The following is a 57671-nucleotide window of genomic DNA, read 5'->3' as shown; positions in this document are numbered from 1 at the left end:
GTAGCAGGGCGCCCGCTTCAGCGGCCGCGCCGCCTGCCGCTCCTCGTCGGGATAGTGGACGGTAAAGACGTTGGCGTAGGCCTCCTCGTTCTTAGCCCTCAGATATCCGCGCGAGGCATAGGGGCCGAAGCGGCGCGGATCGACGCCCGTCATGTCGATGGAGGGCTCGCCCTCGGCGATCCATTCGGCGAGCTGCCAGCCGGCGCCGCCGGCCGCCGTGATGCCGAAGGAGTGGCCCTCATTGATCCAGAAATTCTTCAGGTCCCAGGCCGGCCCGACCATCGGCGAGCCGTCCGGCGTGTAGCAGATGGCACCGTTATAGACCTCCTTGACGCCGACCTCGCCGAAGGCGGGCACCCGCTCCATCGCCGTCTCGATATGAGGGGCCAGCCGGTCGAGGTCTTCCTGGAAGAGCTCGTATTCGCAGTCCTTCGCCGGCCCGTCGACATAGCAGCAGGGCGCGCCGGCCTCGTAGGGACCGAGCAGCAGGCCGCCGTTTTCCTCGCGCAGGTACCAGGAGGAGTCCGACTCGCGAAGCACACCCATTTCCGGCAGTCCGGCCTTCTGGCGGGCGACGATCTCCGGATGCGGCTCGGTGACGATGAACTGGTGTTCGACGGGAATGACCGGCAGGTCGAGGCCGACCATCTCGGCGGTCTTGCGGGCAAAGTTGCCGGTGGCGGAGACCACGTGCTCTGAGGTGATGTCGCCCTTGTCGGTGGCGACCACCCACTCTCCGTTCGGCTTCTGGGTGATCCCGGTGACCGTCGTAAAGCGGTTGATCTCGCCGCCGCCGGCCCGTGCCCCGCGGGCGAGCGCCTGTGTCAGGTCCGCCGGCTGGATATAGCCGTCATCCGGATGCTGGATGGCGCCGAGAATGCCGTCCGTCTCGCACAGCGGCCAGATTTCCTTGACCTCTTCGGGCGTCAGGAAGTTGACGTTGATGCCGATGGTCTCCGCCACCCCGGCATAATACTCGTACTCGTCCATCCGGTCCCTGGTGCGGGCGAGGCGGATGTTGGAGACCTTCTTGAAGCCGACATTGAGGCCGGTCTCTTCTTCCAGCGTGTCGTAGAGCTTGACGGAGTATTTGTGGATCTGGCCGACCGCGTAGCTCATGTTGAACAGCGGCAACAGGCCGGCGGCGTGCCAGGTCGAGCCGGAGGTCAGCTCCCGCCGCTCGATCAGGACGGCATCGGTGATGCCCTTCTTGACCAGATGATAGAGCGTTGCGACGCCGACGACGCCGCCACCGATCACAACCACCCGTGCATGCGTCTTCATGCCGACCGCTCCCCTGTTTTCTGGCGCCCCGCGCCGAGCCACGGGACGCTGCGGCGGCCGCAATCCGCGACCGCCGCCCGCTGTCCGAAAGGTGCCCTAGCATTGCAATCCCGGGGCTTTCGAAGGTGGCTTGAATGCGACCTTGGACCCGTCTCAGACGACATGGGGGAACGTCGGGCGCGACGGGGCGCCAGCGCCGATCGCAATGCCCGTCTTTCCATGGCCGGCGAACTGATCTACATCGGCAGCCATGGCGCCACCCCTTCTGACCCTGCAAGGCATCCACCTGACCTTCGGCGGCACGCCGCTGTTCGAAGGCGCGGACCTTTCCGTCTTCGAGCGCGATCGGCTCTGCCTCGTCGGCCGCAACGGCTCGGGCAAGTCGACGCTTCTGAAGATCGCCGCCGGCATCGTAGAAGCCGACGACGGCGAGCGCTTCGTCAAGCCCGGCGTGACGGTCCGCTACCTGGAACAGGAGCCGGACCTCTCCGCCTATGGAACCGTTGCCGACTACGCCGGCTCCGGGCTCGATGCCGGTTCCGACCCGCACCGGGTGACCTATCTGCTGGAACATCTGGGCCTCGACGGCGCGGGCGACCCGAAGACGCTTTCCGGCGGCGAGATGCGCCGCGCCGCGCTGGTCCGTGCGCTGGCGCCGGAGCCGGATATCCTCTTGCTCGACGAGCCCACCAACCACCTCGACCTGCCGGCCATCGAATGGCTGGAAGACGAGCTGAAGCGCGAGCGCTCCGCCGTCGTCCTCATCAGCCACGACCGCCGCTTCCTGGAAAACCTCTCCCGCCGCACCTGCTGGATCGACCGCGGCACGGCCCGCACGCTGGAACGCGGCTTTGCCGAGTTCGAACCCTGGCGCGACGAGATGTTGGAGGAGGAGGAGCGCGACCGCCACAAGCTGGAGCGCAAGATCCACCGCGAGAACCAGTGGGTCATCCACGGCGTCTCCGGCCGGCGCAAGCGCAACCAGAAGCGTCTTGCCGACCTCCACGACCTGCGCGAGGAAAAGCGCCGGCTGACGGCTCGCGGCCGCGACGCCCGCGACACCGTGGAAATGACCGCCGCCGAGGCGAAGAGCTCCGGCAAGCAGGTGGTCGAGGCCAAGAACATCTCCAAGAGCTGGGACGGCACGCCGGCGATCAGTGATTTCTCCATCAAGATCGACCGCGGCGACCGCATCGGCATCATCGGCCCGAACGGCGCCGGCAAGACGACGCTGCTGCGGCTTCTGACCGGCGATCTGGAACCCGACGAGGGCAGCATCCGCTTCGGCACAAGGCTTGAGGTCGTCACCCTCGACCAAAAGCGCGAAAGCCTTCCGCCGACGACGTCCCTGCGCGATGCGCTGACCGATGGCGGCGGCGACATGGTCATGGTCGGCGACAGCCAGCGCCACGTCGTCAGCTACATGAAGGATTTCCTGTTCCGCCCGGAACAGATCGGCACGCCCATCGAGGCGCTGTCCGGCGGCGAGCGCGGCCGGCTGATGCTCGCCCGCGCGTTCGCCCGGCCGTCGAATCTCCTGGTCCTCGACGAGCCGACCAACGACCTCGACCTGGAAACCCTCGACCTGTTGCAGGAACTGCTCGCCGACTACTCCGGCACCGTCTTCCTCGTCAGCCACGACCGCGACTTCCTCGACCGCATCGTCACCTCCGTCGTCGCCGTGGAGGGCGGCGGCGCCTGGACGCTCTATCCGGGCGGCTACGGCTATGTGGAACGCACGATCCGGGCCCGCGAGGCGGAAGCGGCAAAGGCGGTGTCGGCGAGCACCAAAAGCGGCGACAGGGACAAGCCGGGCGAGGCCGCCAAGGCCCAGTCAAAATCTGGAGAAAAGCGCCGGCTCTCCTTCAAGGAGCAATACGCCCTCGACACCCTGCCGGGCGAGATCGCAGCGCTGGAGAAAAAGATCGCGGCCGAGCAGAAGCGGCTGGAAGACCCCGGCCTTTACGAGCGCGACCCGGAAGGCTTTTCAAGGATCGCCGACGGCCTTGCCAAGCTGCAGGGACAACTGGCCGAAAAGGAAGAAGCCTGGCTGGAACTGGAAGTGCTGCGCGAGGAAATCGAAGGGGCCTGAATCAGGCTCCCTGAACTGTCACGACGCCACCGCCTCCTGGCGCAGCGGCATCCGCCGCGCCCGCTCCACGTCCTCCGGCGGCACCGGCCGGGAAAACAGGTAGCCCTGCGCCTCGTCGCAGCCGGCCGAGCGCAGCATGTCGAGCTGGCCCCTGGTCTCCACGCCCTCGGCGACGATCTCCCGGCCGAGATTGTGGCCCATGGCGATGATCGCCGAGACGATCGCCTGGCTGTCGCGGTCGGTGAGGATGTCGCGCACGAAGGACCGGTCGACCTTGATGATGTCGACGGGAAAATGCTTCAAATAGTTCATCGACGAATAGGCGATGCCGAAATCGTCGATCGACAGCTTGAAGCCCATGCCGCGCAGCGCCTGCAGGATCTCCGTGGAGCGCTCCGGATCGACCATCAGCCAGCTTTCGGTGATTTCCAGTTCCAGATCCGACGGATCGACCCCGGTCCTGCCGATGATCTCCGCCACCGTGGTGACGAACTCCGGATCGGTGAGCTGGCGCCCGGAGATGTTGACCGAGACCCGGCCGAAGGCATAGCCGAGGCGGCGCCATTCGGTGATCTGCCGGCACACTTCGCCGAGCATCCACCGGCCGATCTCCACGATCAGGCCGGTTTCCTCCGCGACCGGGATGAACTGGGCCGGGCTGACCAGCACGCCGTCGTCGAGCTGCCAGCGGATCAGCGCCTCGTAGCCGGTGAGGCGGCCGTCGTCCACCGCGTGCTTGCTCTGGTAGTAGGCCCGGAACTGGTGCCGCGACACGGCCTTGCGCAAAAGCTTGGTGAGCGCCACCTGCCGTTCGGCCTGCTCGCACAGTTCGGTACGATAGAATTCGGTGCGCCGGTGCGGGTTCGCCTTGGCCGCGGCCAGGGCGAAATCGGCGCTGCGGATGATCGCCTGGGAATCGGCGCCGTCGCGCGGATAGATGGCGATGCCCACGCTGGCGGAGATCGTCGTCTGCTCGCCGTCGAGCATGAACGGCGTGCCGATCAGGTCGAGCAGTGCCCGGGCGCGGATGGCGAGCGGCTGCTCGGCGCATGCCGGGTCCTGCGGCACCCGGCAGATGACGGCGAATTCGTCGCCGCTGAGCCGGGCGGGGAAATAGTGGTCCGAGGGCAGCGTCTGCAGCCGGTCGGCGACGGCCTTCAGGAGCCGGTCGCCGGTCATGTGGCCGTAGCTTTCGTTGATCGCCTTGAACTTGTCGAGATTGAGCATCATCAGCGCGAAACAGGTCTCGGAACTGCGCGCGCCAGCGATGGTCTGGCTCAGTTTCTCGCTGAAGAACAGGCGGTTCGGCAGCTCCGTCGTCTGGTCGTAATGGGCGAGGCGGTTGATCCGCTGTTCGGCGAATTTCTCCTCGGAAATGTCGGTGAAGATGCTGACGAAGTGCAGGATGCGCCCGCTCGCCGGGTCGCGTACGGCCGTGATCGTCCGCCGTTCGCCGAACAGGCCGCCGGCCTTGTTCAGGCTCCAGAGATCCCCCTCCCAGCGGCCCTCTTCCTCGGCAACCCGCATCAGCTCCAGATAGAAGGTTTCGTCGTGCCGGTCGCAGGCGAGGATCCGCGCGTGCTTGCCGATCACTTCGTCAGGTTCGTAGCCGGTGATCTTGGTGAAGGCGCGGTTGACCTTGCGGATCTGCCAGTCGGCGCTGAAGATCATGATGCCTTCGTGGCTGTTCTCAAAGACGCTGGCCGACAGCTCGATTTCCTGCTCGATGCGCTGGCGTTCCAGCTCCAGCGCAATCCGGTTGGCGAACAGCCCGAGTACGGAATCGGTCCAGGGATGGCGCATCATCGGCTTGCGGCCGAGCACGGCGACCAGCCCCATCACCTCGCCGTCGGCGGTGATCAGCGGGGCGCCGAAATAGCTTTCGACCCCCATCTCCTCCAACAGGGAATCGGCCGGATAAAGCTTCTGCACGCCGCACTCGATGAACACGTTGTCGGCCTTCAGCGCGTCCTCGCAGGGCGTTCCGGCAAGCTCGTAGGTGATGTTCTTACTGCCGCGGCCACCCGCGACCACCGCCACGGTCTCGATGGCGGTCTCCGTGTCGTCGGTGAAGACCCCGCAGAAGGCGAAATCGGCCGAATAGGCGGCGGCAAGGTTCCGCAGGCATTCCTCGAAGAAGTGCTTGGGACGCGTTACCGGCGAGCAGGCAGCCGCAAGCGCGGCGAGCGCCGTCTGCATGCAGCCGTCGGCGGCCTCCTTGCGGCCGGCGCCCGCAATGACCGCAAACCGATGGACGGGTGTCTTTTGTCGGGGGACGCGCACGGAACGCTTCATCACCTACTCCGCCGTACCGACATCGCTTGATGCGACAACAACACTCCAATTCCCCAATCCCGGCACTGGTCCGGAGTTGCCGAAAGATGGAAAACCTATCCGTTGAATATTAACAATTGGCTGAAAAATATCGATAAACGTCGGTGGGATTGGTTTATTGATGGTATACAGAGCGCCGCTGACAATTAAAATCGAGTCAAACTCGCTGAGTAGTCCGGTCGACTCGAAGGCGCGACTCGTCTCTTGGCCGAAATGGATTTCAATTTGTGGGATTTATTTGTCTTGCGTAAAAGTATTCTGACTTCATCAGATACAATTTGGCTCTTGTTGAAACAACGTAGTATCGATTCAAAGAGATGCGGAAAAGATTTACATAAAAAAAGAGCGGTAATGCGTTTCCAACCGAACGCATTCCGCTCCGAAAAACGCGGCGTCTACTGCCGTAAGGCGGTCGATCCCGCCATCTGGCGAGACCGGATGTCAAAGGGTGCCGAAGGCGGCCAGTTGAGCCGTCCCCGGGTGGCCGTTCTTGCCTACGGTCCGGCGCCCTGATCGGCAACGATCCTAAAGCATGCCCGCGGTCGATCCGATGTCACGCACCATGCTTCAATTGTCTGTTCCTGCGTCTGTCCCTGTTCCGAAACCGATGCCCGGTTTCGGAAGGCACACCCTAGAGAAGCTGCAGGTTGTCGGCGGATTTCTTGCCGTTGCGGCCCTGGACCAGCTCGTAGGAAATCTTCTGGTTTTCGTCGAGGCCGGGAAGTCCGGCGCGCTCCACGGCAGTGATGTGCACGAAGGCGTCCGGGCCACCCTCGTCCGGCTTGATGAAGCCGTAGCCCTTGTCGCGATTAAACCACTTTACCGTTCCGGTCGGCATGATCGTTCGTCCTTGAAGTCAGTTGATGGATGGATCGCTGGCCGGAACTATCAAGCGGGCGAGTGTCGTCGACCGAATTCGGCGCAGATAAGTCGTCAGGGATCCGGGAAGAGCACAGCGCGTCGATTAATCCTCAGCAAGATCGCGCAAAAAGCGCTGTGGGTCCGCTGGCCGGAACCGAGACCGCCAAACCTTGCATATCAATTATTTTTTCGTTTGAGTTCAATGCAGTAGTAGAGCGTTTCAGTATTTTCACCAGCGTATCCAATATAGCGGCTTGCCGGGATTATGTCTACTGGCCAATTGCCGGCGCCCCCGCCGCTACACCTGCCCCGGACAGCAACGCAGCCCCCACGCGCGCCTCAAACCCGGACCTCAGGTCCATTCCGGCGGCGGCAGCACGTGATAGGCGTCGCGCAGCGCCTCCGACCATTGCCGCGAGATCTTCTGGAAATACGCGTTGTCGTCCTCGATCCGCACCTGGCGGAAGATCTTCAGGCCGTCCTTGCGATAAAGCACCAGGTCGAGCGGAAAGCCGACCGAAAGGTTCGAGCGCACCGTGGAGTCCATCGACAGGAGGGCCAGCTTGACGCCGTCTTCCAGCGTCGTCTCGCCATAGTCGAGCGCCCGGTCGAGGATCGGCTTGCCGTATTTGTGCTCGCCGATCTGCAGGAACGGGGTATCCGGCGCCGCACTGATGAAATTGCCGGCGGCGTAGATCTGGAACAGCCGCATGGTCCGGCCCTTGAGCTGGCCGCCGAGCAGGAACGAGGCGGCAAAGGGCGTGTCCTGGGCGCGCATCGCCTCGGCATCGTAGTCGTGCACCTGGCGGATCGCCCGGCCGACCAGCCGCGCCGCCTCGAACAGGCTCGGCACGTTGGCAAGCGTCGCCCGCGGCCCGTGCGGGTCCTCCGGATCGGGAATGCCCTCCGAGACCAGATTGACCACCGACTGGGTGATGGCCAGGTTGCCGGCGGTCATCAGCACGATGGTCCGCTCGCCCGGATCCTCCCACACGAAGGTCTTGGAATAGGTGGAGACGTTGTCGACGCCGGCATTGGTGCGCGTATCCGCCAGCATCACCAGGCCGTCCTTCAGCAACAGCCCGACGCAGTAGGTCATTGCCCGGAGCCCTTTCCCGCATGCCCGGCCCGCCGGGGCCGCAACATGTCTTATTGCGCACATATCCTATTGTGCACTTCCTATTGTGCACTGGCGCCGGTCTGGGCGACACGCACCACCACCGACATGGTTTCCTCGCCGCCGCCGCGCCGGACGCCCCGCACCGGCGCCGCCTCGCGATAGTCGAGGCCGACCCCGAGCCGGACGTAGTGTTCGGTCGGACAGACCCGGTTGGCGACGTCGAAGCCGACCCAGCCGAGATCCGGCACCAGCGCCTCGGCCCAGGCATGGGCCGCATCGTCGTCGTCGCCGGTGTCGTTGTTCAGCAGATAGCCGGAAACGTAGCGCGCGGGAATACCGAGCGTGCGCGCTGCGGCGATAAAGACGTGGGCGTGGTCCTGGCAGACGCCGGCGCCGTTGGCCAGCGCCTCGATCGCCGTCGTCGTGGCGCTGGTCTCGCCGCTCTTGTATTCGATCGCCTCGTGGATGCCGCCCATCAGCCGGTGCAGGCAGTCGAGCACGTTCTCCGATCCCGAGTCCGCCGCCCTGCCGAGCGCCCGGATCGCCCCGTCCGACTGGGTCAGCTCGGTCTCGCGCAGGTAGAACAGCGGCGGGAACGGCTCCACTGCGCCGGCGACCAGGCCGTCGGTGTTCTGCGTGTCGACCTTGCCGCGGACCCGGATGACGATTTCCCGGTGCGGCCGGTCGACGACCAGCGTGTGGGTGACGTTGCCGAAGCTGTCGGTGACGGCATGCAGCGCCCCGGCGACCGGCGAGGACACCGACCAGGACCGCACCACCTGCCCGTCGAAGGGCTGCGGTGTCAGGCGCAGGCTCTGGATCGAGTAGCTCGCCTCTTCCTCGTAGCGATAGACCGTTTCGTGATCGATGGTGATCTTCATGGGGTGTCGCTCAGAAATGGAAGCTTTGGGCGATGCTGACGCCGAGTGCGTTGTTGCGGGTGATGAACTTGGTCAGGTATTCGTGCAGCCCGCTCTGGAACACGTCCTCGATGTTGTCGTAGCAGAGTTGGGAATAGAGCTGGCCGGCGCGCCGGTTGCATTCAAAACGCTGGCCGTGGCCTTCCGCGATGGTGGCCAGGAACGCGTTGACCCGCGACAGCGAATAACGCAACGACCGCGGCATCTCCTCGCGCAGGATCAAGAGTTCCGCCACCAGCCACGGCTTGACCGGCTCGCGATAGACCCAGTGATAGGAGCCGAGCGCGGAAACCGAGCGCAGCAGCGTCGTCCACTGGTAGTAGTCGACCGAGCCGCCGAGGCTTTCGCCGGGCGGCAGCAGGATGTGGTACTTCATGTCGAGGATGCGCGCAGTGCTGTCGCCGCGCTCGATGAAGGTGCCGGCGTTCAGGAACGAGAACGCATCGTCGCGCAGCATGGTGCCGCTGTGGGCGCCGCGAAAGAGGCTGGTCTGGTTGCGCACCCATTCCAGGAACGGCGCCAGATTCTCGCGCTTCAGCGTCTGCAGCCAGTGGCCGCGGAATTCCAGCCAGGTATCGTTGAGGCTTTCCCACATCTCGCTGGTCATCGCCGTGCGCACGGCCCGCGCATTGGTCCGCGCTGCCCGGAGGCAGGCATGGATGGAGGAGGGGTTGTCCCCGTCCAGCACCATGAAGGCGATCGAGGCATCGAGGTCGGGCTCGCCGTGCTTGGCCAGCATCTCGTCCTCGCAGCCGGTGGCGATCGCAAAGGAACTCCACTCGTTGCGGGTCCCGCCATTTGCCGGGTCCGGCATCTGGCTCATGCGGTAGCCGACTTCCAGGATCCGGGCGAGGTTCTCGGCCCGCTCCATGTAGCGGCCCATCCAGTAGAGGTTGGCGGCGGTGCGACTAAGCATCGGCGCCTCCGTCGCCGGTCGTCCCGAAAGGCGGATTGAGCACCCAGGTATCCTTGGTACCGCCGCCCTGCGAGGAGTTGACCACCAGCGAGCCGGCGCGCATGGCGACCCGGGTCAGGCCGCCCGGCACTAGCCGCACCTTGTCGGCGCCGACCAGCACGAACGGCCTCAGATCCACGTGGCGCGGCGCATAGCCTTCCGCCACGAAGGTCGGGCAGGTCGACAGCGACAGCGTCGGCTGGGCGATGAATTCGGACGGATTGGCCTTGACCCGTTCCGCATAGGCGGCGCGCTCCTTGGCGTCCGCCTTCGGGCCGACCAGCATGCCGTAGCCGCCCGAGCCGGCGACCTCCTTGACCACCAGCTCGTCGAGATGGTCGAGCACATAGGCGCAATCGTCGGTCTTGTCGCACCAGAAGGTGTCGACGTTCTTCAACAGCGGCTTTTCGCCGAGATAGAAGTCGATCATGTCCGGCACATACATGTAGATCGCCTTGTCGTCGGCGATGCCGCCGCCGACCGCGTTGGCGAGCGAGACGTTGCCGGCCCGGTAGACGTTCATGATCCCCGGAACGCCGAGGATGCTGTCCGGATGGAAGGTCAGCGGATCGAGGAAGGCATCGTCGATGCGCCGGTAGATGACGTCGACCTTCTGCGGCCCGTGGGTCGTGCGCATGAAGACGAAGTTGTTCTTCACGAACAGGTCCTGGCCCTCGACCAGCTCCACGCCCATCTTGTCGGCAAGGAAGGTGTGCTCGTAATAGGCGGAGTTGTAGAGCCCCGGCGACAGCACCACCACCGTCGGGTCGCCGTCGCATCCCGCCGGCGCCACCGAATGCAGCGTCTCGAACAGGTCTTCCGGATAGCGTTCGACCGGCGCCACCGCGTGGTTGTTGAACAGGTCCGGGAACAGCCGCATCATCACTTCGCGGTTCTGCAGCATGTAGGAAACGCCGGACGGCGTGCGGGTGTTGTCCTCCAGCACGTAGAACTCTTCCGGCCCGGTGCGCACCAGGTCGATGCCGGCGATGTGGGTGTAGATGTTGCCGGGCACCGAGACGCCCCGCATTTCCGGCAGATACGCCTTGTTCTGCAGCACCAGCTTCGACGGCACCCGCCCGGCGGCGAGGATCTCGCCGTCGTGGTAGACGTCGTTGAGGAACATGTTGAGGGCCCGCACCCGCTGCTCCAGGCCGCGGGCCAGGAAATCCCATTCGCTGGCAAGCAGGATGCGCGGCACGATATCGAACGGGATCAACCGCTCGGGATCTCCGCCTTCGCCATAGACGGCAAAGGTGATGCCGATACGCCGGAACAGGGTTTCCGCCTCCGACTGCCGCACCTTCAACAGGCTGCGCGGCGCGGAGACCATCCATTCCGCTATCTGTTCCATTCCCGGCCGGGGTTGGCCGTTGGGCAGGACGATTTCATCGAAACTGACGAAGGGGTCGCTTGTTTCCTCGCTCATTCTTCTCCCGCGTTATACGCAAAACCACGATGGGGTGGAGCAAGTCCCATGCCACCGGTCGCTGCAGGCTCAATGGCCCGTTTTCGCGTTTTCGTCGGCAAGGTTAGAACAAATGTGCCCACGCGTTAACCGGGATTTGACCTGAGGTTCAAATTTTAGGCAAAGTTGTCCGGCCCCGCCCCATATATCGGTAGAAACGCACAGAGCGCGCGCAGGTTCCCGACGAGACGCCATCAACGGGGCTTGTCGCGAGCCGGAAAATCGCCAAAGCTTCGCAACTGGCCTTTCGCCCTCCTCCCAGGGGCAACAAAAGATGAAACGAGAATGACCGAGACGCACTCCGCGCTGCCCGTCTCAAACAACGTCTCCAGCAAGCTGACCGGAAAGCTGAAGGCGCTGTTGAAGGCGATCTATCCCGACCGGGACATCGACGCCCTGGCCCACGACGTCATCGAGACCTTCTGGGCGGACGGCAGGGGGCCGCGCCACCGCTCGCGCCAGCCCGGCAACACGCTGTGGTCGGAGCGCGACAGCCTCGTCATCACCTATGGCAACACGGTCGTCGACGGCAAGCACAAGCCGCTGGATGTGCTCTACAATTTCCTGCAGGAATATCTCAGCGGCACGATCACCGGCGTCCACATTCTGCCGTTCTTTCCCTACACCTCCGACGGCGGCTTTTCCGTCACCGACTATTATTCGGTGAATTCCGGCCTCGGCGACTGGGACGACATCCGCCGCATCGCCGTTTCCTTCAAGCTGATGTCGGACCTGGTGCTGAACCACGTCTCCAGCCAGAGCACCTGGTTCAGCGAATACCGCCAGGGCCATGCGCCCTACGACCGCTTCTTCTGCGAGGCGAGCCCGGACGACGACCTTTCCGCCGTCGTGCGCCCGCGCGCGCACCCTCTCCTGAGGGAGGTCGAGACACCGTCCGGCACCCGCTACGTCTGGTGCACCTTCAGCCACGACCAGGTCGACGTCGACTTCTCCAACCCGGACGTGCTGCTGGAATTCCTGCGCATCCTTCGGCTCCACATCGACAAGGGCGTGCGCATCATCCGCCTCGATGCCGTCGCCTTCCTGTGGAAGGAGATCGGCACCTCCTGCATTAACTTGCCCGAGACCCACGCCATCGTACGGCTGATGCGGGTGCTTTGCGACTATGCGGCCGAGCCAGTGGTGCTCCTGACCGAGACCAACGTGCCCAAGGACGAGAACCTGTCCTATTTCGGCAACCGCAACGAAGCCCACGCGATCTACAATTTCTCGCTGCCGCCGCTCCTGCTGCAGGCGCTCCTGACCGGCTCCTCGCGCGCCCTCAACATCTGGCAGATGCGCATGCCGCCGGCGCAGCTCGGCTGCGCCTATCTCAACTTCACCGCCTCCCATGACGGCATCGGGCTGAGGCCCGCCGAGGGCCTGATCGAACCGGAAGAGCTTGAGCGGGTGATCGAGACGGTGAAGGGGTTCGGCGGCCTCGTCTCCATGCGTTCCACCTCGGACGGCAAGCAGTCGCCCTACGAGCTGAACGTGTCGCTGATCGATGCCATGAAGGGCACGGTCGACGGGCCCGACGACTGGCAGTTCGAGCGCTTCATCTGCAGCCAGACCATCATGATGGGGCTGGAAGGCATTCCCGCCTTCTACATCCATTCCCTGCTCGGCACGCCGAACGACCTGGACGGCGTGGAGCGGGCCGGCATCAACCGCGCCATCAACCGGCGCCAGTGGGACTTCGAGGAACTGAAGGGGCTGCTCGCCGACAAGACGAGCCTGCACGCCCGGGTGCTCGCCGAACTAACAAGGCGCATCGGCATCCGCGCCGAGCAGCCGGGCTTCCACCCCAACGCCACCCAGTTCACGCTGCATCTCGGCGACCAGGTGTTCGGCATCTGGCGCCAGAGCCTCGATAGGTCCCAGAGCATCTTCTCGATCGCCAACGTCACCCGGGAGGAGATCTCGATCCCGGTGCTGGCGATCAACCTCATCGACGGCAAGGACTGGGCCGACCTTCTCACCGGCGAACGGATGACGACCTCGGCGGAAGAAATCGTGCTGGAGCCCTACCAGTGCCGCTGGATCGCCAACCGGGATCGGTGATTTCGCGCGAACGGCCGTATCTGGATTGCCGCGTCGGCCTTCCGGCCTCCTCGCAATGACGTTGAAATTATTGAGGAAATGTCGTCATTGCGAGCGCAGCGAAGCAATCCAGAGCAGCTTGCACCGATCGCCGGCAATGGCGCACCCACCGCGCCGCGCCTACCCTGCCGCGAATTCCTCGTTATCCGCCTTCACCGCGTCGAACAGCTCGCGCATGAGGTCGGAGTCGGCCGCCTGGACCCGGCTCCAGTTGGGGATGAAGGGGGCTTCCATCGGGTTCTGCAGGAACACCTGCCCGGCCTCCACGATGTTGGCGGCGAACAGCTCCACCGAGCGCTCCTCCACGTGGCGGTCCACATGGAGGCCGTTGATCAGGCCGTCATTGTAGTAGACCTCGATGAGGTCCAGCGCGATCCGGTAGTAGGTCGCCTTCAGGGTGCGGAAGATCTCCGGCGAGAAGATCACGCCGTCGATGGCGAGCTTACGGTAGATCGCCTTGCAGATATCCGTCGACATCCGCGACAGGCCCTGGGTCGCGTCGTCCTCCGACAGTGGCTGGTGCTTGTGGTCGTAGGCGTCGGCGATGTCGACCTGGCAGACCGCGTTGGCGGAAAGGTTCCGGTAGACCTCCGACAACACGCCGATCTCAAGGCCCCAGTCGGAGGGGATGCGGATTTCCGGCAGGATCGCCGTACGCATCGCGAATTCGCCGGCGAGCGGATAACGGAACGACTTCAGATAATCGACATAGGCGTTCTGGCCGATGACCTTCTTGAGGGCCAGGAGCAGCGGCGTCACCAGGAGGCGCGTCACCCGCCCGTTCATCTTGCGGTCGGCGATCCGCGGGTAGTAGCCCTTGCAGAACTGGTAGGGGAACCGCGCATTGGTCACCGGATAGACCAGCCGCGCCAGCATCTCCTTGGAATAGGTGACGATATCGCAGTCGTGGATGGCGATGACGTCGCAGTTCTTGGCCGACAGGGCATAGCCGATGCAGTACCAGACATTGCGCCCCTTGCCGGGCTCGCTCGGCGCCAGATCCATTTCGCCGAGCCGGGAATCGATTGCCTTCAGCCGCGGCCCGTCGTTCCACAGCACCACATGGTCCTGGGGCAGCCGGGAGAAATACTCCTTGGCATAGCGGTACTGGTCCTCGTCGGCGCGGTCGAGGCCGATGATGATCTGGTTGACGAAGGTGGCAGTGGAAAGTTCGTCGAGGATGTCGGAGAGCGCCTGTGCCTCGAGCTCGGAATAGAGCGAGGGCAGGATCAGCGAGATCTTGCGCGTCTGCGCATAGTGGTTCAGCTCGCGCTCCAGGTCCGCCGGATCGAGGGTGCCGAAGCGATGCAGCGTCGCCACATTGCCGTTCTGATGGTAGTCGCCCAAGGCCGTTCTCCGTCAAAGGGGGGAGGCAACATCCGCTGCCGCAAATCCTTACACCCCGAAATTCGTACCATTGATGACCGAAAGAAGGGATTCGTTCCAGCCCGAAGGCCCGGCAAGACGCGAACGGAGGATCCGCCCGGCCGCCTCGCCGTCAAGCGGCGGCAGGGGATCGTGGGCCGGATTGGCGATGACGATCCCGATGTCGGCAGCTTCCAGCATGCAGATGTCGTTCGGCGCATCGCCGAGCGCGATCACCGTCGGACCGGTGTCGCCGTTAGCATAGCGCGGCGCGATCTCGGCCATGCGGTCGGCCTTGTCGGCGCCGAAGGAGAGCGTCAGAAAGCGGCCGCCGCGCCGCGCCGAGACGCCGTGTTTGGCGAGCGCCGCCAGGAAAGCCTCGAGACCGGCCTCGTCGCCGGACCACAGGCCCGGCTCGGAAAACCGCCGCGCCTGCGCCCGGACCGCGCTCTCGGTACCCATGCCGGTGCGCTTGGCCACCTCTGCCGCCGTCCAGTCGCCGAAGCCGGCAAACGGCTCACGCAACGCCGCCGGCAGATCGTCGAGCACCGCCCGCAGCCGGCGATAGGGCGTCTCGCCGCCATCCTCTCCGGCTGCATCGCCGCCTTCCAGGATGCCGGCGCCGTTCTCAACGATCGCCGGACAGTGCGAAAAGCCGAGGGCATCGCGCAGCGGTGCGATCTCCGCGGCCGTCTTGCTGCTCGACAGGATGAGAGGAATGCCCCGGTCCTTCAGCACATCGAGGGCCGGCTGCGCCGCGTCCCAGCGATAGCTGTCGTGGTCGAGGAGCGTCCCGTCGAGATCGGTTACGACGATGAGGGTCATGGTGCGTCAGAGCCGCAACGAAAAAGGCGCGGCCGGATCGGCCGGCGCCGCAAGGTGGTCATCGCATCGCCGACGGCGCGACGCCTGTCAACCGCACAGCGGATGTAGGCCGGCCGCCTCGGACCGATGGTCGCAATGCCGGCTCGACCCGCGGCTGCCTATTTCGCCGGCTCCGGCTCCTTCGCCGCCCGGCGCTTCTTTTCCAGGTCGAGCTGGCTGGCGCGCACATTCGGCGACAGGGTCTGCTGCGCCTTGCTGACCGGCTGCTTGGTGAAGCCCTTCGGGCTGCCGGTCTCCTCGAAGTCGCGCTTGATCGCCACCGTGCTCGCCGCATAGGCGGTGATCAGTTCCGACAGCGAGCGCAGGGCATGGACGTGGATCCGCTCATAGCCGTGCGAGGCATCGACGCCGAAGGTGATCAGCGCGGTGCGCACATCCGCGCCCGCCTCGATCGCGCTTGCCGAATCGGACCGGTAGTAGCGGAACACGTCCTTCTGGAACAGGATCTCGTTCGACCGGCAGAGGTCGACCAGCTTCTTGGTCAGGTGATAGTCGAACGGTCCGGTCTGGTCGGCCATGGAGATGGTGACGCCAAACTCGTTGGAGTTCTGCCCCGGCGCCGTCGTACCGTTGTCGACGGTGATCATCGAGGCGACCTCGTGCTTGAGCACCGAGGAGGCGCCAACGCCGACTTCCTCGGCGATGGTGAACAGCCAGTGGATGTCGACCGGGGTCTTGACCTTTTCCTGCTGCATCGCCTTCAGCGCCGCCAGCATCACGGCGACGCCCGCCTTGTTGTCGAGATGGCGCGAGACGATGAAGCCGTTGTCGAGGAACTCGGGCAGCGGATCGATGGCGATGATGTCGCCGACATCGATGCCGAGCCGGGCAAGGTCCGGCGTGCTGCGGGCGAGCGCATCGACCCGCATCTCCACATATTCCCAGCCGATCGGATGCGCGTCGATTTCCTCGTTGAAGGTATGGCCGGAGGCCTTCAGCGGCAGGATGGTGCCGCGATAGGTGCCCTTTTCGGTAAACACCGTCGCCCGCGCCCCTTCGGCGAACCGTGCCGACCAGTTGCCGATCGGCACCAGCGCCAGCCGGCCGTTATCCTTCAGGAACTTCACCTGGGCGCCGAGCGTGTCGACATGGGAGACGATGGCCCTGGCGCCGCGCTTCTCCTTGCCGGGCCGGATCGCGCGGATGGCGCCGCGGCGGGTCAGCTCCACATCGAGCCCGAGCCGTTCCAGTTCCGCCGACACCCAGCGCACGATGGAGTCCGTGTAGCCGGTCGGGCTCGGCGTCTCGAGCAGTTTCCTCAGCGTGTCGGTCAGGTATTCGACGTCGATGCGAAGGCGTGTCATCGTCTGGGGGTCCTCTCCCGGTCTGGTCGTCGTTATCTCGTGTTCATCCTGGCCGGTGCCAGTTCCTGCACCGCCTGGCGCATGGCCGAGGGCATCGACAGCGGGAACAACAGGTCGATGAAGCGTTCCGCCGTCGGCTGCGGTTCGTGATTGGCAAGGCCCGGCCGTTCGTTGGCCTCGATGAAAGCATAGTCCGGGCCGCGTGGCGACGTCACCATGAAGTCGACGCCGACGACCGGGATCTCGATCGCCCGGGCGACCTTGACGGCCGCTTCCACGAGCGCGGGATGCACGCCGTCTGTGACGTCGTGGATGGTGCCGCCGGTGTGCAGGTTCGCCGTCTTGCGGACCTCCAGCTCGGTCCCCTCCTCCAGCACGGTGTCGAGGTCATGGCCGGCCGCCGCGACGACCTTTTCGGTCTCCGCATCGAGCGGAATGGTCGATTCGCCGCCGGTCGCAGCCGAGCGGCGCCGGCTTTGCGCCTCGATGAGCTGGCGGATCGTCCGCCGCCCGTCGCCGACGACGCAGGCCGGCCGGCGGATGGCCGCGGCAACCAGCCGGTAATTGATAACGACGAGCCGGAGGTCCTGGCCCTCCACGCACTCTTCCAGCAGCACCGTATCGGCGAATTTGCGCGCCGCCTCGATGGCCGCCTGCACGTCCTCAAGGTTCTCCAGCCCGACGAAGACGCCGCGGCCCTGTTCGCCGCGCGCCGGCTTGACGACGACCCGGCCGTGCTTGCCGAGGAAGGCGGCGATCGCCTCCTCGCCCGCATCGGCCGACATCTGCTCCGGAACGCGCACGCCGGCGGCCTCCACCATGCGCCGTGTCACGGCCTTGTCGTCGCAGATCGACATCGCCACCGCGGTGGTGAATTCCGACAGGCTCTCGCGGCATTTCACCGTCTGGCCGCCATAGGAAAGGCGGAAGAAACCGCCCGCGGCATCGGTGACCTCAACGAGGATGCCGCGCCGGCGCGCCTCGTCGACGATGATCTTGGCATAGGGGTTGAGCGCCTCGTCGATCTCCGGACCGGTGAACAGCGTCTCGTTGATCGGGTTCTTGCGCTTGACGGTGAACAGCGGCACCCGCTCGAAGCCGAGCTTTTCATAGAGCGCGATGGCCTGCTTGTTGTCGTGCATGACCGAGAGGTCCAGATAGGCCGCGCCCCGCTCGGCCGAATATTCCGCCAAGCGGCGCACCAGCGCCTCGCCGACGCCGGGCTGGCGCGCCTGCGGGTCGACCGCAAGGCACCACAGCGACGAGCCCTTTTCCGGATCGCCGAAGGCACGGGCATGGTCGACCCCGGTGACGGTGCCGAGCACCTCGCCGGTAACTTCGTCCTCGGCGACGAAATAGCAGATCGCCCGCGCATCGCGCTGGGCCCAGAAGAACTCCAGCGGCACCGGCACCATGCCGCGCATGGCGAAGATCCGGTTGATCGCATCGGCGTCGGCCTTCGACGTCAGCCGGCGCACGAAAAAGCCCGACAGCTGCCGGTCCGAGGGCCGGTAGGTCGTCAGGTCCAGCCGGAAGCTGTGCGAGGGATCGAGGAACACCTCCTGCGGCGCGTTTGCGAGCAGAACGTGCGGGTCCTTGATGTAGAAGGCGATGTCGCGCCGTTCCGGCAGTTCCTTCTGGAGGACCGAGATCAGCGTCTCCGGATCGGTGAAGGTCTGCCCGAAGATGAGCCGCCCCCAGCCGCAATCGAGGGCGTAATTCGTCTTCGGTGCCGTCGTCGGTTCGGCGGCGGCTTTGCCGGTCTCTGGATGGTCCATCGTTTCGGCCATGACGTTGTTCCTGAGTGATCGGGCGTCCTGGATGATCGGGATCAGATGTCGTGGGCCTGCAGCCACATCTCCAGAAGCGCCACCTGCCAGAGTTCCGAGCCCCTCAGCGGCGTGATATGGGCCGTCGGGTCGTCGAACAACCGGTCGAGATAGTCCTTCCGGAAGAGGCCCCGGTCGCGCGCCGCCTGATTGGTCAGCGTGTCGCGCACCAGATCGAGATAGGGGCCCTCGATGTATTTGAGCTGCGGCACCGGGAAATAACCCTTCTTGCGGTCGATGACCTCGCTCGGCACGACCTGGCGCGCGGCGTCCTTCAGGACCCCCTTGCCGTTCTCCATCAGCTTCAGTTCCGGCGGCACGGCGGCGGCGATTTCCACGAGTTCGTGGTCGAGGAACGGCACCCGCGCCTCCAGGCCCCAGGCCATCGTCATGTTGTCCACCCGCTTCACCGGGTCGTCGACCAGCATGACCTGGGAATCGAGCCGGAGCGCCCGGTCGACCGGGGTTGCCGCGCCGTCCATCAGGAGATGCTCGGCGACGAGATCGCGGCTGATGTCGGCGTCCGGCATCCAGTCCGGGGCGAGATGGCCCTTCAGCGTCTCGTGGCTGCGGTCGAAGAACACCTTGGCGTAGTCGCCGACGACGTCGTTGGTGTTGGCGAGTGGCGGATACCAGTGATAGCCGCCGAACACCTCGTCCGCGCCCTGGCCGGACTGCACCACCTTGATGTGTTTGGAGACCTCGCGGCTGAGGAGGAAGAAGCCGATATTGTCGTAGGAGACCATCGGCTCCGACATCGCCGAGATCGTGTCCGGCAGCGAGCCGATGAGATCGGCCGAGGGCACGAAGATCTTGTGGTGGTCGGTCTGGAAGGTCTTGGCGATGAGGTCGGAATAGACGAACTCGTCGCCCTTTTCCCCGTTCGCCTCCTCAAAGCCGATGGAAAAGGTCATCAGGTCCTTCTGGCCTTCCTCGGCAAGGAGCCCGACGATGACGCTGGAATCGACGCCGCCGGACAACAGCACGCCGACCGGAACGTCCGCCACCATGCGCCGGCGCACGGCGACCCTGAGCGCTTCCAGCACCCGGTCGCGCCAATCTTCGCGGGACAGGCCGGAAAGCGCCGGATCGCGCTCGTAGGGCGGCTGCCAGTAGAGCGTGTCGGTGATCTCGCCCGAGGCGGTGATCTGGCGCACGGTCGCCGGCGGCAGCTTGCGCACGCCTTTGAGGATCGTGCGCGGCGGCGGCACCACGGCGTGGAAGGTCATGTAGTTGTGCAGCGCTTCGGGATCGATGGTCCGGTCGATGTCGCCGCCGGCAAGCAGCGCCGGCAGGCTGGAGGCAAAGCGCAGCCGGGAACCGGTTTCCGAATAGTAGAGCGGCTTGATGCCGAAGCGGTCGCGGGCGAGCGTCACGGTGCCGGTGTCGCGTTCCGCGATGGCAAAGGCGAACATGCCGTGGAAGCGCTTGACGCAGTCGGGACCCCAGGCATGGAACGCCTTCAGGATCACCTCCGTGTCGCCGTGGGAGAAGAACTTGTAGCCCTTTGCGACCAGCTCGCCGCGCAGCTCCGGATAGTTGTAGATGCAGCCGTTGAAGACGATGGTGAGACCCAGTTCCGGGTCCGTCATCGGCTGCGCCGCCTTTTCCGAAAGGTCGATGATCTTCAGCCGGCGATGGCCGAAGGCGACCGGCCCGCGCGCCAGGATGCCCGTTCCGTCGGGCCCCCGCGGGGCCAGCGTTTCGGTCATGCGGGCGACGGCTTCACCGTCGGCAAAGCTGCCGTCTAGGCGGATTTCTCCGGCAATTCCACACATGCTGGACTGAATTCTCCCAATGTCTGCGATCAAACGAAGGGGCATCTGCCAAGGCCCGTGGAGCCGCTGGAGACGCCCTGTTTTTCCTGTCCGCCGCCCGTTCCTGGGCGAAGGTCGTCAATGGCCTCTGGCATCGCCCCGGCAACAACGCGATCGGCGCCCGGGCGTTCCCGGCGAGATGTCTCCCCGTAAACGTAAGGCGCGGGATATCCCGCGCCAGTCGGCAAATTCATTAGAATACAAATGATTTGAAATCAAATATTTTCTGGTGTAACGAATTGCCTCACACTCGGACAGGAGACCCTGACACGTGAGCGACCCGCTCGGCCCCGCCGGCGACAACGCCGCCAGACACGACGGATTTGCGGACGACACCGTGCCCGATCCGGCGCCGGACGCCGCAACGCCAGACGCAACGCCAGACGTCGGGGCCATCGACAACGCGGCCCATGTCATGAAGGCGATCCGCCGCATCGTCAGGGCCAATGACATTCGCTCGAAAAAGGTCGCCCGCGAGGCGGGCCTGACGATCCCCCAGATCGTCGTCCTGCAGGCGGTCCGCGATTTCGGCCAGTTGACGACGGCGGCGCTGTCGCACCAGGCCGATCTCAGCCCGGCGACCACCGTCACCATTCTCGACAAGCTGGAGGCCCGCGGGCTCGTCACGCGGCGGCGCAGCGCCACCGACCGGCGCATCGTCCGCACCCGCCTGACTGCGGAGGGCGAACGCATCCTGAAGGGCGCGCCGGCGCTTTTCGGGCGGCGCTTCGTGACGGGATTTGCCGACCTGCCCGAGGCCGAGCAGCAGCGCATCGTGGCGGCCTTCCGGGCCGTGGCCGATCTCGTCGACCCGCCGCTCGTAGAGGCAGTGGCCCGCGAAGGGACCGACCTCGGCTGACCGCGCCGGAGCCCGGTTATGCGGGAACGCTCTCCCGCGTCTGCACGCCGTGCAGGAACACCTGGATGCAGCGCCGGATGTAGCCCTCTCGGTCATTTTCGCCGGGCCAGTCCAGTTCGGCGCCGCTCACCTTTGCCGCCATCGCGCCGAACACCATGTCCAGCAGCATCTGTGCCGCCGCCTCGGTATCGTCGATCTCCAGGCGGCCGCACGCGCATTGCCGGTCGAGCCAGTCCGCGAGTTCCCGCCTTGCGCGGATCGCGCCGTATTCGCGCGCCGTGGTGTGCAGCTCCGGATATTGGCGGGTCTCGATGATGACGAGCCGGATCAGCGCCTGGCGCCTTCGGTTGTCATCCGGATCGATCTCGACGCGGAAGATGGTCTCCAGCGCAAGGTCCAGAGGCATGTCGTCATAGTCGCCCGGCAACAGCAGCATGCGCTGACGGTGCTTGTCGATGATCGCCGCGAACAGGTCGAGCTTGCCGGGAAACAGCCGGTAGAGCGTGCGCTTGGAAACCCGGCAGGCCCCGGCAATCTGGTCCATGGTGGTGCCGCCGTATCCATTGGCCAGGAACAGCTCATGGGCCTGTTCGATGATGATGCCGCGCTGTACGTTGTCCGGCATGGCCTTCGGACGGCCGCGCTTTCGGCGCCCGGCTCCCGAGTGCTGGTCTGCACCCCCCTCGTGGCTTTCCGGCAACGGTCGGGCAATCGAAGTCATTCGGTATTCCTCGCGGCAGTTGACATCGCCTCACCACCTGAATATTGGTAATCGAAGGTTTTGTAAATAAGGGTTCCAACCTTTGCGCCAAACAATCACGTGGCATGCCGGAGCACCGGCGCCGCGCCGTTGTGCGTTCGCCAACGCACAACGGCAAGCGGCCCGGGCGACGCTCCGAACGGGCCTTGTCGCCCTCTTCACCGCTGCAGCCCTGGTCGCGGCGACCGAATCATATGCCCAGGCACCGGGCGGCGGGCCGAAGCCCGAAGTCGGTGTCCTGACGCTGCATCCCCAGTCGGTGGCGATCACCGCGGAACTGCCGGGCCGCACGACGGCCTCGCTGATTGCCGAGGTGCGCCCCCAGGTCAACGGCATCATCCGCCGGCGCCTGTTCACCGAGGGCAGCGAGGTGGAGGCCGGCGCGCCGCTCTACCAGATCGACGACGCCACCTACCGCGCCGCCTATCAGAGCGCCCGCGCCACCCTGCAAAAGGCGCTGGCCGCGGTGCCGAGCGCCGAGGCCAAGGTCAAGCGCTACGAAAATCTGATCAAGCAGAACGCCATCTCCAGTCAGGAGCTGGACGATGCCAAGGCGACGCTGGCCCAGGCCAATGCAGACGTCGCGGTCGCCAAGGCCCAGGTGGAAACCGCCCGCATCAACCTAACCTATACGACGGTGCTGGCGCCGATCGACGGGCGGGTCGACGAATCGCAACTGACCGTTGGTGCCCTCGTCACGGCGAATCAGTCGACCGCGCTGACCACGATCCGCACCCTCGATCCGATCAATGTCGACGTCACCCAGTCGAGCACCAATCTGCTCAACCTCAGGAAGGCGGTCGAGGAAGGTCGGATCAAGCTGCGCGGCGACAACATCACCGTGCGCCTGAAGCTGGAGACCGGAACGCTCTATGCGGAGTCCGGCACTCTTGCGTTTGTCGAATCCTATGTCGACCGGACCACCGGCACCTACACGCTGCGCGCCGAGTTCCCCAATCCGGACCGGCTTCTGCTGCCCGGCATGTATGTCCGCGCGCTCGTCGAGGAAGGCATTGCGGAAAACAGCTTCGTGGTGCCGCAGCGCGCCGTCAGCCGCAGCACCAAGGGCGATGCGACGGCCCTGTTCGTGACCGAGGACAATAAGATCGAGCAGCGCATTCTCGAGACCAACTCGAGCGTCGGCAACAACTGGCTGGTCAGCGACGGCATTTCCGACGGCGACCGCATCGTCGTCACCGGGTCACAGTTCGTGCGCGAAGGTGCCGACGTGACGACCGTGGAGGTCGTCATCGACGAGACCACCGGAGAGGTGTCTGAACTGAAGCAGGGCGCCGCGGCGCCGGACGATCCCGCCACGCTCGCGCTCGCTGCCGAAGCCGGACCGAAACAGAAGCCCGGCGCGGCCAAGGACTGAGACCCGAATGTCATCTTTCTTCATCGACCGGCCGATCTTCGCCTGGGTCATTGCAATCGTTATCATGCTCGGCGGCCTGCTGGCCCTGAACACGCTGCCGATCTCGCAATATCCGGACATCGCGCCGACCACCGTGCGCATTTCCGGCACTTACCCCGGTGCCGACGCGCAGACGGTGGAGAACTCCGTCACCAAGGTGATCGAGAGCGGCATGACCGGCATCGACCACCTCGACTACATGTCGGCGACGTCGACCTCCATCGGCCGCGCGGAAATCGTCCTCACCTTCACCAGTGCCGCCGACCCCGACGTCGCCCAGATGCAGGTCCAGAACAAGCTGCAGCTCGTCACGCCGCAGCTTCCCCAGGCGGTGCAGGACAACGGCCTGACGGTCAACAAGTCGTCTTCCGGCTTCCTGCTGGTTATCGGTTTCATCTCCGAGACCGGCGACATGACCCAGACCGACCTGGCCGACTATGTGGACAGCACGCTGATCGACACGCTGAACCGCGTCGAAGGCGTCGGCGAGACCCAGGTGTTCGGTTCCGGCTACGCCATGCGGATCTGGCTCGATCCGGACAAGCTGTCGAAATACGCCCTGATGCCGGGTGACATCGCCGCTGCGGTGCAGTCCCAGAACACCCAGGTCTCGGCCGGCCAGCTCGGCGGCCTGCCCGCCGTCGAGGGCCAGCAGCTCAACGCCACGGTCACCGCACGCAGCCGCCTGCAGACCCCTGAGCAGTTCCGCAACATCATCCTGAAGAGTACCACCGAAGGCTCCATCGTCCGCCTCAACGACGTCGCCCGGGTGGAGATCGGCTCGGAAAGCTACAACACCACGGCGCGCTACCAGGGCCAGCCGGCGGCCGGCGTCGGCGTCAGCCTCGCCACCGGCGCCAATGCGCTGTCGACCGCGCAGCGGGTCCGCGACACCATCGAGCGCATGCGGCCGACCTTCCCGGCCGGCGTCACGGTGGTCTACCCCTACGACACCACCCCGTTCGTGCGCCTGTCCATCGAAGAGGTGGTGAAGACGCTGATCGAGGCCATCGTCCTCGTCTTCATCGTCATGTTCGTGTTCCTGCAGAACATCCGCGCCACCATCATCCCGACGCTGGCCGTCCCGGTCGTCCTCCTCGGCACCTTCGGGGTGCTCGCCGTCTTCGGCTTTTCCATCAACACGCTGACCATGTTCGCCATGGTGCTGGCCATCGGCCTCCTGGTCGACGACGCCATCGTCGTGGTGGAGAACGTCGAACGCGTGATGCACGACGAAAAGCTGCCGCCGCGCGAGGCGACGCGCAAATCCATGCGCGAGATCACCGGCGCCCTGATCGGCATCGTCACCGTGCTGTCCGCCGTGTTCATCCCGATGGCGTTCTTCGGCGGCTCGGTCGGCGTCATCTACCGCCAGTTCTCCGTCACCATCGTCTCGGCCATGGTGCTGTCGCTGATCGTCGCCCTGGTGTTGACGCCGGCGTTGTGCGCGACGATCCTGAAGCCGCCGCCGGACCATGCGACCCAGAAGGGGCCGTTCGGCTGGTTCAACCGGATGTTCGACCGCACCACCCGCGGCTACCACACGGGCACCGGCGCCATCGTGCACCGCTCGATCCGCTTCGTCGCCGTGTTCCTGGCGATCGTCGTCGCCGCGGTCTGGCTGTTCGAAAAGCTGCCGGGCTCGTTCCTGCCGGAAGAGGACCAGGGCTTCCTGATCGCCTCGGCCACCCTGCCGGCCGGCGCGACACAGGACCGCACCCTCGCCGTCCTCGACCAGATCGACGAGCATTTCCGCAAGAACGAGGCGGAGCTGGTCGAAAGCGTGTTCACCGTCGCCGGCTTCGGCTTCGGCGGCCGCGGCCAGAATGTGGGCCTGTCCTTCATCCGGCTGAAGCCGTTCGACGAACGCGATGGCCCCGGCACCTCGGCCCAGGAGATGGCCGGACGGGCGATGCCCGCGCTGATGCAGATCAAGGACGCCCGCGTGTTTGCGCTGGCCCCGCCCGCGATCCGCGGCCTCGGCAACACCAACGGCTTCAACTTCTACCTCCAGGACATCAACGGCGCCGGCCACGACAAGCTGATCGAGGCCCGCAACCAGCTCCTCGGCCTTGCCGGCCAGTCGAAGCTGCTCGCCAACACCCGGCCGAACGGCCAGGAGGACACGCCGCAGTTCTCGATCGACATCGACCAGGAACGGGCAAGCGCCTTCGGCATCGGTATTGCCGACATCAACCAGACAGTGTCGATCGCCTGGGGCAGCGACTACGTCAACGACTTCATCGACCGCGGCCGCGTCAAGCCGGTCTACCTGCAGGCGGACAAGGAATTCCGCATGCAGCCGGAGGACGTTGCCCGCTGGCATGTGCGCAACAGCGCCGGCCAGATGGTGCCGTTCTCGTCCTTCTCCGACAGCCGCTGGACCTTCGGCTCGCCGCGCGTGGAACGCTACAACGGCTCCTCGGCGGTCGAGATGCAGGGCTCCGCCGCCGCCGGCATCAGCTCCGGCGAGGCGATGGACGAGATCGAGCGGCTGATCGAGCAGTTGCCGGCCGGCTTTTCCTTCGAATGGACGGGCCTGTCCTACCAGGAAAAACTCTCCGGCAACCAGGCGACGGCACTCTACGCCATCTCCATGCTGGTCGTCTTCCTCAGCCTGGCCGCCCTCTATGAGAGCTGGGCGACGCCGCTCGCCGTCATGCTCTCGGTGCCGATCGGCTTCTTCGGCGCCGTCGCCGCCGCGCTCTATTTCGGCCAGACCAACGACGTCTATTTCAAGGTCGGCCTGCTGACAACGATCGGCCTTGCCGCCAAGAACGCCATTCTCATCGTCGAGTTCGCGCTCGCCCAGCTCGATACGGGCAAGCCGCTCGTCGAGGCGACCCAGGAGGCGGCCCGCCAGCGCCTCCGGCCGATCCTGATGACGTCCTTCGCCTTCATCCTCGGCGTGACGCCCCTGGCAATCGCCAACGGTCCGGGCTCCGGCGCGCAGAATTCCATCGGTATCGGCGTCATGGGCGGCATGATCGCGGCCACCTTCCTCGGCATTTTCTTCGTCCCCCTTCTCTTTGTCGTCGTTCGGCGTATCTTCCGCAGCGACAAGAGGCGCGATGATGCCTCGACACCTCCCCCCGCCGGCGATCAGAACCCGGCCGTCGAATCGCAAGGATGAAGACCGTGACCCGGTGTGCCCGACCCGAGACGTTGCCCCGAGCCGCATCTCCCGCCCCCCGCATGAGGCACGCTCCGCGGATGGCGGTCGCCGGTCTGACCGCGGCGCTGCTGGCCGGCTGCGCCGTCGGTCCGGACTACCAGACGCCGTTCCTGTCGATGCCCGACGGCTGGAGCCACGCCAAGGGCGACACGGCAACGCCGCGCCCGCCGGAGCTCGCCAGATGGTGGCGCCGGCTGCGCGACCCGCTGCTCAACCAGATCATCGAGGAGGCGGTCGCCGGCAATCTCGACGTCGCCGCCGCCAAGGCGCGCGTGCGCGAGGCCCGGGCCGCCTATCGCCAGAGCTTCGGCGCCATGCTGCCGGGCGTTTCCGGCAGCGGCTCGGCGACCAGCAACAAGAGCACCGGCGCCGGCGGCAGTAACGGCGAGCACTACAAGCTCTACCAGGCCGGCTTCGACGCGAGCTGGGAGATCGACCTTTTCGGCGTCAACAAGCGCGCCGTGGAGGCGGCCCAGTACGGCCTCGACGCGGCCGAGGAGGATTTGCGGGCAACGCTCCTCACGCTGGTCGGCGACGTCGCCGCCAACTATGTCGACGCCCGCGGCTACCAGGCCCGCATCGCGCTCGCCCAGCGCACCGCCGGCTCCCAGCGCGAGACCGCCGACCTCACCCGCAACAAGTTCGAGGCCGGCGCCGCCACCGCCCTCGACGTCGCCAACGCCTCCGGCCAGCAGACCGACACCGAGGCCAACATCCCGGCGCTGCGCGCCGCCTTCCACCAGGCTGTGCACCGGCTCGGCGTCCTCACCGGCAAGCCGCCCGCCGCGCTCGCCGACCGCATGAACAAGCCGAAGGCGATTCCGCGGCCGAGCTGGCCGATCCCCACCGGCATTCCCGCCGACGTCCTCATCGACCGGCCCGACGTGCGGCTGGCCGAGCGCCAGCTCGCCGCCTCCACCGCCCGCATCGGCCAGGCCGAGGCCGAGCGCTATCCCAAGGTCAGCCTGATCGGCAACATCGACACCTCGGCCCGCAAATTCGGCGACCTCGGCAAGTCGTCGTCGATAAGCTGGTCGTTCGGCCCGACGGTCTCCGTGCCGATCTTCAATGGCGGCCAGTTGAAGGCCGGCGTCGAAATCGCCGAAGCCCAGCGCGACCAGTATTTCCTCGCCTATCGCAGCGCCGTGCTGACGGCGCTGGAGGACGTCGAGAACGCCCTCGTCGCCCTGCGCCAGGAGCGCATCAAGCACGGCCGGCTGGCCTCCTCGGTGCAGTCCTACCGCAAGTCGGCAAGCCTCGCCCGCTCGCTCTACGACACCGGTTCGTCGAGCTTCCTGGACGTGCTCGACGCGGAACGCTCGCTCTATTCGGCCGAGGACGCCCTGATCGCCAGCCGCGTCGCCATCACCCAGGATTACATCTCGCTGCACAAGGCGCTGGGCGGCGGCTGGTCCGGAGAGGTCGACAGCTCCAAGCCGGAGGTCGTCGATGTCAACACCGGGCCGCATTTCGTCGATATCAGGCCCCGTCCCGCGCCTGCGCGGTGACAGCGCTGCGGACCTGACCGCACTCTCCCGCGGGGCGCCTCCACGGCCCGCGGGACAGATTGAAATGGAATTCACGCATCCGGCGCGTTCCTACGCGCCGACATGGAGCGGTCCGGCGTTCGCAGCCAGGCCGCAAGGAACCGAATGACGCCTGTTGAGAGAACTGACCTTGACGCAAAGGGAATAAACGTTGCCGGCCTGACGCTGCTGCTCGGCGCGCTGACCGCCTTTGCCCCCTTTGCCACCGACCTCTACCTGCCCGGCCTGCCGGAGATCGCGGCGAGCTTTCGCACCGATTCCGGCCACGTCCAGCTCAGCCTGTCGGTGTTCTTCCTCGGGCTGGCCGTCGGCCAGATCATCTACGGTCCGCTGATCGACCGCCTCGGCCGCCGCCTGCCGCTGCTCATCGGCGTCGCCATCTTCACCGTCACCTCGTTCCTGATCGCCTTTGCCCCGACCATCGAGGCCTTCGTCGGCCTCCGGCTGCTGCAGGGGCTGTCCGGCTGCGCCGGCATGGTCGTCGGCCGCGCCGCCGTCCGCGACCTGTTCGACGAGCGCGAGACGGCGCGGGTGTTTTCCATGCTGATCACGGTGATCGGCATCGCCCCGATCGTCGCGCCGGTGCTTGGCGGCTATGTGCTCACGGTCAGCCAGTGGCCGGCCGTCTTCGTCCTCTTGGGCCTGTTCGGCCTCGTCTGCCTTGCCGCGGCCGCCCGGTTCCTGCCCGAGACCCTGCCTGAGGACGAGCGCAACAGCGCCAATCTCGGTTCCATCGTCATGACCTATCTGCGGCTTGCCAGCTGCCGCGCCTTCATCCTGCCGGCCCTCGTCGGCAGCTTCGCCTTTGGCGGCCTGTTCTCCTTCATCAGCGGCTCGTCCTTCGTCTTTATCGAGATCTACGGGCTCAGCGAGCAGCATTACGGCTGGCTGTTCGGCATCGTCGCCGCCGCCCTGATGGTCGGCGCCCAGGTCAACCGTGCCCTGTTGAAGACGCTGGAGCCGCGCACCGTGTTTGCGATCGGCATCGCCGTATCCATTGCCGCCGCCATCGCCCTCAACCTCGCCGTCGCGACGGGCTCGCTGGTCCTCGTCGTCATGGCGCTCTGGGCCATCGTCGGCGTCATCCCGCTGATCTCGACCAACGCCATGGCCATCGCCATGGCCCAGAGCCGGGGCAATGCCGGCAGCGCCTCCGCCCTGCTCGGCCTCTTGCAGTTCGGCACCGCCGCCATCGTCAGCGCCGTCATCAGCACGATCCACAACGACACGGCCTATCCGATGTCCGGCGCGATCCTCGGCTGCGGTATCGTCGCCGGCATCCTGCTCGTCGTCTTTCGCATGACGGAGAAAAACCGCCGATGAGCGCACCGGCACGCAAACGATCCCTCGGCCGCCGGATCGGCGTTGCCCTCGTCGTTCTCGCCGTGATCGCAGCGGCGGCCTGGTTTGCCCGCCCCTACCTCGTCGAGGAGGAGGCGCCGGACGTCATGACCGCACCGGTGCGCCGCGGCGACGTGGAGGTCACCGTACTGGCCAGCGGCACCTTGCGGCCGGCCAAGCTGGTCGCCGTCGGCGCCCAGGTCTCCGGCCGCATCACGGCCCTGCACGTTGCCCTCGGCGACACCGTGACGGAAGGCGACCTGATCGCGGAAATCGATTCCGTCACCCAGGAAAATGCCCTGCGCACGGCCGAAGCGACGCTCGCCAACGTCCGCGCCCAGAAAGTGGAAAAGGAGGCGACGCTCACGCTCAACCGCCAGAGCCTTGAGCGCCAGCGCCGCATGCTCGCCCAGCAGGCCACGTCCCAGGCCGATTTCGAATCCGCCGAGGCCGCCGTCAAGACCACCGAGGCGCAGATCGACGCCCTCGCCGCCCAGGTCGTCGAGGCTGAGGTCGCGGTGGAGACCGCCCGCGCCAATCTCGGCTACACCCGCATCACCGCGCCGATGGGCGGCACGGTGCTGGCGATCGTCAACCAGGAGGGCCAGACGGTGAACGCGGCCCAGTCCGCACCGACCATCGTCGTCCTCGGCCAGCTCGACAGCATGAAGGTGGAGGCGGAAATCTCCGAGGCCGACATCGTCAACGTCAAGCCGGGCCAGCCGGTCTACTTCACCATCGTCGGCGACCTCGACACCCGCTATGACGCGGTGCTGGAATCGATCGAGCCGGCTCCGGACTCCATCGTCAACGATCCCGCCATCAGCAGTTCGTCCTCGAGCACCTCGTCGTCCTCGACTGAGGCGATCTACTACAACGGCATCTTCCATGTGCCGAACCCCGACGGGCACCTCAGGACCTATATGACCGCCGAGGTCCATATCGTGCTCGGCGCCGCGCGCGACGTTCTCACCATCCCGGCCGTCGCCATCGGACCGCGCGATGCGGACGGCAGCCGCACTGTCGACGTTCTTGAAACGGACGGGGAGGTCGCGACCCGCAAGGTCGAGATCGGCCTCAACGACAAGTCGGTCGCCGAAGTCCGCTCCGGGCTCGAGGAGGGCGCGCGCGTCGTCACCGGCACCCGGAGCGGCGAGACGGCGACCCGCGAGCGCCGCCCGCGCCGGGGCCCGATGGGGTTCTGAGATGACAGCGGACACAAAGCCGCTGATCGAGGTCAAGGGCCTGACGCGGGCGTTCCGCGCCGGCGAGGACGAACTGCTCGCCCTCGACCACATCGACCTGACCATCGAGCGCGGCGAGATGGTGGCGATCGTCGGTGCGTCGGGCTCCGGCAAGTCGACGCTCATGAACATCCTCGGCTGCCTCGACCGTCCGACCGGCGGCAGCTACCGCATCAACGGCCGCGAGACCGCCGAGCGTGACGCCGACGAACTGGCCGCCCTGCGCCGGGAGCATTTCGGCTTCATCTTCCAGCGCTATCACCTGCTCGCCGAACTGACGGCCGTCGGCAACGTGGAAATCCCGGCGATCTATGCCGGCCGCGGCGGCGAGGAGCGGCACGAGCGCGCCGTTGCCCTTCTTTCCCGGCTCGGCATGGACGATCGGCTCGGCCACCGGCCCGGCCAGCTTTCCGGCGGCCAGCAGCAAAGGGTCTCCATCGCCCGCGCGCTGATGAACGGCGCGGAGGTGATCCTTGCCGACGAGCCGACCGGGGCCCTCGATTCCCAGAGCGGCGAGGAGGTCCTGAAGATCCTCCAGGAGCTCAACGCCGACGGCAAGACCGTCATCATGGTCACCCACGACCCGGCCATCGCCGCCCACGCCAACCGCACCATCGAGCTGAAGGACGGCGTCATCGTTGCGGACACCCGGACCGACAGCGCCGGAACCGTGGCGTGCGCCGGCCGCGATGAAGGCGAAAAGCTGAACGCCGGCGCCCGCTCCCTTCGCGCCGAGGCGGCCCGTTTCCGAGAGGCGTTCAGGATGGCCGTCGTCGCCATGCGCGCCCACAAAGTGCGGGCGTTCCTGACCATGCTCGGCATCATCATCGGCATCGCCTCGGTGGTCGCCGTCGTCGCCCTCGGCGAGGGCTCGCGCCAGAAGGTGCTGGCCAACATCTCCAGCCTCGGCACCAACACGCTGGAAGTCTTTCCCGGCCGGGACTTCGGCGACGTTCGCTCGGGCCGCATCACCACGCTGGTGGTCGCCGACGCCAACGCGCTGGCCCGCCAGCCCTATGTCGCCGCCGTCACGCCGACGGTGACGACCAGCGACACCATCCGCTTCGGCGCCGAGGAGGCGAGCGGGCGCATCAACGGCGTCAGCGACGCCTATTTCGCCGCCGAGGGGCTGAAGCTCGCCTCCGGCCGCCTGTTCGATGCCGACAGCGTCGCACGGCGCAGCCAGGACGCCGTCATTGACCAGAACACCCAGTCGGCGCTCTTCAAGGACGGCGTCGACCCGGTCGGCAAGGTGGTCTTCGTCGGTCCGGTCCCCTGCCGCGTGATCGGCGTCGTGGAGCCGCGCAGCGGCGGTTTCGGCTCCTCCAACAACCCCTCCGTCTACCTGCCCTACACCACGGTCCAGACCCGCATCCTCGGCGACACCCGGCTGCGCTCCATCACCGTCCAGGTCAGCGACGACACCGACACGGACCTCGCCGAAAAGGCCGTCACCAAATTCCTCACCTCGCGGCACGGGACCAAGGACTTCTTCATCCTTAACACCGACGACATCCGCCGCACCATCACCTCCACGACGGAAACGCTGACGCTGCTGATCGCTGCCATCGCCCTCATCTCGCTCTTCGTCGGCGGTATCGGCGTCATGAACATCATGCTGGTCTCGGTCTCCGAACGGGTCGGCGAGATCGGGGTCAGGATGGCCGTCGGCGCCCGCCGCGGCGACATATTGCGCCAGTTCCTCATCGAGGCGGTTCTGGTCTGCCTGATCGGCGGCGTCCTCGGCATCGCCGCCGCCCTCGGCTTCGGCGCGCTCTTCAAGCTGGTCGGCTCCAATTTCACGCTGATCTATTCGACGACCTCGATCGTCGCCGCGTTCCTGTGCTCCAGCCTCATCGGCGTCGCCTTCGGCTATTTGCCGGCGCGCAACGCCTCGCGGCTCGACCCGGTCGTCGCCCTGATGCGGGACTAAGGGCCCACGGCAAAGAAAAGGCGGACCCGCGGGCCCGCCCTCTCGCCATGCATCGTCGAACCGCCTACCGGATAGTGAACCGGTTGCCGCCGTCGTCCACCGTCATCACGCCGCCATGGCAGCGGCCCTGGAAATCCCTGGCGATCCAGCGGTGGCCGGAAAAACTGTCGAGCGTCGTCGTCTCGCCCGGCATCAGCGCGGCGAATTCCACAGGCGTGCCGCCGGAATCGAGCCAGTAGATATTGACCGCCTGGTCGGCCCGGTTGGTGAACCGCACCTGCCGCCGCACATCGGACGACGGCGAGGGCATGGCGCCGGGCGCCGGACAGCCGGCGCCGGACCGCGCAGCATTGCGCATCACCGGAGGCTCTGCCCGCGGCTCCGGGGCAGCCGTGCGGGCATTCGGCATCTCGAACCGCTTCAGCTTCGGCCGCCGGGCCGGGCCGCCGTTCTGGGCGACGCAGTCCTCGGCCGCCGACAGCGCGGCGGCGGAACCGTTCAGCGACCAGCGCCGCTCGCGCCCGCCGAGCCGCACCCCGAAGACCCGGCCGGCGCGCACCTCATCGATGAAAGCATCGTCCACCCGCGTTGCCGCGCGCTTGCCGTCGCGCGAGCCGGCGAAGTCGGCAAACTGCGAGAAATCGTCGACGAAAAGGTCGCCCGCGACCTTGGTCCTGCTGCCGGTGCCCGGCACGCCGACGCGCCAGATGCGGCCGTTATAGCTGAAGATGAGGGCGCCGGCGGTGCGGCTGCGCAGCCGTGCCCGGCAGGCCCGGAATTCGCCGTCGCGGAAAACCGCAAAGACGACCCAGTCACCGAGGCGGGCAAAGCGCTCCGAGGCGGCGGACGCCGGCCCGGCCGCCCCGAACGACATCGCGCCGGCAAGTCCGGCGGTGAGAACCCCGGCAAGGGCTGCTGAGAAAACCCGTGTCATGAAAGCATCTCCCTAAAGCGAATTCCCGAATAGCAGGTTCGGATCAGAATACCCGCCAAAAAAGGCGGTTGGAGCATTTCAAGCGCATCAACGACTGCAAGGCATGCGCCAAAGGTGGGGTCCGAAGGACGCCTGTCCCTGAGGATATCCCCGGGCCGGGCCGCCTGTGCCGGACTGCCGCGGCCGGCGTTCCCCCGGAAGGAATACATGGGGTGGAAAGAAGATCGACCAAGGGGCCGGTGCGAAGGGGTCGGCCGCGCGCGCCAGGCCGTGAGCCGACCGAAATCTCCGCCGGCTTCGTCGAATGAATACAATTAATAAATCGTAGACGGTTTATGCGATTGGTCGGAACCGTTTGGAAAATATGCCGAATCTCTCATTCCGCCGCGCCGGCCGGCTCCAGGCGATGGACGCCGTCGCCGCCGAGGCGGTTTAGCGCGTCGCGGACGGAAGTGCCCGAGATCACCTTCTCCGGCGCGATGTCGGCCAGCGGGGCGAGCACGAAGGCGCGCTCGAGCATGTGCGGATGGGGCACGGTGAGCCCGGCCTCGTCGATCGCCTCCTCGCCGAAGAAGAGCACGTCGAGATCGATCACCCGGGGCCCCCAGCGGCTGATCCGCTTGCGGCCGAGCCGGGCCTCGATGGCAAGGCAAAGGTCGAGAAGCTCGCGCGCCGGCAGCGTCGTCTCCACCAGGACGCAGGCATTGACGAACCAGTCCTGGTCGGTGACGCCCCAGGGATCGGTCTTGAAGAAGCCGGACCGCGCCGTGACCGTAACGCCGGATGCGGCATCGAGGAGCGCGATCGCCCGCGCGATGGTGCCCGCCTTGTCGCCCATATTGCTGCCGAGGCCGATAGCCGCTTCCGTCATGTCAGAACTCACTGCCTTTCGCGAAAGATCTCGACCGCCACGAAGTCGAACATGCCGGCGATCGGCGCCTGCGGCTTGCGTACGGTGATGTCGACCGCGCTCACCGTCTCGAAGCGCTCCAGGATGCGCGCGGCGACTGTTTCCGCCAGCGCTTCCAGGAGATGGTAGCGGGATCCGGTCGCGACATCCTCCACGGTCCGGAACAGGCTCTCGTAGCAGAGCGCCCGGGAATAGTCGTCGCTCGTCCCGGCATCGCGCGTATCGGTCACGCAGGCGACGTCGAATTCGAACCGCTGGCCGAGCCGCGCCTCTTCCGCGTGGACGCCGTGGAAGGCGTGCACGACGATATTCTTCAGAACAATGCGATCAGCCATTCGGTTCCCCAGACAAGGGTCTTGTCACCAGATCGGCGAAGCGGCAGGCCTCCACGTGCTCCCTGACGTCGTGGACGCGGACGATGTCCGCCCCCTTGGCGACCGCCAGCACATTGCTGGCGAGCGTGGCGTTGAGGCGCCGGTCGACGGGAAGGCCGAGAAACTTGCCGAACATGGATTTGCGCGACGTGCCGACGAGGATCGGCAAACCGAAGCGCTTGAGGTCGTCGAGATGCGACAGGACCTGAACGTTCTGCGCCGCCGTCTTGCCGAAGCCGATGCCCGGATCGAGGATAATGCGCGAGCGGTCGATGCCGGCGATGGTGGCGATGGCCAGCGTATGGTCGAAGAAGGCCATCAGCTCCGACATCACATCAACACCGTCCTCGGCGGGATCGCGGTTGTGCATGGCGACGAGCGTCGCATCGGCATCGGCGACGACGCCGGCCATGTCGGGATCGCGCTGCAGGCCCCAGACGTCGTTGACGATAGCGGCCCCGGCCTCCAGCGCCCGGCGCGCCACCTCGGCCTTGTAGGTGTCGACCGAGATCGGAACCGAGATCGCCTTGGCGAGCGCTTCGATTACCGGGATGACCCGCGCGGCCTCCTCCTCCAGCGACACCTCCCTGGAGCCCGGCCGCGTCGATTCCCCGCCGACATCGATGATGTCGGCACCGTCCTCCACCATCTGCAGCGCATGGGCGTGGGCCATGCCGTGGTCGTCGAACCGGCCGCCGTCGGAGAACGAATCGGGCGTCACGTTGAGGATGCCCATGACGAGGGTGCGGTTGCCGACGGCAAAGCGTTCGCCGCCGATGTCGAGGAATTTTGCCATGTCGGGCAGGTGCTCCGGGTTGCGGCGCCGCGGACAGGAAGCCGGGTCAGCCAAGGCGCGAGCGATAGGCCGGGGGCAGGAACCTGTCAAGGAAGGCCCGGCGGGCCGTCAGTCGTCGGTGCGGTCCTTGTGCCTTGCCCAAAGGTCCGGCCGGCGCTCCCGGGTCAGCCGTTCGGCCTCCTCCCGGCGCCAGGCCTCGACCCGGCCGTGGTGGCCGGAGGACAACACCTCGGGGATGGTCCGGCCCTCCCATTCGGCCGGCCGCGTGTAATGGGGATATTCCAGGAGCCCTGTCTCGAAGCTCTCCTCCGTGCCCGACGCCTCGGCGCCCATGACGCCGGGAAGGAGCCGCACCACGGCATCGAGCACCACCATCGCCGCCACCTCGCCGCCGGACAGCACATAGTCGCCGACGGATAGCTCGGTGAGGCCCCGCGCGGCGATCACCCGCTCGTCGACCCCCTCGAAGCGGCCGCAGACGAGGACGGCGCCGGGCCCGCCGGCGAGATCGCGGACCAGACCTTGCGTCAACGGCCGGCCGCGCGGGCTCATTAGGAATTTCGGCCGGGGATCGCCCTCGGGCGCCACCGCATCGATCGCCCGGGCGAGCACGTCGGCGCGCATCACCATGCCCGGCCCGCCGCCGGCCGGCGTGTCGTCGACGGAGCGGTGCTTGTCGAGGGCGTGGTCGCGGATCAGTTCCGTCTTGAGCGACCAGGTGCCGGCCTCCAGCGCCCGGCCGGCGAGCGAGACACCGAGCGGGCCCGGAAACATCTCCGGATAAAGGGTGAGCACCGTGGCATTCCAGGTCATCTGAGCCACAGCTTCATGCCGATATGGTTGGGGGCAAAGCCGAGCCGCTCGAAGAACCGCGCAGCATCCGCGCGACGCCGGTCCGTGGTGAGCTGGACGAGCGCACAGTTTTTTGTCCGCGCCCGGGAGATCGCCTCCTCGACAAGCTTCTGACCGATGCCCTGGCCGCGTTCGCTTGCGGCAACCCGCACCGCCTCGATATGGGCCCGCGTGCCGCCTTCATAGGTGAGGCCCGGAATGAAGGTGAGCTGCAGGCAGCCAATCACGGTTCCATCCCGCTCGGCAACGAGGATGTCGTTGTTCGGGTCCGCCGAGATCGCCTCGAACGCGGCCCGGATCGCCGGATTGTCCGGATCGGCCGCGCCTTCGCGGGAAGCGGCAAGGGAATCGGCGGCGATCATGGCAATCAGCACCGGAAGGTCGGCCGCCTGGGCGCTGCGGAAACGGATGGTCATGACCCGGCGTCCGGCGAACGCTCCGCCGCGTCGTCCTTGTCCGTGCCGTCGTCGAAGAGGCCCGGCGGCGGCGCAACGACGACGCGGCCGGCGGCGACATCCACCTCCGGCACGGCTTCCAGCGTGAACGGCAGATAGGCGCTCGGCCGGTCCGCCGGCTTGATCTCCAGGAGATCGCCGGCGCCGAAGTCGTGGATCGCGATCACCTTGCCGAACGGCACGCCGCCCGCGTCAACGGCGTCGAGCCCGATCAGGTCGGCGTGGAAGAACTCGTCCTCCTCCGGCGCGCCGAGCTGATCGCGGGCAACGTAGAGCTCCGTGCCATTCAGCGCCTCCGCCGCGTTGCGGTCGGCAACGCCGGAGAGCCGGACGACCAGCACGCCCTTCGACGCCCGCCACTCGGTGATCGCAAAATCCCGCCCGTTGCCGGCCGAAAGCGTGCCGTAGTCGGCGATCGCCTCGGGCGGCTCGGTGAAGGATTTCAGGCGCACCTCGCCCTTGATGCCGTGGGCGGCACCGATCTGTCCCAGAAGGATGCGGTCCGGGTCGGCCATGGATCACCGCTTGAGCGTATTCCCGAACCGGAGGTCCGCGTCAGCGAAACGTGGAGACCGGTTTTCGGAAAAGAATACGCGTCAAAACAAAAAGCTAGAGCGTTTCGGGCGATTCCGTAATCGCGTGAACCGCTCTAGGCGGCGCGGCGCGCTATTACTCCGCGCTCGCCTCTTCGGCCGGGGCTTCTTCGGCCGGCGCGGCAGCGGCTTCCGCGGCCTTGGCGGCGGCTTCTTCCTCGGCCTGCTTGGCGGCGTCGATGCGCTCCTGCGCCTTCTTGCCGGGCAGCGCCTTCTGCGGATTGTTGCGCGCCGGACGGGTCAGGATGCCGGCGTCGGCGAGGAAGCGCAGGACACGGTCGGTCGGCTTGGCGCCGTTGTCGAGCCAGTGGCGAGCGCGTTCCTCGTTCAGGGTCACCCGCTGGCCGTCCTTCGGCAGCATCGGGTCGTAGGTGCCGATGCGCTCGATGAAGCGGCCGTCGCGCGGCGAGCGCACGTCGGCAATGACGATCCGGTAGAACGGACGCTTCTTAGTGCCGCCACGGGCAAGACGAATTTTAAGGGCCATTCAGGGTCTCCTGGTTTCGATTTCGGTGGTTGATCGGGTGTTACGATTGTCCGGACTGTTCCGGGGCGGGATGCCGGTAGAGGGTGGCGACATTCCCGAGAATGATGATGTTGCGCTCGGGGCGTGCGCCGAGCCGGGCGGCGACGCGCCGGGACGGGCCGTTGTCGTCGGCGATGCAGCTTGCCGCCGTCTGCCAGCCGAGGACGTCATAGGCATAGGCGCGCACGCGCAGCGCCGCCTCGGTGATCAGGCCGCGGCCCTGGAACTGTTTCATCAGGCCCCAGCCGATCTCCGGCTCCGGCCAGCCGTCCGGATACCAGAGCCCGCAATAGCCGGCGAACCGGCCGGTGGCCTTGTCCTCCAGCGCCCACAGGCCGTAGCCGCGCAGCGTCCAGTGGCCGACATAGCTGGCGATCCGCCGCCACACGGCCTCGCGGTTGCTCGGCCCGCCGATGAAGCGCGAGGCGGCAGGATCGGCATAGAAGGCGGCAAAGGGCGCAAGGTCCTCGTTGCGCCACTGCCGGAAGCGCAGCCGCTCGGTGGAAAGTTCCGGGATCGTCACTTCTTCTTGCCTTTTCCGCCGGGAAGACCCGGGAAACCGCCCATGCCGGGCAGCTTGCCGCCCGGCAATCCGGGAAAGCCGCCGGGCAGACCGCCCATTCCGCCCGGAAGCCCACCGCCGAGGCCGCCAGGGGGAAGCCCGGGCATGCCGCCGCCCTTGGCCATCTCTTCCAGCGCGGCCGGATCGACCTGCGGGGCCTTGCCGCCCATCATGCCGCCGAGAAGGCCCTTGCCCTTGCCCATCTTCTTCATCATGTCCGCCATCTGGCGGTGCATCTTCAGGAGCTTGTTGACGTCCTGCACCTCGGTGCCGGAGCCGGCGGCGATGCGCCGCTTGCGGCTGGCGTTGAGCAGCTTCGGTGCCCGCTTTTCCCTCACCGTCATGGAATTGATGATCGCCATCTGCCGCTTGACGATGGTGTCGTCGAGATTGGCCGCGTCGAGCTGCTTCTTGATCTTGCCAATTCCCGGCATCATGCCGAGCATGCCCGACATGCCGCCGATCTTCTGCATGTGACCGAGCTGGTCGGCGAGGTCTTCCAGATCGAACGACCCCTTCTGCATCTTCTTGGCCATCTTGGCGGCTTTTTCCGCGTCGATGGCTTCCGAGGCCTTTTCAACGAGCGAGACGATGTCGCCCATGCCGAGGATGCGGTCGGCGATGCGCGAGGGATGGAACTCCTCCAGCGCCTCGGCCTTTTCGCCGGTGCCGATGAGCTTGATCGGCTTGCCGGTGACGGCGCGCATGGACAGCGCCGCGCCGCCGCGGCCGTCGCCGTCCATTCGCGTCAGGCAGATGCCGGTAATGCCGACCCGCTCGTCGAAGCTCTTGGCGAGATTGACGGCGTCCTGGCCGGTCAGCGCGTCGGCGACGAGCAGCGTCTCGTGCGGCTGGGCGACGTCGCGGATCTCCGCCATCTCCATCATCAGCGGCTCGTCGATGTGGGTGCGGCCGGCGGTATCGAGGATGACCACGTCGTAGCCGGAAAGCCGGCCGGCGGTCATCGCCCGTTTGGCGATCTGCGGCGGCGTCTCGCCGGCAACGATCGGCAGGGTGTCGATGCCGTACTGCTCGCCGAGCACCTTGAGCTGCTCCTGGGCGGCCGGGCGGCGCGTGTCGAGCGAGGCCATCAGCACCTTGCGCTTCTCGCGCTTGGTAAGCCGCAGGGCGATCTTGGAGGTCGTCGTCGTCTTGCCCGAGCCCTGCAGGCCGACCATCATGATCGGCACGGGTGTCGGCGCGTTGAGGTCGATCGGCTTGCCCTCGGCGCCAAGCGTTTCGATCATCACGTCGTGGACGATCTTGATGACCATCTGGCCCGGCGTCACCGACTTGACGACCTCGGCGCCGACGGCGCGCTCGCGCACCTTGTCGGTGAAGGCGCGCACCACCTCCAGCGCCACGTCCGCCTCGATCAGCGCCCGCCGCACCTCGCGCAGCGCCTCGCCGACGTCCTTTTCCGAAAGCGCTCCGCGCCGCGTCAGCTTGTCGAAAATATCGCCGAGGCGATCTGACAGATTGTCGAACATGAGCTCTCGCTTCGCTCTGTCTTTGTCCGCCGCGCCGGGACACAAGGCCCGGGGAGCGCGGCAATGAAACCATCCATCGGCCAAACGCAAAACGCACCCGCGGGCGCAACGCGCTGGCGGGTGTTGACCTCCGGGGGCTCTTTATACCTTTTCGGGCCCCGGTCGGTTGCAGTCGTCGGCAGATGTCGAAAACCGGCGCGAAACTTATGGAGTTGCGGCCGCCGCGTCAAGCAATTCCCGAAAACCGGCGCAAAGTCCGCCTGAAGGGAACCCAGCTTGCGATCCGCCGCAGCGGACCGGTCACCGGTTTTCGTGGTCGGAAAACCGTGCGGCGCACCCTCGGAAAACCACCAAGGGGAAAAATGCAAGGCCTGCAACCCGCGTCATCACGTCCCTTCGACGCTCATGAATAAATTGTATAGAACTATGGACCATGCGGGAAAATGCGTCCAAACTCGACCTTTGAATTGCCGCGTTTTTTGCGCGTGCGCGTAGAGGCACCGGTGGCGCGCACGAGCCTTTTATTGTTACAGTCGTAACCGGACTGAACTCCCACCGCTCCCGCCCGTCGGAGCGGCAACAGGCAAGCAACGCACATGCGACTCACCCAGCAAACCGACATCGCCCTTCGCATCCTGATGTATCTCGCCATCAATCGGGACGAGAAGACCATCATCGACGATGTGGTCGTCAAATGCCTCTGCCCGCGGCCGCAGGCCGTGAAGGCGATCCAGTCGCTGCGCAACGGCGCCTACATCACCTCGCGCAAGGGGCGCAACGGCGGCATCGCGCTGGCCCGCGACCCGGCCGAGATTTCCGTCGGTGAGATCGTGCGCACGATCGAGACCGACATCATCATGGCTGAATGCCAGACCCAGCACCCGGCCCATTGCAACATCGTCGAGACCTGCCTGTTGAAGAACGCCTTCGACGGCGCCATGGGGCAGTTCATGCACCATCTCGACAACATCTCGATCGCCGACATCACCTCGAACTCCGAGGTGCTGTTCTGCACCGGCGGTCCGATGCCCCAGCCGCGCGACGGCGCCCCGGCCCGCCCGGCCGCCGCGACCATGTTCAAGTGCTAGATCCGGTTTAGGGTCGCACGGCACGACAAAGGCCGCCGGATTCCGAAAGGGGGCCGGGGCCGGTTCCTACCCGTAGTCCCGCGCGCCGAAGATGGCCGAGCCGACCCGTACATGGGTGGCGCCGAAGCCGACCGCCGTCTCGAAATCCGCCGACATGCCCATCGAGAGCCACGGCAATTCCAGCCCGTCGGCAAGCTTCTGCAACAGCGCGAAGTGGGGCGCGGCGACGTCCTCCACCGGCGGGATGCACATCAGCCCCTTGACGGCGAGGCCGAACTCCTCGCGGCAGCGCGTGACGAAATCGGCCGTATCGTCCGGCAGCACCCCGGCCTTCTGCGGCTCCGCGCCGGTATTGACCTGGACGAGGAGGTCCAGCGTCTGGCCCTGCCTCTCCATCTCCTCGGCAAGCGCGCGGGCGATCTTCTCCCGGTCGACGGTGTGGATGACGTCGAAGAGGGCGACGGCGTCCTTCACCTTGTTGGACTGCATCGGCCCGATCAGGTGAAGCTCCACGTCGCGAAATTCTTCGCGCAGGAGCGGCCACTTCTTCTGGGCCTCCTGCACGCGGTTCTCGCCGAACACAAGCTGGCCGGCCTGCAGCACCGGCCTTATGTCCTCGACCTCGAACGTCTTGGAGACGGCGACGAGCGTAACGTCTCCCTCGGGCCGGCCGGCGTCTTCTTCGGCCCGGGCGATCCGGGTGTGGATTTCCGCCAGCCGGCGAACGGCCTCCGCGCTCATCCGGCAAACCCGCCAAGCTTCAGGAACGCCTCTTCCTCGGCCGTCGTCTCCCGGCCAAACACTGCATTGCGATGCGGGAAGCGGCCGAAACGGCGGATCAGCTCCATGTGCTGGAACGCATAATAGAGCCCGTCCTTGTCGCCGATCCCCATCATCAGCTCCACGCAGCGCCCCTGGTCGTCGAGGCTTTCGGAATGCATGAAGGGCATGAAGAAGAACTTCCGCACCTCCAGCGGATAGCCCCGGTCGAACCCCTTGCCGAGCGCCATGTCGGCGATCGTCCGCGCCTTTTCGTCATTGGCGAAGGCCTTCGGGCTGTCGCGATGGACGTTGCGCGGAAACTGGTCGAGAAGCAGGATCAGGGCGAGCGCGCTGTGCGGCTTTTCGGTCCAGCGGTCGAGGGACCCGTCGGCGGCCCGCTCCATCAGCGCGCCGAACCGTTCGCGGATGTCGACGTCGAAACCGGCGTCCTTGGTGAACCATTTCGCCGGCCCCGCGCGGAACCAGAAATCGAGAATGTCGAGCGGGCCGGGCAGGGTGTCGGTCAAGGGGGAACTCCTCGGGGATAGCGGTATTTGGCGGCAACGGCCGGGACTGCACGGGACGGACCTTTCGGGTCCTTGCCGGCTGCCGGTGTCTGCCGTGAGGTGTCGACTCAGGACTTGAATGTGCCGGAAAATCCGGAGACCGCCAAGGGGTTGTCGGTCAGCGCCGCGGCGTCGGGGGTATCGACCACGGGCGTTCCGGCGATTGCCTCGAACATCCGCGAGACGAATTCCTCCGGCATGTCGCTGGTGATGAAGACGAGCCGCGTGCGGTGGTCGTCGTCGGGCCATTGCGGCAGCGTTGCCGGCGGATGGAACACCTCCTGGACGCCGTGGATGACCACCGGCCGCTCCGGGTCCTCCGCAAGCTTGACGATGCCCTTGACCCGGAGGAGCTTCGGCCCGTGGGCGGAGCGCAACAGGTCGATGAACATTTCCAGCGCCGTCGCCGGCACGGCCCGGTCGGTCGCCAGCGAGAACGCCCTTATGTGGTCGTCGTGCCGGTTGACGTCGTGGTGGTGATGGTGCCCGCCGCTATGCCCATGATCGTGGGTGTGCCCGCTGTCGCGATAGGCTTCCTCGTGCAGCCAGCGGGCAACGTCCGGGATCTTCCGCGTCGGATCGAACAGGCCGCAATTGAGGAGGGCCTCGGCCGTCGCACCCGCCGCATCGACCACCGGCGCCCCCGGATTGAGCGCGGCGAGGCGCTCGCGCAGCGCGTCGGCTCCGCGATCCTCGGCGATATCGGTCTTGGTCAGCACGATGCGGTCGGCGACCGCCACCTGCTTTACCGCTTCCTCGTGGGCGTCGAGCGTCGCCATGCCGTTGACCGCATCGACGGTGGTCACCACCCCGTCGAGCCGGTAGCGCAGCACCAGATAGGGGTGCAGCATGATGGCGTGGAGGATCGGCGCCGGATCGGCGAGCCCTGTCGTCTCGATGACGATGCGCGAGAGCGTGTCCAGCCGGCCGTTGTCGAGCCGGCGCAGGAAATCCTCCAGCGTCTTCACCAGATCGCCGCGCACGGTGCAGCACAGGCACCCGGAGGAGAGTTCCACGATGCCGTCCTCGGCCGCCTCGACCAGCATGTGGTCGAGCCCGACCTCGCCGAACTCGTTGATGATGACCGCGGCATCGGCCATCGCCGGATCGGAGATCAGGCGGTTGAGAAGGGTCGTCTTGCCCGAGCCGAGGAACCCGGTGAGGATGGTGATCGGGATCGGCATGCGGCGGCGGTCCGGCTGCTGGCTCATGCGCGGAACTCTTAGGATATTGAGAACTAACGCCGCGGATTGGGCCGCGGCAGCGGCTTGCCGTCGACGAAGGCCGGCGGCACCAGCTTCTGCGGCAACAGCACTTCGGGCCGGCCGGTGATGCGGCCGCTGCGCGAGAACAGGCTGACCGCCTTGGCGGCATCTTCCGGCGGCGTCACCGGGCGGATGGCAAGGGCCGGCGAATTGCCGGTGGCGATCCCGGGCGTGCGCAGCGGATGCGGGCTCGGCAGCACGTTGGAGCGGCCCCGGTGGCTAATCTGGAAGCCGTCGATCGGCTCCAGCGCCTTGGCCGGCAGGGAATCGTCGGCACCGCCCACATAGACCTTGACCACGGAGTAGGACTGCTGCGGACCGACCAGCCGGTCCAGCACCTCGTCGGCGGTGAGCTTGCCCTTGCCCTTCTTCTTCGGCGCCTTCGGTGCCGACACCATGCTCGCCCGGTCCGGACGCGCGGCGCCGAACAGATCGCGGCGCGGCTCGGTCGTCTTGTAGCGGTCGTACTGCTCAAGAAGATCGGCGATCTTCGGCTTGGCGCCGCGGCAATAGCCCTTCGGCGGCAGCGCCGGCCAGGTCCGGGTCGCCCGGATCGCATCGACGGACGTGCCGCCGCTGGAGAAGAACCCGCCACCCTTGCCAAAGCCGCGGTCGAGCAGCTTGCGGGCGATCGCGGCGCGCTGGTAGCCGGTCCGCGCGCCGAGCACGACGGCGACGACGCGCCGTCCGTTGCGGGTCGCCGAGGCCACCAGGTTGAGGCCGGAATCGCAGATATAGCCGGTCTTGAAGCCGTCGGCGCCGCGATAGTGGTGCAGGAGGATGTTGTAGTTCTTCATCGTCCGCTTGCCGAACGTGATCGCGCCGACGCGGAAATAATGGCCGTATTCGGGAAAGTCCCTGTGCAGCGCCCGCGCCAGGATGGCGTAGTCGCGGGCATTGGTGATCTGCGCCCGGTCCGGCAGGCCGTTCGGATTGGTGTAGTGCGTCGAGCGCATGCCGAGGCGGCCGGCTTCCCGGTTCATGGCGGCGACGAACGCCGCCTCGCTGCCGCTGACGCTCTCGGCGATTGCCACCGCCACGTCGTTGGCGGACTTCACCAGCATCATCTTCAGGGCATTGTCGACGGTCAGCACGGTGCCGACCCGGAAGCCCATCTTGGACGGCGGCTCGGCCCGCGCGTTGGCCGAATAGTAGACCGGCGAGGAGGGCCTCAGGAAACCGAGCTTCAGCGCCTTGAAGGTCACATAGGCGGTCATCATCTTGGTCAGCGACGCCGGATGCCACGGCCGCATCGGGTTCATGGAATCGAGCACCGCGCCGCTGCCGACATCCATGACCAGATAGGCGGCGATGTCGTCCTTGGCGCGCGCCGGCGCCGCCTGCGCCAAGGCGCACGCGATAAGGATCGCGGCGACGATCCCGGATCTCCTGGCGACCGCTGACGAACCGAACCTGAAATGCAAGATGCCGTGTCCTTTTTCCGGTATCCGGGCGCGGGGCTCCACACCCCGGCACGCAATCTGCTCCCCCCAACGGCCGCGACACACTAACGCAAACGCCGCCCGGATTGCAAAGGTATCCGCGGCGTCGGCGCAGCCGTCACCGGCGATCCCTAACGGGTCTTGCCCGCCGCCGCCGGCACCCTCGCCGCGCTGCGACCGGACCCCCGCGGCCGTCGGCCCAGGAACATTGCCCGACAGATGGCGCGTGAGCCGCCGCTTGGCAATGGCAAAGCGCAATTGGCCGGCGTTTCCACCTCTCGGCGCCGGCGCCGAAAGATGCACGCAATGCGCACTACGCATTTTTTCTTAACAAAAGCGGTTGGCAGCGGCGGCCAAATGAAACAGATTTGAAAAACAAAACAAAATAAACCGACCACACCATACCAGGGAGGACCAGACCCCATGCTGGCACGACGCACCCTTTTGAAATCCGTTCTTGTCGCCGCCACCGGCGCCGCGTTTCTCGGCGCGGTATCGCACACGCCGGTAAAGGCCCAGGAGGCCCAGAACTATCTGCTGGCCACCGCCTCGACCGGCGGCACCTATTATCCGGTCGGCGTGGCGCTGGCGACGCTGATCAAGGTCAAGCTGCAGCCCAAGGACAACATCAACATGTCGGCGATCAATTCCGCCGGCTCCGGCGAGAACATCAAGCTGTTGCGCGAGAACGAGGTCCAGTTCGCCATCGTCCAGGGCCTTTACGGCGCCTACGCCAAGAACGGCACCGGCCCGCTTGAGAGCGAGGGGCCGCAGAAGTCGCTGCGCTCCATCACCATGCTGTGGCCGAATGTCGAGCACTTCGTCGTCAAGAAGGAATACGCCAAGAGCGGCACCATCGACGACATGGAAGGGCTGGCCGGCAAGAAGGTGTCCCTCGGCAGCCAGAATTCCGGCACCCTCGGCTCCAACCGCACCATCCTCGGCAATCTCGGCATCGACATAGAAGAGGCCTACGACCTCGCCTATATGGGCTACGGCCCCTCCGCCGACGCCATGCAGAACGGCCAGATCGATGCGATGTCGACCCCGGCCGGCCCGCCGGTCTCCGCCGTCACCCGCGTTTTCGCGGCGATGGGCGCCAGCCTCAAGGTGCTCGACTTCACCGACGACCAGATCAAGCGCGCGAACGGCAATTTCGGCGAATTGTGGACCCGCTTCGTCGTCCCGGCCGGCACCTATCCGGGCCAGAGCGCCGACATCAACACCATCGCCCAGCCGAACTTCCTTGCCGTGCGCGACGACGTGCCGGAGGAAACCATCTACCTGATGACGAAGACGATCTACGAGAATCTCGCCTTCCTCAACGGCATCCATCCGGCGACCAAGAACATGAGCCTGGAACGCGCCATTTCCGGCCTGCCGCTGCCGCTGCATCCGGGTGCCCTGCGCTACTACGAGGAAGCCGGCATCACCATTCCGGACGCCCTGAAGCCGTAACGCCGGCCTTCAGCCGATATCCAGCGTCCGGGCGGGTTCCACCCGTCCGGACCGGTCGTCTCCGCCCGCCTGTCGCCCGCCGCACAGGCCGGGGAACGAGGTCGCAAACAGGATGTCCGACAAAGATGCGCCCAGCAACGGGCCCGATGGCGCTTCCGGCGGAACGGTTGCCGCCGCGCTTCCAGACGTCGCCATCATCGCCGACGAGGGCCGCCTCGAAGACCGCCGCTGGCAGGCGGTGTTCACCGCGGTCGCGGTTGCCGTCTCGCTGTTCCATCTCTGGGCCAACCTGTTCGCGACCCTGTCGACCCTGTGGCTCGCCGGCGTCCATTTCGCCGGCCTCGCCTTTCTCTGCGCCCTGCGCTTTCCGCTCTTCCATGTCGGCAGCCGCCGCGGCCGCAACGCCATCTTCGCGCTCGACGTCGTCTTCGGGGTGGCGCTTGCCGTCGGCACCATCGTCCTCATCGCCTCGGAAAACGCCATCTATGCCCGCGGCGTCCACCTGGCACCGCACGAATGGGCGCTCGCCTTCCTCACCATCTTCGGCGCCATCGAGCTGACCCGCCGCACCACCGGCTGGATCATCCCGGTCCTGATCCTGACCGCGCTGACCTACGTCACCTGGTGGGGCGACCATATCGACGGCGTCTTCCGGTTCGCCGGCCTGTCCGTGGAGACCGTCGTCTTCCGCTCGATCTTTTCCGACGAGGGCATGTTCGGCATGATCGGCCGCATCTCGTCGAGCTTCGTCTTCCTGTTCATCCTGTTCGGCGCCTTCCTGGTGCGCTCCGGGGCCGGCGAATTCATCATCGACATCGCCCGCGCCATCTCCGGCCGGCTCACCGGCGGTCCCGGCTTCATCGCCGTCATCGCCTCTGGCCTCACCGGCACCATTTCCGGCTCGGCGGTGGCCAACACCACTTCCACCGGCGTCATCACCATTCCCTTGATGAAGCGCTCCGGCTTTCCGCCGCGCTTTGCCGCCGGCGTCGAGGCGGCGTCCTCCACGGGCGGCCAGCTCATGCCGCCGATCATGGGCGCCGGCGCCTTCGTCATGGCCAACTACACCCAGATCCCCTATCTGGACATCGTCGCCGTCTCGTTCCTGCCGGCCTTCGTCTATTTCCTCTCCGTCGCCTTCTTCGTGCGCATCGAGGCCAAGCGCCACAACATCGTCTCCCATGACGACGACGCGCCGCGGGTGATCGAGGTCCTGAAGAAGGGCGGCCCGGCCTTCCTGATCCCGATCTGCGTCCTCATCGGATTGCTGGTCTACGGCTTCACGCCGACCTTTGCCGGCGGCTGGGCGATCCTTGCGGTCGTCGTCGCCTCCTGGCTGACGCCGAACCCGATGGGCCCGCGAGCCATCGTCGAGGCGCTGGCCATGGGCGCCCGCAACATGATCACCACCGGCGTCCTGCTGATCGCCATCGGCCTCATTGTCAACGTCATCGCCATGGCCTCCATCGGCAACACCTTCTCGCTGATGATTACCCAGTGGGCCGGCGGCAACCTGATGATCGCCATCGTGCTGGTGGCGCTCGCCTCCCTCGTGCTCGGCATGGGCCTGCCCGTGACGGCCGCCTATATCGTGCTCGCCACCCTGTCGGCCCCGGCCCTGCAGATCCTCATCGTCAACCAGATCGTGCCGCCGGAGATGATGCGCGCCGACATTGTCGCGGCCCTTGCCGAGGGCACCCTGTCGGAGGCGATAAAACCCTTCTTCATGCTCGCCGATCCATCGGTGATGGCAAAGCTCTCAGCACCGATGCCGCCGGCCGACGCCGAGGCGCTCTGGAACGCGCTGCCGCCGGAGGTCGTCACCCAGATCATGGCCCAGCAGCGCCTCGCCCTGCCGGTGGCGCTGACCACCGGCGCGCTGCTGTCGGCCCACATGATCGTCTTCTGGCTCTCACAGGATTCCAACGTGACGCCACCGGTCTGCCTGACCGCCTTTGCGGCGGCCGCGATCGCCAAGACGCCGCCGATGCTGACCGGTTTCACCGCCTGGCGCCTCGCCAAGGGCCTTTATCTGGTGCCGATCCTCTTTGCCTATACGCCGTTCCTCACCGGCACGATCCCTCAGATGCTGACGCTCTTTGCCATCGCCACCCTCGGCGTCTACGCCCTCGGCGCGGCCATCGAGGGCCATATGGAAGCGCCGATCCCCTGGCCGCTGCGCATCCTTCTGGGCGCCGCCGGCGTTGCCCTCGTCTGGCCCAACACGCCCTATCTGGAGGCCGCCGGCGCCACCGTCGTCCTTGCCATCTTCGCCTTCAACATCCGCGCCGACCGCCGCCGCAGGGCGGCGCCCGCCCGCTCGGCGTGAAGCCCGCGTTTGCCGAACGGCCGAACCGCGATAGGCTCGGGGACACACGCGAATCCCTGCAAAGAGGCCTTCATGCCGATCATCAACCGCTTCGCCGACCTGCACGAGGAGATCGCCGGCTGGCGCCATGACTTCCACCGCCACCCGGAGCTGCGCTTCGACGTCCATCGCACCGCCGGCATCGTCGCCCGCAAGCTGGAAGAGTTCGGCTGCGACGAGGTCGCCACCGGCATCGGCCGCACCGGCGTCGTCGGCGTCATCCGGGGCCGCACGTCCGGCTCCGGCAAGGTCATCGGCCTTCGCGCCGACATGGATGCATTGCCGATCGCGGAGGCGACGTCGCGCCCCTATGCCTCCGAGGCGGACGGCCTGATGCACGCCTGTGGCCATGACGGCCACTCCGCCATGCTGCTCGGCGCCGCCAAATACCTCACCGAGACCCGCAACTTCGACGGCACCGCGATCATGGTCTTCCAGCCGGCCGAAGAGGGCGGTGCCGGCGCCAAGGAAATGATCGACGACGGCCTGATGGAGCGTTTCGGCATCCAGGAAATATATGGGCTACACAATATACCGGGGATACAGGCGGGAAATTTCGCGGTGAAATCAGGGGCGATGATGGCCGCGACCGACCGGCTGACCATCGAGGTCGACGGCATCGGCGGCCACGGCGCCTTTCCGCACACCACCGTCGATCCGGTCCTCGTCGGCAGCCATATCGTCACCGGACTGCAGTCGATCGTGTCGCGAAACGTCGATCCACGTGAGGCCGCGGTCATTTCCATCACCATCTTCCGGGCCGGCGAGGCCGACAACGTTATCCCGCCCTCGGCGTACCTCAAGGGCACCGTGCGCGCCCTCGATGCGGCGACGCGCGACACCCTTGAGGCCCGCATTCGCGCCTATGTGACCGCGACCGCGGAGGCCTTCGGCGCCAGCGTCCGGCTCACCTACCAGCGCGACTATCCGGTCACCATGAACCACCCCGATCAGGCCGACCTTGCCGCATCCGTCGCCGAAAAGGTGGTTGGTCCGGCGCGGCTCGACCGCGACCCGGTGCCGATCATGGGCGGCGAGGATTTCGCCTGGATGCTGGAGGCCCGGCCCGGCGCCTACATCTATATGGGCAACGGCGACAGCGCCGGCCTGCACCATCCGGAATACGATTTCAGCGACGACGCCATCCCCTATGGCTGTTCCTACTGGGTGAGCCTGGTGGAAACGGCGATGCCCCTCGACTGACCTTTCGCGCCAATGGCTGCCCCCGGCGGGAGCGCATGCGATAAGCCCTTGGCGCCGTGACACGTTCTCTCCCCATTTCGCGGTCAAGTTCCCGTGAACGTGTAAAAGGGGTGCGAAGGAGAAAACCATGTTCGATACCGTCAGCCCGGAACTGATCCGCTCCGTGCACTCGCGCATCCGCAGCCAGATCCGCCGCACCCCCGTGCTGCACACGGCCCCGGGCGACTTCGAATTGCCCGCCCCCGTCGTCGTCAAGCTGGAGCAGATGCAGTTCGCCGGCTCCTTCAAGGTGCGCGGCGCCTTCAACACGCTGCTCAGCAACGAGATCCCGCCGACCGGCGTCACTGCCGCCTCCGGCGGCAACCACGGCGCGGCCGTCGCCTTCGCCGCCGACCGGCTCGGTGAGCTCGCCCGCATCTACGTGCCGGAATCCGTCGCCCCGGCAAAGGCCGACCTCATCCGCCGCTACGGCGCCGACGTCCACATCGAGGGCGAGACCTATGCCGACGCCGCCGCGCTGTGCGAGGCCTATGCCGCCGACACCGGCGCCCTGCTGGTCCACCCCTATGACAGCATCGACACCATCGCCGGCCAGGGGACGCTCGGGCTGGAATGGGAGGAACAGGCCCTCGGCCTAGACACCGTTCTGGTCGCCGTCGGCGGCGGCGGGCTGATCGCCGGCATCAGCGCCTGGTTCGACAACCGCGCCCGGGTCATCGGCGTCGAGCCCACCGGCTGCCCGACGCTGCACGAAGCCCTCGCCGAGGGCCGGCCCGTCGACGTGGAGGTCGATTCCGTGGCCGCCGGCGCGCTCGGCGCCCGCCGCTGCGGCGACACCGTGTTCCGGATCGCCCGCGACGGGGTCGAGGAGGTGCTGCTGGTCGAGGACGAGGCCATCCTTGCCGCCCAGCAGCGGCTGTGGCGCGACTTCCGCATCGCCACCGAGCCCGGCGGCGCCACGGCGCTGGCCGCGCTGCTCACCGGGGCCTACCAGCCGGAGCGCAACGAGCGGGTCGGCGTCCTCATTTGCGGCGGCAACGCCGATCTCGCCCAGCTGGAAGAGGCGCTTGCCCGGCCCGCGCCCCAGGCGAGCCCGGCCGGCGCCCGCGCGCCGTTTTCGGTGGAGCGGGTGGCGACCGACATCATCGCCGCCGAACTCCTGGCGAGCGAACTGATGCCCGACGCCCTGGAAAAGGTCGCCGAGGCGACTGCCGGCGAGGAGAGCGAAGCTGGCGAGGCCGCGGGGGCCGCCGGGACCGGGGCGCCCGCGGACGACGAAGGGCCGGATCTGGAGGACGTCTTTGCCGAGGCGCTTGCCGTCGGCGCACCCGATCCGGACGAGACCGCCGAAGGGACGGAAGAGGCCGATGCCGAGGTGGCGCCGGCCGACGGCGATACGCTCGCCGAGCAAGGCGCCGTGGACTTCGATGCGCCCGTCGAGGACGCCGTAGCGGACGCAGCGCCGCTCCATTCGGAGTTCGACCCCCAGGCAATGGCCGATAACCTCGCCGCCGCCCTCGACCTCGGCGCCTTCGACCTGGCGCCGGACGGCCCCGCACCCGACGAGCCCATGCCGGTCGTTGGCGAGGAGACGGAGGAGTCGTCCGAGGACGCTGACGACGACGATATCGAACCCGTCGGCGAAGAGCCCGCCCTCGTCGCCGCCGAGGCAGGGGAGCTTCCGGCCGAGGAAAACGCCGGTGCTGAAGGGCTCGTTGAAGCGGAAGCAGCCGAGGAGTGGGGTGCGAGCCCCGAGCCTGCCGAAGACGAGGCCTCCGGGGACGACACGTCCGACGAAGAGACCCCGGATAACGACGCGGGGGACGACGATGCGGGGGACGACACCGCACCCGGGAAAGACGACGACGACTGGCCGCGCGTCTCTCCCTGACCGGGGCCGTTTCGAACACGCACCTTCCGCAAATTTGCGGAAGGTGATTTCCGCCCCGCCTTGCCGGTGGGCCGTATACGCCGGCTTGCAGTCCGCCGCCATTCCGGCTAACCAACCTTCCAGAAAAACCCGCCAGAACGGCGCTCTCCCCAAGCGATTACGCTCCCAGGGGATGACGGCCCTAAAGGATGACCCGCACATGACCGACTACAATCTTCTGCTTCTCCCCGGCGACGGCATCGGCACCGAGATCATGGAGGAGGTCAAGCGCGTCATCGCCTGGTTCAACGACAAGACCGACCTTACCTTTACGTATGAGGAAGATCTGGTTGGCGGCGCGGCCTATGACGCCCATGGCGCGGCCGTCTCCGACGCCACCATGGAAAAGGCGCTCAGCTCCGACGCGGTCATCTTCGGCGCCGTCGGCGGGCCGAAATGGGACGGCGTTCCCTATGACGTGCGCCCGGAAGCCGGCCTGTTGCGCCTGCGCAAGGATCTGAAGCTCTTTGCCAATCTGCGCCCCGCCATCTGCTATCCGGCGCTGGCCGATGCCTCGTCCCTGAAGCGCGATGTCGTCGAGGGCCTCGACATCCTGATCGTGCGCGAGCTCACCGGCGGCGTCTATTTCGGCGAGCCCAAGGAGATCACCGACATCGGCAACGGCCAGAAGCGCGCCGTCGACACCCAGGTCTACGACACCTACGAGATCGAGCGCATCGCGGCCGTCGCCTTCGACCTTGCCCGCACCCGCGGCAACAAGGTCACCTCGATGGAAAAGCGCAACGTCATGAAGTCGGGCGTGCTCTGGAACGAGGTCGTCACCGCCACCCACAAGGCGACATACAAGGACGTTGAGCTGGAGCACATGCTGGCCGACGCCGGCGGCATGCAGCTCGTGCGCTGGCCGAAACAGTTCGACGTCATCGTCACCGACAATTTGTTCGGCGACATGCTGTCCGACGTCGCCGCCATGCTGACCGGCTCCCTCGGCATGCTGCCGTCCGCCGCCCTCGGCGCCCCGGACCCGACGACCGGCCGCCGCAAGGCGATGTACGAGCCGGTGCACGGCTCGGCCCCGGACATCGCCGGCAAGGGCATCGCCAACCCCATCGCCATGATCGCCTCCTTCGCCATGGCGCTCCGCTACTCCTTCGAACTCACTAGGCAAGCCGACCTCGTCGAATCCGCCATCGCCGCCGCCCTCGACAAGGGGCTCCGCACCGGCGACATCGCCGAGGCAGGTGCCCCGACGGTCACCACGGTCGAGATGGGCACGGCGATCCTCACGGAGATGGATCGGCTGGCGGGGTAGTTTTTTCGCGGGGTTTTTGGCGCTCGGTTTTTTAGCGCTCACGGCTGAGCGCGGGCTTCGCCCGCTAGCCTCCGCGAGGGCGGCGCATCAGCGCCGGCGGGCGGTCGCCCTTGCGAAGCCTTACGGCTTCGGGTTCGCGCTTATAGCAAAGCTCTCGTTGGCCTCCGCGTGGGCGGCAAGGTTTGTTTGCCGCTCACGCCAGGCTCGCTTCGCTCGCGGCTCCGCGGGGGGGCGGCGCATCAGCGCCGGCGGCCGTTCGGCCTTACGAAGCCTGACGGCTTCGATGGAGCCCGGACGTCAACGCTTGGCAGCTCGGCTCGGGTCTGCCACCGCCATCTCACCATACTCTGCGTCACCACCGGACTTGATCCGGTGGTCCATGATGAAGAGCGGCAAAAACTCCCCTAACAGATTGAAATCAAAGGCCTCATGGATTGCCGGGTCAAGCCCGGCAATGACGCAGGAGTAAATCGGCCCGCCCCATCCTGCCACAACCGCCACACACAGGGATCCATTGCCCCCATCCACACGGTACGCCAGCGCTCGGGGCACGGTCGCTCTGGATCGTTTCGTTCCGCTCGCAATGACGGTATTTACTCAATAATTTCAACGTCATTGCGAGGAGGCCGCAAGGCCGACGCGGCAATCCATGCAGCCTCGCCAAGCTGAATGCCTGCACAATCGCCTGGCTCTGTGGAAGGCCACCACCTTGCCTTGCAGACTCGCGTCGCCGCAGGCAGGATCGCTGGATGGCAGAAGACGGCACCGAAATACCTTTCGCCCAAGGCGAACCGCAGATCGAGGATCAAGAAGCGCTAGACGCTTGGCTCGACGCTCAGCCGCACGAAGTTTCGATCGGAGTTGGAGTTCGTGCGGCACTCCGCGTGTTCCCACTAGTCGCAATCGAATTAAATCCGAGAAACATAGAACCTACAGATAAAGAGGAAATTAGGGATATCTTTTCTGCGTTCGAAGCTTTAGCCACATCATGGAATGCGGGTATTTCTTTTAAAAGAAAATTGAATCCGGAACGTAAACCAAATATAGAAGCTTCTTCTGCTGTTTTTAATGCGGTGTTCAGCGAAAAGGGATATAATAAATTCTTTTCAGATCCGGGGATAAGCGAAGTACCGCTTAACTTCTTAGACGCTATTACTAGTGCCGCTTTTCAATCTTCAGCTGCTGCTAGGGCTATTTTTGAGCCGAATCCTTATGTAAATTTTGAGAGCTCGGACGATAAAGATTTAAATAAAAGTAGAAAAAATTCAATTTTTGATAGAATGCGATTAGATATCCAAGAACTAAAATCTAGAGAAACTCCGATTGGAAATAGTGGCATCAAAGAAAATGAGATACTAGTAGAAGTTCTGCTTCGATCATTGTGGGACAAAAATACCCCGGATTGGTTCCTGTTAAATTGGAAAAAGTTGAAGCGATACCTTCTTTCCAACGGCGATCATTGGGAAGTCTGGCTTGACTGGTTCGAAAGGCGCGTGCAGGGCGGGACGCGCGGCACAGCTATCGAACGCCTCTTTGTGGAGGTCCCTTATCAGATGCGGAATGCGGAGCCGGCCGAAATCAACGCCGAGATCGCGCGCCGCATCAGGGAAGTCGAAGCAGCCGAACCGCCCAACGACACCTCTGAAGCCCAAACAACTCACTACGATATTGGCGACACCGAGTCATGGCCCGAGGTCCTCAAAAGTATTGTCTCCGTTGTTGATTATGGCTGGAACGACAACCATCAGATCGCAGTCATCGCAGGCCAAGCGAACTTGGCGATGCTCAACCGGCCGAGCCGGAAGCATGACCACGACAGCCAGCGAGCTGCCTGCGACAAACTCGCCGAAAACCTGATTCGGCAACTGGCTACGGGCAGGTACAACGCACGAAGCGAATACGCGGAGGCGTTGACCCACTACCGCCAAGAACTGCCGGATGGCGTTGGTAGCGGCAATATCCACCTTGCGGACGCCCAGGCACGCATATTGCGAGATATGTTTGCGGCAGAAGCCGACATTCTGAACTTAGGACTAGCTACCGCGCTCAAGGCCTTCTTGGAGCATCACATTGGATTCCGGACCTTTTATGCTGAAGTCCCGGCTTTCTATGAAAACGTCAGGACCGGTGTCCTCAATGATCCACTCCCACTTGATGCGGTCGACAATATCGTCGACATCGTCCGCGAGAACACGCCGACAATGTTCGCAGACTCCGTCGCGCCGTCCATCGCTGAAGTCAAGGACGGGCCGGTGGCACCAACAATCGCCGTTGAACTAGATCCCGACGACATACGGACGTCTGCACAAGGCGAGTATCCCAAGCCACCAGCCGACCCGCTCGGTGAAATCAATGCCGAAATGGCACGCGACAAGGCCACTGCCGGCGCCGTCAAAGGGCTTTGGGAGGCCTTTTTGCGGGGTGAGAAGGTTTCCAAGAACCTGACTGGATGGAAAAAGGTCTATGACAGCTTGGCACCAAACATCACCGACATCTTCAATAGCCTCATCGGCAACGGGCCGCCGCCTTCTCCTTGAACCACCCCCAACCTTGACAGCCCCCGCGTTCCACGTCATGAGAAGCGCGCTGTAACAGAGGTTGCCATGCGCCCGTTCGATCGGATCATCGAGCAGAAGACGCCGTCCTGGGCCTTTCCGGGCGTTTCCGCGCGCGCGACCGTCAAGATCACCAAGACCACGAAAACCACTCCGACCGCCTGACGGCTCCTCTCGTCCGCCGATATCTCCCCCGGCGCGGCGCGGGGGATCGAAGAGCCCGTTCAATAACGGGCGCGGGGGAGAGGGAACGAGGAACCAGAACCATGGGTTACAAAGTCGCAGTCGTCGGCGCCACCGGCAATGTGGGCCGCGAAATGCTCGATATCCTGAAGGAACGGGGCTTTCCGGCCGACGAGGTCGTCGCCGTCGCCTCCCGCCGCAGCCAGGGCGTGGAGGTCTCCTATGGCGACGCCACGCTCCGGGTGAAGGCGCTGGAGCACGTCGATTTCTCCGACATCGACATCGCCCTGATGTCGGCCGGCGGCGAGACCTCCAAGGAATGGTCGCCGAAGATCGGCAAGGCCGGCTGCGTCGTCATCGACAATTCCTCCGCCTTCCGCATGGACCCGGACGTGCCGCTGATCGTCCCGGAGGTCAACGCCGACGCCATTTCCGGCTTTTCCAAGAAGAACATCATCGCCAATCCGAACTGCTCGACCGCGCAATTGGTCGTCGCGCTGAAGCCGCTGCACGACAAGGCGAAGATCCTGCGCTGCGTCGTCGCCACCTACCAGTCGGTCTCCGGCGCCGGCAAGGAGGCGATGGACGAGCTCTTCACCCAGACCCGCGCGGTCTTCGTCTCCGACCCGGTGGAAGCCAAGAAATTCCCGAAGCGGATCGCCTTCAACGCGATCCCGCATATCGACGTCTTCATGGAGGACGGCTTCACCAAGGAAGAGTGGAAGATGACGGCCGAGACGAAAAAGATTCTCGACCCGAAGATCAAGCTGGTGGCGACCTGCGTGCGCGTGCCGGTGTTCATCTCCCATGCCGAGGCCGTCCATATCGAGTTCGCCGGGCCGATCACCGCCGACGAGGCAAGGGACATCCTGCGCGAGGCGCCGGGGTGCCTCGTCATCGACAAGCACGAGCCCGGCGGTTACATCACGCCCTATGAGGCGGCCGGCGAGGACGCCACCTATATCAGCCGCATCCGCGAGGATCCGACCGTCGACAACGGGCTGGCGATGTGGGTCGTCTCCGACAATTTGAGGAAGGGCGCGGCCCTCAACACGGTCCAGATCGCCGAGACGCTCGTCAATCGCGGCCTGATCTCGCCGAAGAAGGACACGGCGTAAGGGACGAGTCACAGCTCTGCCGACATCCCGGGCGGCGCATAAGCGCTGCGCCGGGATGGCCTATGCGGCCCGGCGTTCGCGCGCTCTCCGTCAATGGATTGTTCGGAAAACCATGCCGAGTTGCCGATCCAATGGCGAAACTCGCGGAAAATCAGTTGATTAACCGATAGGCCGCACTGGATTGCTTCGCTTCGCTCGCAATTGTGCAAGTTCACGAATTCGGTGATGGCTGTTCGGTTTTCTTTTGTTCGGCGAAGGTCTTTGGCGGGATGTTTCCGATTGCCTGGTGGGGCCTGAACTCGTTGTAGTAGATGATATATTCGATGAGCTCGTTGGCCAGGTGCTCGGGGGTGTCGAA

At 65.9% G+C, this 57671-nt stretch carries 47 protein-coding genes (1 of these 47 running past the window's edge); 18 read left to right on the top strand and 29 right to left on the bottom strand.

Annotated elements, in window-relative coordinates:
* Positions 1 to 1284: the 5' portion of a GcvT family protein gene (locus tag CH339_RS14750; RefSeq protein WP_111435124.1), read on the bottom strand. 1230 nt of this gene lie to the left of the window's left edge; only the first 1284 of its 2514 coding nucleotides appear in the window; it begins with the start codon at positions 1282 to 1284; the stop codon falls past the left edge of the window.
* Between the two features lie 250 nt (positions 1285 to 1534).
* Between CH339_RS14750 and CH339_RS14745 the strand changes: the two genes are divergently transcribed.
* Positions 1535 to 3376 (top strand): ABC-F family ATP-binding cassette domain-containing protein, encoded by a 1842-nt coding sequence (locus tag CH339_RS14745; protein ID WP_111435123.1) that lies wholly within the window; start codon positions 1535 to 1537, stop codon positions 3374 to 3376.
* An 18-nt stretch (positions 3377 to 3394) separates the two neighbouring features.
* Here CH339_RS14745 and CH339_RS14740 read toward each other — a convergent pair whose 3' ends face one another.
* Entirely contained in the window at positions 3395 to 5671 is a 2277-nt protein-coding gene (locus CH339_RS14740; RefSeq protein WP_111435122.1) for a putative bifunctional diguanylate cyclase/phosphodiesterase, read from the bottom strand.
* A 243-nt stretch (positions 5672 to 5914) separates the two neighbouring features.
* Here CH339_RS14740 and CH339_RS24355 point away from each other — a divergent pair, with 243 nt between their 5' ends.
* Complete coding sequence (locus tag CH339_RS24355) at positions 5915 to 6223, top strand: hypothetical protein (protein ID WP_146610185.1); 309 nt, start codon at positions 5915 to 5917, stop codon at positions 6221 to 6223.
* 118 nt (positions 6224 to 6341) lie between these two features.
* Here CH339_RS24355 and CH339_RS14735 read toward each other — a convergent pair whose 3' ends face one another.
* The 5 genes from CH339_RS14735 to CH339_RS14715 form a co-directional block, all read right to left on the bottom strand.
* A complete protein-coding gene (locus tag CH339_RS14735) occupies positions 6342 to 6548 on the bottom strand; it encodes a cold-shock protein (protein WP_111435121.1) in 207 nt (68 codons plus the stop codon).
* A 375-nt stretch (positions 6549 to 6923) separates the two neighbouring features.
* Positions 6924 to 7670, bottom strand: a complete 747-nt coding sequence (locus CH339_RS14730) for a proteasome-type protease (RefSeq protein WP_111435120.1) — start codon at positions 7668 to 7670, stop codon at positions 6924 to 6926.
* Positions 7671 to 7750: 80 nt separating this feature from the next.
* Entirely contained in the window at positions 7751 to 8572 is an 822-nt protein-coding gene (locus CH339_RS14725; RefSeq protein WP_111435119.1) for a transglutaminase family protein, read from the bottom strand.
* Positions 8573 to 8582: 10 nt separating this feature from the next.
* Positions 8583 to 9527, bottom strand: coding sequence for an alpha-E domain-containing protein (locus CH339_RS14720; RefSeq protein ID WP_111435118.1), 945 nt, complete (start codon positions 9525 to 9527; stop codon positions 8583 to 8585).
* Positions 9520 to 10995, bottom strand: coding sequence for a circularly permuted type 2 ATP-grasp protein (locus CH339_RS14715; protein WP_111435117.1), 1476 nt, complete (start codon positions 10993 to 10995; stop codon positions 9520 to 9522). Before CH339_RS14715 ends, CH339_RS14720 begins: the two co-directional genes overlap by 8 nt.
* 324 nt (positions 10996 to 11319) lie before the next feature.
* On the opposite strand from CH339_RS14715, the gene CH339_RS14710 reads away from it, so the two are divergent.
* Positions 11320 to 13098 carry a sugar phosphorylase gene (locus CH339_RS14710; protein WP_111435116.1) on the top strand — a complete coding sequence of 593 codons (1779 nt, stop codon included), beginning with the start codon at positions 11320 to 11322 and terminating at the stop codon, positions 13096 to 13098.
* Positions 13099 to 13257: 159 nt separating this feature from the next.
* On the opposite strand, the gene CH339_RS14705 is transcribed toward CH339_RS14710, so the two are convergent.
* The 5 genes from CH339_RS14705 to CH339_RS14685 form a co-directional block, all read right to left on the bottom strand.
* Positions 13258 to 14484: a glycosyltransferase family protein gene (locus CH339_RS14705; RefSeq protein ID WP_111435115.1), complete on the bottom strand. Its 1227-nt coding sequence runs from the start codon at positions 14482 to 14484 to the stop codon at positions 13258 to 13260.
* A gap of 48 nt (positions 14485 to 14532) precedes the next feature.
* Positions 14533 to 15327 (bottom strand): HAD-IIB family hydrolase, encoded by a 795-nt coding sequence (locus CH339_RS14700; protein WP_111435114.1) that lies wholly within the window; start codon positions 15325 to 15327, stop codon positions 14533 to 14535.
* A 158-nt stretch (positions 15328 to 15485) separates the two neighbouring features.
* A complete protein-coding gene (locus CH339_RS14695; RefSeq protein ID WP_111435113.1) occupies positions 15486 to 16691 on the bottom strand; it encodes an osmoprotectant NAGGN system M42 family peptidase in 1206 nt (401 codons plus the stop codon).
* A gap of 32 nt (positions 16692 to 16723) precedes the next feature.
* Positions 16724 to 18469: an N-acetylglutaminylglutamine synthetase gene (gene ngg, locus CH339_RS14690; RefSeq protein WP_111435130.1), complete on the bottom strand. Its 1746-nt coding sequence runs from the start codon at positions 18467 to 18469 to the stop codon at positions 16724 to 16726.
* Positions 18470 to 18522: 53 nt separating this feature from the next.
* Positions 18523 to 20298, bottom strand: coding sequence for an N-acetylglutaminylglutamine amidotransferase (locus tag CH339_RS14685; protein ID WP_111435112.1), 1776 nt, complete (start codon positions 20296 to 20298; stop codon positions 18523 to 18525).
* 310 nt (positions 20299 to 20608) lie between these two features.
* Here CH339_RS14685 and CH339_RS14680 point away from each other — a divergent pair, with 310 nt between their 5' ends.
* On the top strand, positions 20609 to 21196 hold the full coding sequence (locus CH339_RS14680; RefSeq protein WP_306461180.1) for a MarR family winged helix-turn-helix transcriptional regulator: 588 nt from the start codon (positions 20609 to 20611) through the stop codon (positions 21194 to 21196).
* A 16-nt stretch (positions 21197 to 21212) separates the two neighbouring features.
* Here the strand turns inward: CH339_RS14680 and CH339_RS14675 are convergent, their stop codons facing one another.
* Positions 21213 to 21821: a TetR/AcrR family transcriptional regulator gene (locus CH339_RS14675; RefSeq protein ID WP_244669212.1), complete on the bottom strand. Its 609-nt coding sequence runs from the start codon at positions 21819 to 21821 to the stop codon at positions 21213 to 21215.
* Between the two features lie 307 nt (positions 21822 to 22128).
* Between CH339_RS14675 and CH339_RS14670 the strand changes: the two genes are divergently transcribed.
* From CH339_RS14670 to CH339_RS14645, 6 genes are all read left to right on the top strand, one after another.
* Positions 22129 to 23331, top strand: a complete 1203-nt coding sequence (locus CH339_RS14670) for an efflux RND transporter periplasmic adaptor subunit (protein WP_111435128.1) — start codon at positions 22129 to 22131, stop codon at positions 23329 to 23331.
* A 7-nt stretch (positions 23332 to 23338) separates the two neighbouring features.
* Entirely contained in the window at positions 23339 to 26503 is a 3165-nt protein-coding gene (locus CH339_RS14665; protein WP_111435110.1) for an efflux RND transporter permease subunit, read from the top strand.
* Between the two features lie 80 nt (positions 26504 to 26583).
* Positions 26584 to 28053 carry an efflux transporter outer membrane subunit gene (locus tag CH339_RS14660; protein ID WP_111435109.1) on the top strand — a complete coding sequence of 490 codons (1470 nt, stop codon included), beginning with the start codon at positions 26584 to 26586 and terminating at the stop codon, positions 28051 to 28053.
* Positions 28054 to 28197: 144 nt separating this feature from the next.
* Positions 28198 to 29415 carry a Bcr/CflA family multidrug efflux MFS transporter gene (locus CH339_RS14655; protein WP_170138532.1) on the top strand — a complete coding sequence of 406 codons (1218 nt, stop codon included), beginning with the start codon at positions 28198 to 28200 and terminating at the stop codon, positions 29413 to 29415.
* Complete coding sequence (locus tag CH339_RS14650) at positions 29412 to 30638, top strand: efflux RND transporter periplasmic adaptor subunit (RefSeq protein ID WP_111435107.1); 1227 nt, start codon at positions 29412 to 29414, stop codon at positions 30636 to 30638. Before CH339_RS14655 ends, CH339_RS14650 begins: the two co-directional genes overlap by 4 nt.
* A 1-nt stretch (position 30639) precedes the next feature.
* Positions 30640 to 32610 carry a MacB family efflux pump subunit gene (locus tag CH339_RS14645; protein WP_111435106.1) on the top strand — a complete coding sequence of 657 codons (1971 nt, stop codon included), beginning with the start codon at positions 30640 to 30642 and terminating at the stop codon, positions 32608 to 32610.
* A gap of 64 nt (positions 32611 to 32674) precedes the next feature.
* Here the strand turns inward: CH339_RS14645 and CH339_RS14640 are convergent, their stop codons facing one another.
* The 10 genes from CH339_RS14640 to ffh all read right to left on the bottom strand — a co-directional run bounded on the left by CH339_RS14640 (position 32675) and on the right by ffh (position 40102).
* The gene (locus CH339_RS14640; protein WP_111435105.1) at positions 32675 to 33544 is read right to left on the bottom strand and encodes a VHL beta domain-containing protein; all 870 of its coding nucleotides are present in this window, start codon (positions 33542 to 33544) and stop codon (positions 32675 to 32677) included.
* Positions 33545 to 33920: 376 nt separating this feature from the next.
* The gene (gene folK, locus CH339_RS14635; RefSeq protein WP_111435104.1) at positions 33921 to 34415 is read right to left on the bottom strand and encodes a 2-amino-4-hydroxy-6-hydroxymethyldihydropteridine diphosphokinase; all 495 of its coding nucleotides are present in this window, start codon (positions 34413 to 34415) and stop codon (positions 33921 to 33923) included.
* 8 nt (positions 34416 to 34423) lie between these two features.
* Entirely contained in the window at positions 34424 to 34789 is a 366-nt protein-coding gene (folB, locus tag CH339_RS14630) for a dihydroneopterin aldolase (RefSeq protein ID WP_111435103.1), read from the bottom strand.
* Positions 34782 to 35624, bottom strand: coding sequence for a dihydropteroate synthase (gene folP, locus CH339_RS14625; protein ID WP_111435102.1), 843 nt, complete (start codon positions 35622 to 35624; stop codon positions 34782 to 34784). The genes folB and folP overlap by 8 nt, the downstream gene beginning before the upstream one ends.
* 108 nt (positions 35625 to 35732) lie before the next feature.
* Complete coding sequence (gene trmD / locus CH339_RS14620) at positions 35733 to 36437, bottom strand: tRNA (guanosine(37)-N1)-methyltransferase TrmD (protein ID WP_111435101.1); 705 nt, start codon at positions 36435 to 36437, stop codon at positions 35733 to 35735.
* Complete coding sequence (locus tag CH339_RS14615; RefSeq protein ID WP_111435100.1) at positions 36434 to 36892, bottom strand: GNAT family N-acetyltransferase; 459 nt, start codon at positions 36890 to 36892, stop codon at positions 36434 to 36436. The genes trmD and CH339_RS14615 overlap by 4 nt, the downstream gene beginning before the upstream one ends.
* Positions 36889 to 37446, bottom strand: coding sequence for a ribosome maturation factor RimM (gene rimM, locus CH339_RS14610; protein ID WP_111435099.1), 558 nt, complete (start codon positions 37444 to 37446; stop codon positions 36889 to 36891). The genes CH339_RS14615 and rimM overlap by 4 nt, the downstream gene beginning before the upstream one ends.
* A 154-nt stretch (positions 37447 to 37600) precedes the next feature.
* Complete coding sequence (gene rpsP / locus CH339_RS14605; RefSeq protein ID WP_111435098.1) at positions 37601 to 38011, bottom strand: 30S ribosomal protein S16; 411 nt, start codon at positions 38009 to 38011, stop codon at positions 37601 to 37603.
* Between the two features lie 40 nt (positions 38012 to 38051).
* Positions 38052 to 38573: a GNAT family N-acetyltransferase gene (locus tag CH339_RS14600; RefSeq protein WP_111435097.1), complete on the bottom strand. Its 522-nt coding sequence runs from the start codon at positions 38571 to 38573 to the stop codon at positions 38052 to 38054.
* Positions 38570 to 40102 carry a signal recognition particle protein gene (gene ffh, locus CH339_RS14595; RefSeq protein ID WP_111435096.1) on the bottom strand — a complete coding sequence of 511 codons (1533 nt, stop codon included), beginning with the start codon at positions 40100 to 40102 and terminating at the stop codon, positions 38570 to 38572. Before ffh ends, CH339_RS14600 begins: the two co-directional genes overlap by 4 nt.
* 596 nt (positions 40103 to 40698) lie before the next feature.
* Here ffh and CH339_RS14585 point away from each other — a divergent pair.
* A complete protein-coding gene (locus CH339_RS14585; protein WP_111435094.1) occupies positions 40699 to 41190 on the top strand; it encodes an RrF2 family transcriptional regulator in 492 nt (163 codons plus the stop codon).
* 66 nt (positions 41191 to 41256) lie between these two features.
* On the opposite strand, the gene CH339_RS14580 is transcribed toward CH339_RS14585, so the two are convergent.
* The 4 genes from CH339_RS14580 to CH339_RS14565 form a co-directional block, all read right to left on the bottom strand.
* Positions 41257 to 41931, bottom strand: coding sequence for a YggS family pyridoxal phosphate-dependent enzyme (locus tag CH339_RS14580; protein WP_111435093.1), 675 nt, complete (start codon positions 41929 to 41931; stop codon positions 41257 to 41259).
* Positions 41928 to 42479 carry a DUF924 family protein gene (locus tag CH339_RS14575; RefSeq protein WP_111435092.1) on the bottom strand — a complete coding sequence of 184 codons (552 nt, stop codon included), beginning with the start codon at positions 42477 to 42479 and terminating at the stop codon, positions 41928 to 41930. Before CH339_RS14575 ends, CH339_RS14580 begins: the two co-directional genes overlap by 4 nt.
* Positions 42480 to 42586: 107 nt before the next feature.
* Positions 42587 to 43729, bottom strand: coding sequence for a CobW family GTP-binding protein (locus CH339_RS14570; RefSeq protein ID WP_111435091.1), 1143 nt, complete (start codon positions 43727 to 43729; stop codon positions 42587 to 42589).
* 26 nt (positions 43730 to 43755) lie between these two features.
* Positions 43756 to 45207: a D-alanyl-D-alanine carboxypeptidase family protein gene (locus CH339_RS14565; RefSeq protein WP_244669213.1), complete on the bottom strand. Its 1452-nt coding sequence runs from the start codon at positions 45205 to 45207 to the stop codon at positions 43756 to 43758.
* Between the two features lie 441 nt (positions 45208 to 45648).
* On the opposite strand from CH339_RS14565, the gene CH339_RS14560 reads away from it, so the two are divergent.
* From CH339_RS14560 to leuB, 5 genes are all read left to right on the top strand, one after another.
* The gene (locus CH339_RS14560; protein WP_111435090.1) at positions 45649 to 46683 is read left to right on the top strand and encodes a TAXI family TRAP transporter solute-binding subunit; all 1035 of its coding nucleotides are present in this window, start codon (positions 45649 to 45651) and stop codon (positions 46681 to 46683) included.
* Between the two features lie 112 nt (positions 46684 to 46795).
* Positions 46796 to 49012, top strand: a complete 2217-nt coding sequence (locus tag CH339_RS14555; protein ID WP_111435089.1) for a TRAP transporter permease — start codon at positions 46796 to 46798, stop codon at positions 49010 to 49012.
* Between the two features lie 72 nt (positions 49013 to 49084).
* Positions 49085 to 50254 carry a M20 aminoacylase family protein gene (locus CH339_RS14550; RefSeq protein WP_111435088.1) on the top strand — a complete coding sequence of 390 codons (1170 nt, stop codon included), beginning with the start codon at positions 49085 to 49087 and terminating at the stop codon, positions 50252 to 50254.
* 127 nt (positions 50255 to 50381) lie between these two features.
* Positions 50382 to 52145 (top strand): threonine/serine dehydratase, encoded by a 1764-nt coding sequence (locus tag CH339_RS25325; RefSeq protein ID WP_111435087.1) that lies wholly within the window; start codon positions 50382 to 50384, stop codon positions 52143 to 52145.
* A 199-nt stretch (positions 52146 to 52344) separates the two neighbouring features.
* On the top strand, positions 52345 to 53457 hold the full coding sequence (leuB, locus tag CH339_RS14540) for a 3-isopropylmalate dehydrogenase (RefSeq protein WP_111435126.1): 1113 nt from the start codon (positions 52345 to 52347) through the stop codon (positions 53455 to 53457).
* Positions 53458 to 53754: 297 nt separating this feature from the next.
* Here leuB and CH339_RS14535 read toward each other — a convergent pair whose 3' ends face one another.
* Complete coding sequence (locus CH339_RS14535; protein ID WP_146610183.1) at positions 53755 to 53958, bottom strand: hypothetical protein; 204 nt, start codon at positions 53956 to 53958, stop codon at positions 53755 to 53757.
* Positions 53959 to 54206: 248 nt separating this feature from the next.
* On the opposite strand from CH339_RS14535, the gene CH339_RS24350 reads away from it, so the two are divergent.
* Positions 54207 to 55994 carry a hypothetical protein gene (locus CH339_RS24350; protein ID WP_146610182.1) on the top strand — a complete coding sequence of 596 codons (1788 nt, stop codon included), beginning with the start codon at positions 54207 to 54209 and terminating at the stop codon, positions 55992 to 55994.
* Between the two features lie 284 nt (positions 55995 to 56278).
* Positions 56279 to 57313 carry an aspartate-semialdehyde dehydrogenase gene (locus tag CH339_RS14525; RefSeq protein WP_111435084.1) on the top strand — a complete coding sequence of 345 codons (1035 nt, stop codon included), beginning with the start codon at positions 56279 to 56281 and terminating at the stop codon, positions 57311 to 57313.
* A gap of 211 nt (positions 57314 to 57524) precedes the next feature.
* Here CH339_RS14525 and CH339_RS25425 read toward each other — a convergent pair.
* A partial coding sequence (locus tag CH339_RS25425; RefSeq protein WP_146610090.1) for an integrase core domain-containing protein occupies positions 57525 to 57671 on the bottom strand: 147 nt, incomplete at its 5' end.

Source organism: Rhodobium orientis, from assembly GCF_003258835.1.
GTDB classification, from domain to species: Bacteria; Pseudomonadota; Alphaproteobacteria; order Rhizobiales; family Rhodobiaceae; genus Rhodobium; species Rhodobium orientis.
This window is presented reverse-complemented; position numbering and strand designations above follow the sequence as displayed.

Coding starts and splice junctions, on each gene's coding strand:
- leuB (WP_111435126.1), top strand. CDS start 52,345: ATGACCGACTACAATCTTCTGCTTCTCCCCGGCGACGGCATCGGCACC.
- CH339_RS24350 (WP_146610182.1), top strand. CDS start 54,207: ATGGCAGAAGACGGCACCGAAATACCTTTCGCCCAAGGCGAACCGCAG.
- CH339_RS14740 (WP_111435122.1), bottom strand. CDS start 5,671: ATGAAGCGTTCCGTGCGCGTCCCCCGACAAAAGACACCCGTCCATCGG.
- CH339_RS14580 (WP_111435093.1), bottom strand. CDS start 41,931: ATGAGCGCGGAGGCCGTTCGCCGGCTGGCGGAAATCCACACCCGGATC.
- CH339_RS14555 (WP_111435089.1), top strand. CDS start 46,796: ATGTCCGACAAAGATGCGCCCAGCAACGGGCCCGATGGCGCTTCCGGC.
- CH339_RS14645 (WP_111435106.1), top strand. CDS start 30,640: ATGACAGCGGACACAAAGCCGCTGATCGAGGTCAAGGGCCTGACGCGG.
- CH339_RS14550 (WP_111435088.1), top strand. CDS start 49,085: ATGCCGATCATCAACCGCTTCGCCGACCTGCACGAGGAGATCGCCGGC.
- CH339_RS14650 (WP_111435107.1), top strand. CDS start 29,412: ATGAGCGCACCGGCACGCAAACGATCCCTCGGCCGCCGGATCGGCGTT.
- CH339_RS14560 (WP_111435090.1), top strand. CDS start 45,649: ATGCTGGCACGACGCACCCTTTTGAAATCCGTTCTTGTCGCCGCCACC.
- ffh (WP_111435096.1), bottom strand. CDS start 40,102: ATGTTCGACAATCTGTCAGATCGCCTCGGCGATATTTTCGACAAGCTG.
- ngg (WP_111435130.1), bottom strand. CDS start 18,469: ATGGACCATCCAGAGACCGGCAAAGCCGCCGCCGAACCGACGACGGCA.
- CH339_RS14685 (WP_111435112.1), bottom strand. CDS start 20,298: ATGTGTGGAATTGCCGGAGAAATCCGCCTAGACGGCAGCTTTGCCGAC.
- CH339_RS14735 (WP_111435121.1), bottom strand. CDS start 6,548: ATGCCGACCGGAACGGTAAAGTGGTTTAATCGCGACAAGGGCTACGGC.
- folB (WP_111435103.1), bottom strand. CDS start 34,789: ATGGCTGATCGCATTGTTCTGAAGAATATCGTCGTGCACGCCTTCCAC.
- rimM (WP_111435099.1), bottom strand. CDS start 37,446: ATGGCCGACCCGGACCGCATCCTTCTGGGACAGATCGGTGCCGCCCAC.
- CH339_RS14615 (WP_111435100.1), bottom strand. CDS start 36,892: ATGACCATCCGTTTCCGCAGCGCCCAGGCGGCCGACCTTCCGGTGCTG.
- CH339_RS14660 (WP_111435109.1), top strand. CDS start 26,584: ATGGCGGTCGCCGGTCTGACCGCGGCGCTGCTGGCCGGCTGCGCCGTC.
- CH339_RS14745 (WP_111435123.1), top strand. CDS start 1,535: ATGGCGCCACCCCTTCTGACCCTGCAAGGCATCCACCTGACCTTCGGC.
- folP (WP_111435102.1), bottom strand. CDS start 35,624: ATGGCAAAATTCCTCGACATCGGCGGCGAACGCTTTGCCGTCGGCAAC.
- CH339_RS14675 (WP_244669212.1), bottom strand. CDS start 21,821: ATGCCGGACAACGTACAGCGCGGCATCATCATCGAACAGGCCCATGAG.
- CH339_RS14725 (WP_111435119.1), bottom strand. CDS start 8,572: ATGAAGATCACCATCGATCACGAAACGGTCTATCGCTACGAGGAAGAG.
- CH339_RS14715 (WP_111435117.1), bottom strand. CDS start 10,995: ATGAGCGAGGAAACAAGCGACCCCTTCGTCAGTTTCGATGAAATCGTC.
- CH339_RS14695 (WP_111435113.1), bottom strand. CDS start 16,691: ATGACACGCCTTCGCATCGACGTCGAATACCTGACCGACACGCTGAGG.
- CH339_RS14665 (WP_111435110.1), top strand. CDS start 23,339: ATGTCATCTTTCTTCATCGACCGGCCGATCTTCGCCTGGGTCATTGCA.
- CH339_RS14700 (WP_111435114.1), bottom strand. CDS start 15,327: ATGACCCTCATCGTCGTAACCGATCTCGACGGGACGCTCCTCGACCAC.
- CH339_RS14655 (WP_170138532.1), top strand. CDS start 28,198: ATGACGCCTGTTGAGAGAACTGACCTTGACGCAAAGGGAATAAACGTT.
- CH339_RS14570 (WP_111435091.1), bottom strand. CDS start 43,729: ATGAGCCAGCAGCCGGACCGCCGCCGCATGCCGATCCCGATCACCATC.
- CH339_RS25325 (WP_111435087.1), top strand. CDS start 50,382: ATGTTCGATACCGTCAGCCCGGAACTGATCCGCTCCGTGCACTCGCGC.
- CH339_RS14730 (WP_111435120.1), bottom strand. CDS start 7,670: ATGACCTACTGCGTCGGGCTGTTGCTGAAGGACGGCCTGGTGATGCTG.
- folK (WP_111435104.1), bottom strand. CDS start 34,415: ATGACGGAAGCGGCTATCGGCCTCGGCAGCAATATGGGCGACAAGGCG.
- rpsP (WP_111435098.1), bottom strand. CDS start 38,011: ATGGCCCTTAAAATTCGTCTTGCCCGTGGCGGCACTAAGAAGCGTCCG.
- CH339_RS14640 (WP_111435105.1), bottom strand. CDS start 33,544: ATGACACGGGTTTTCTCAGCAGCCCTTGCCGGGGTTCTCACCGCCGGA.
- CH339_RS14525 (WP_111435084.1), top strand. CDS start 56,279: ATGGGTTACAAAGTCGCAGTCGTCGGCGCCACCGGCAATGTGGGCCGC.
- CH339_RS14720 (WP_111435118.1), bottom strand. CDS start 9,527: ATGCTTAGTCGCACCGCCGCCAACCTCTACTGGATGGGCCGCTACATG.
- CH339_RS14585 (WP_111435094.1), top strand. CDS start 40,699: ATGCGACTCACCCAGCAAACCGACATCGCCCTTCGCATCCTGATGTAT.
- CH339_RS14710 (WP_111435116.1), top strand. CDS start 11,320: ATGACCGAGACGCACTCCGCGCTGCCCGTCTCAAACAACGTCTCCAGC.
- trmD (WP_111435101.1), bottom strand. CDS start 36,437: ATGACCTGGAATGCCACGGTGCTCACCCTTTATCCGGAGATGTTTCCG.